This is a genomic window from Roseobacter sp. TSBP12 (assembly GCF_009129705.1).
Taxonomy (GTDB): domain Bacteria; phylum Pseudomonadota; class Alphaproteobacteria; order Rhodobacterales; family Rhodobacteraceae; genus Celeribacter; species Celeribacter baekdonensis_A.
This window is the reverse complement of the sequence record NZ_PYIB01000022.1, coordinates 1-55,418: the sequence shown is the minus strand read 5'-3', so window position 1 is coordinate 55,418 and position 55,418 is coordinate 1. Positions and strand designations below refer to the sequence as shown.

Sequence of the window (55,418 nt, the reverse complement as noted above, 5' to 3'; positions counted from 1 at the left end):
CGATCTCCTCGATGATCGGGGAGGGGCGATTGTCGGAGGAGAGCTGCGGCTTGACCGCCAGACCCGCCGCCCAGGCGAATAGCGCCTGCTTGTCGGCAATGGGCAGCGCCGACATGGCCTGGAAGTCCTCGGGTTTCTCCAGCTTCATCCAGTCCGTGGCGAGGTCCTGCTCCAGCGCCTCAAGCATCTTCTGAGCGACCGTATCCTCATGCAACACCTCGCAGTTCTGCGCCTGGAAGGCCCGGATCGAGATGTCGAGCGCCTCGTTGTTGTAAGACCGCCCCAAAGCCTGCTCGCAGAGCGCGTAGAGCATCGCATCGAACGCCACCTCGAAATCCGCCGCCAGATGCGCCCGAAGGATATGCTGACGCGTCGCGCGCAGATCGTCGGCGAGGCTTGCCGAAATCCCGTCCGCCTTGCGCAACGTCGCGGCCGGGTCGGAGGTCGGTGCCGGCGTCGAAGAGGTCGGCGGCGTCACGTGTGGCCGGGCAGGGGAGGGGGCGCCATCCACATCTGCGGTGGTCTCGTCAGGCTCGGGTGCCGCAGGAATATCCTCGGGCCGCACCAGGCCTTTCTCGACCCGCAGCGCTCCGTCATGGCCGATGGTCAGAACGACACCGGCGATGGCGCGATCTTCGTCTGCGTAAGGTTGCCGTTCGCGCTGCAGAGTCTCGATCTCGCGCAGACGCGGCTCGATGGCGTAATATTCTTCGGTTTCAGCGTCGGTCCAGTCCTCGCCGCCATTCTGCGCCGCCAGTTCTTCCTCGCGCACGATGAGGCGTTCCTCCTCGGCAAACAGGTCCGGATCGGGTTCAATGTCTTGCGGATAAACCCGCCCGAAACTGCGAAACGCGCCGTAGTCCACCGAGAGATGCACCTCGACCCATTTCCACACTGCCTCGAAGGGTTTGGCCGCAGCCTGCAGTTTCTCGATGGCGAGGCGCTCGAGGAGCTCGGGGTTTTCCATATGGGCGCTGGCACGGTCGTCGAAGAGGTCGCGCAGCAGAACACCGCCCGCTGCCTCATAGGCCTCGATGCCGACAAAACGCCCGAGGGCTGAGTTCGCCGAATGCGCGGTCTCGGTGAGCTGGCGTTTGATGCTTTGAGGATGGATGTGATAGCCGCCCTTCACCGCGTTCCAGACTGCCAGTTGGCGATCATGGTCATCCGTCAGCGTGAAGGCCATCACGCATTCGAGGGTCAGATCGCCATCACGAAACTGCTCGATGATTTCGGGTGCGACACGGGCGAGTTTGAGGCGGCGGCGCACGAGGTCGACGGAGACGCCGAATTTCAGCGCAATCTCGTCCTCGCTGCGGCCCTCACCGATCATCTTCTCGAAGGCCTCGAATTGGTCGGCCGGGTGCATCGCAGCACGCTGGAGATTTTCCGTGGCAGAGGTGAGAATGGCGTTGCGCTCATCCTCGATGAGGCAGGGCACGGGAAGATCGGCGGGGATCACACCGTCATCGGCGAGTTGCTTCAGCGCCTTGAGGCGGCGACCGCCGGCATCAACCGCAAAACGTGTCTCAGACAGCGCATGAACCACCAGGTTCTGCTTGATGCCGGTCTCGCGGATGCTGGCGAGGAGTTCTGCGTCATCGATGGCGCTTGCGGCCACCTTGCGGACGTTGAGCGGGCTAGGCTCCAGCTGGTCGAGCGGGATCATCCGGATTTCGGCGGTGCCGTCAGGCGCGGCCGATCCGACGGATTCGGTCTTCTTTGAGGTGGTGGGTTTCGGGCGAGTTGCGGTCTTGGCCATGATCAGAATCCTTGTCACGCCGGACCCGGAAGAGGCTCTCTCTATCCTTTCAAGCCCGGCACCCGGGCTTCCCTTCCTCTGGCTCTTGCTGGAACGAGCACAATGGTCGCTACCGCTCATTCGGCACAGAGTATGTGCCAGACAGGCCCGCAGGCAGACCGCGCTCGGGGGAAGCCCTCGTGCTTCTCGGCTGGGCAGAGCAGGGGACGGCGATAGCCCGTCCTTCGGCCGGACGGCGAAACGACACAGGGGGCCAGAGCGGTGAAATCGGGAAGGAGCCGCGCGCGGGAGGAACCGGATTTATACGCGGAGGCTGACGCGGCACGCGACACCAGAGCCCCTGTTCGGGGCGCCGGCCGGATGGCAGATGGTATTCAGGATTGGAAACCTGCCAGCCGGGTTAGGGCGGAGCGGAGACCCGGCTGACCGCTGCTTCAAGCGATCGCGGTTTCGCCCGCGGTCTCAGCTCTAACATGCACGAAGGATCGTCTCCAGAATGGGCGGAAATGCCTCTTAGCGGTTCCGAGCGCAGCCAAGAGCCTGGTCAGCACAGGGCGCTGACGTACAAACCAGTTCATTTGGCAAGTTCCACGAATCCTCAAAGAAGGCTCCACCGACCAAGCCGGTGGAGCCAAACCACGTTCAATCACTCAAGGTCATTGCCACGAACAATGACCCCATGTTCTGCGTATGCGTCCAAAAGATGCCCAAGATACTCGCTGGTGCTGGTAGTAACATGTCCCAAACCCGGCCAAGCGAACGGAAACGTCATACAGGTTATCTCAAGCTCGAGTTCGATGCCAAGTTTGTCGGCAACCGCAATGGCCGCATCCGGGTCCTTGTCATCAGGCCACAGGTCTTCGTCGAAGGTAATCCAAGCATCGTTATCATCATCGACATTGATCTCAGCCAACAAAGCACCGAGCCGCTCTCCCGGGTTGGTGGCATCTTCAAGAAGCGCGATCCGTAGAAGCAAGGAAATACTCTCCTCATCCAGCCTCAGAGTTGGCCTGGAATCCACCACTTGGATTTTGGGTTCTGGACGCTTCCGATCATTGGTACATTCAACAACTTTGGGTTCCCCATCGCCGCCTTCCAACCACCACGGCGATGTGAAGATATCCAAAGGAGAGGCACCGCAACTCGGACAATGCCAAAGGTTTTCAGCGATCTGGGTGCCCGATATTTTGCCATCGCAGTGAAGACAAAACCATTCCGCTGCCCGGTCACCGTGAAGCGGGTGGACGACTTCGCCTTTGGCGTTTGGCTTGGTCGAACGCCGAGGCCAATCGGACGCAATGGCTGCACGGGTTTTCACAGCTTGGGCTTCCGCAATAGCAAGCGCCTTCTCAACGAAGCCGCTATCATTGGCAGGACTCGTCTCTTTGTGTGTGGTTTCGATCTCGACCCTAGGCTGCGAGAAATCCGCCTCTCCAATGAGGATGCGCCACCCATTGCCTTCCATGCGAATGTCACCGAAGGATTCGAATAGTTGGTAGGCATGCCCGTCAATCGCACCTGCTTTGATTGGTTCGTCGACGGGATGCGACATGCTTTGCTCAATGAATTTTGGCTCGCCTCCGAGTGAAGGGAAGAATTCACGAACAAAGGTCTCGGCCTTGGCAAGCTCCTCCTCGCTCGGCATCCAACCTTGCTTGGCCTTGACCGTGAGCGCCTTCCAATGTGGAAAGCCCAGCTCAGAGGCAACCGCATCGAGCGCTTCATGTTGATTTGCGCGCGTGGCATGTGCGTAGCGCTTTGCCAAGAGTTTCAGGTGATCGATTTTCGTTTTTGTCGTCATTGTTCAGGTCCCAAAATAGGGATCCGACTAGGTGCCCGCTACTAACCAGATCCCGAAATTGGTCTGGGTTGTTCATTTAAGAATGAAGTGCTGCGTAGCTTTGCGTGACGGGCACACTGGCATGCACTAGAGGCCGAGTGAAATGTGCCGGATATCCCTAATATCGTCAAGGCGCCAATCCAATTGGACCGCACAAAAATTGTGACCGATAGGTCATCTATTGATTTCAACCTCGAAGGCTTTGATCGAGTCTAGGATGTCATCAAAACGCGGCCCATCCCCGATGATCATCTCCTGCATCCCGGAATAATCCCGGCGCAGAGCAGCGGTGAGAGCCTCATTGGGCATCAATCTCAGCGTTCCGGGGCGTGCCGCATCGTAGTTTGCCCAGGCGGCTTTAAAGAAGACAGACTTGTGATGAGCCACCTGCTCCAAAAGATCCAAGCGACCGAGTGCGCGGGCCTTGGCCTCATGACCGATGAGCTGGGCCATATCGTAGTAGTGGCGTGACATTCGGTCGGCGAGAGGTTTGGCAGGATCCTGATGGTAGAGCATATGCAGGATCGTGGCCTTTTCCCAGAAGGTCCGCTCGACGCCCAACACGTTCACATCCACCCCGGCTGATCCCAGAAGACCAGGAAAGGCTTGATGAACATATGGCGAAATCTCGCGAACCTCGGCCGGCAAGTGAACCCCACGCGCTCCGAACTCGAAACGCACGATCGGTTTGACATAGCCATCGGAGGTCTCCGTCAAAGACGGATAGGCAAAGAGAAGAGTTTGGGCGTCGTTCGGATCAACGGTCAAAGAGAAGTCTTGATCCAGGCTGGCACCGAAAGCTGCATCAATCGCAGCCAAGAGCGGCCCAGAGACTTCAGCCTCTGCCGTCTCCTGGAGTTCTTGGAGCAAGGACTTTCGCTTTCCTCCGGTCAGATCGGGGTTTTCCGGATCGCGATCCCCTTCGAACCCCAACTGAGCGCGATCAAGGGACAAGTCCACGTCTTCTGAGAAGCGGTGGATCATATTGTAGGCTTTGGAGAGGGATGTCCCTCCCTTGAAAATCATATGCTCGCCAAAGGCGGGCAGAGCGAAAAGATGCTTCAGGGACCAACAAACCCAGAAGTCTTTCTCAACGATCGCCTTGGACATTCCAAGCTGTGCCGCGGCTTCTTGAAAGGCCTCGTCTCGTTGTTCGGGGGTGTCGTTGGCAAACTGATCCATACTCAGGCGTGCGCCACGATTTGCTGCACAACCGGGTGCATCCAGGCAGGCACATGTTTGCTTTGTTTGGAAAGCAGCACCCGATCCTTGTCATTCAGCGCACGGGCCAGCTGCCCGATCACCTGATCATCAATCCGGTCCTTACCAATATAACGCAGCGCCTGAAACACGGCACCGGTCCTTTGGCCCGCGCCAACGAGCGTCTTTGAGGACGCCTTGCGAAACTGGATCACCTGCCGACCAACTGTTTTTGTCCGGGTCGGGCCATCGGTCATATAGATCGGCTTGGACGGCACCTGAGTAGACAGCCCCAACTGATTGGCCGCCATAGCAGGGGAGGGTTGCAGCACCTGGTTGTCCTTGCGCGCCACCGCCTTCGCGATGTCATCCGCAGACGGCGACAGATAGCCGAAGCGCGGGCTTTTCTTGGGATAATCGTAGAGCCCACGGGTCAAGCGCCGGATCATGCCCTGATCGGCAAGGCGCGACAACGCCTGATCCACACTCGCGCGCGTCCCGATATCCAGAAAGTCCGAGGGCGCAAAGATGGCGCCTCGACCCTTTCCGATGATGCGTTGTTTGATCTTCGACATAATCATGGCTCATCTCCTTGTCAGAAAATATGGTATGTTTTCCTGAAAGTCAATGTTGTGAATATCGACCAGTCTCCCAGGCTGAACACAGATAGCGCCATCCTCAAAGAAAATGACTTGGTCTGGGCTAAAAAGCCTTGAAACCTGTTCGAAATAGCGATCAAGAAGCATGCCTTCGATTTTGCTGACGTCGCCGCACCCGGCCAGATCATGCCAAGATCAGAGACCATGGGCACCACGCCCGTGTTTCAGCATGACCCCGCAAATCAGCGTGAACAGCTCCACCGGGGCCCAGACCGTCAGATAGGCCGAGACAACGAGGACGCTGATCCGCTTGCCAAGTGTGGATTCGGGGCGGAACCCGTTCATCGTCGGCACTTCAGCCGCTTTTGCCACCGCCAGCTAGGCCACCACAAGGGCCGTGACCAGACCGCCAACCAGCGTCAGGACATTCTTGTAGCCCGACTCGAAGGCCTTGGCCAAAGCCTCAGAACAGACATCGGCCCCAAGGGGAACAGCTGCGTTCCCCACCGGCACGCTATCTTGATTTCCAGAATCATCAGACCAGCGGCCAAGCGTAGAGGCCCAGCAACACAATGGCCAAGGCCGAGCCGAATATGGCAGAAAACGACATCTTCAAAAGACTATCCGCCAGTAATGCCATCGAAGATGGCACAACCCCGGGTGGCTTCAAGATTGAAATTAAACCAGTTTTCGCATACGATAAGTCCCTGATTTGTGTGGGCTGCTCCCCATCCCTGCGAATGGGGAGCAGGGAGTTGACCGCATGCCCACATGCGCTAGACTGCACGACAGATGACGCCCGGTTCACGGGTACTGAAGAGAGATGAAACGTCAGACGACAAAGACGCATTGTGTCGCGTGACTGGCAACGGCGTGTGCCCCTTCAAATGGACAAAGGCCGAAGATGTATTCTGGGTAAGGATGAAGCTGGAATGAGTGTACACGGAGCTTTTACCTTCGATACCGACAACGTTGACCCGGCGGCCCAGTTCCACATGCCCAGCCTGGTCGAAGAACCCGAACTGCAACGCATCGCCGTCCGGGTTGCGCACAATCACCCCGACGTCGTCACCGTGGCCGATTACCGGCGCTTGCCGTTTGAGAAACTGCGCATGATCCTGTCGAACTTGAAACTACCCCCCAGGAAGGTGCAGCGCTTTACCGCCGCCGTCTCGGTTTACACGGAAGCCGTCGACTAAGGCGTGGCGCCGTGACCTGCCCGTACGGCAAGAAACTCTCAAGACCCGCCAGGCCCAACCGAAACCCTTCATAGTCCCTATCCTGATCATCATGCTTGCCGCCAAACCGTTTCTGGCGCAGCTGGAAACCGCTAGGATGGCAGCCAAACGGACCGCCATTGACCAAGCGGTCGAGGAGTTGAGAGGCAAGGCCCGAGATTTAAAGCACTGCCACCTCTTCCCAGCTTTTTGAGCGGTTACCCCGTCCAAGGGCACTGTGCCTCCGTCAGGGGCCCAAGGTCGGGATCGTGCCGAAGACAGTCTCGCGGCCGCAATAGGGCACACTTTCCTTTTCCACGGCAGCACGCCGTGGCGATTGCTTGTGACAGTAACACCAGCTAACCGGCGGCTCGTCCGGTAGGGTATCTCGCAACCATTTGGTAATATGCCAAGCGGTCAACAGACTGACCAGTTTTCCCTTCTTCAACCCCTCGAACATCTTCGCCACTTGTGCCAGAGGTTGGTTCGTTGTCCGTTTATACGACAACAGAAGCGCAGGATCGTCGGCAATTCGGGTCCACAGCTCGGGCCGGGGCAGCGCGGTTTCGAAAACTGACAGGTGCAGGCTCAGCCCATGGGTCAGGGTCTGGTTGTGCTCGATATCCAGCTCGCGCAACTTTGCCTCGATCTGGTCCATCGACTGCTGATCGAGGCCTTCGACCTCATGTTCAGCGGACAGGGTCAGGCCCGAAACCTTGCCTGCCTTGATGAACACGGCAATCTGCAAACAGGTCAGCAACAGAAAGGCGTTGGAAAACAGTGTGCGTTCGTTGCGCCAGATGCGACGGATCTGCGGCTCGGGCAGCATGGTCCAATCCGCCGGGTTGTTCGGCGCGACCTGGCTCTTGACCTCATCCGGCACCAGACGCGCAGCCAGATCGACCAGCGGCTTGATCATGTCTATGAACAGCGCGCAGTTGATAGCGGTAAAGCACCCGGCAACCTCTTCACGCACCCCGGGCAGATAGCAATGCCGCCAGCGGCCATAGTCGTCCTGCCAATCGGGCGGGATAAAATGCGCGGGGGCCAGGTGCTGGGGATGCAGATAATCGTCAGGGTCATCCGAAAGCCATTTCGGTGACTGTTTCAAAATTTATACCCTCTTATCACCCCAGACACCCTTGTGCGTCCTATGAGGGCAAGTTCTCGCCCAAGTCGAGGTGTTCCGTCAAGAATTAACCTTAGCGCGGGGCGGTTTGGTGCAGTTCGGGACGGTTAGGGAAGAGCCACCGGGTGGCGCCTGTGCGCGACTTTGCCTGCCGGTCTGGCCCCTTATTTGCCGTCGCATACCCCTGTTCGCCGCCATTCATGTGCATGCGGCGGTGTGGGACGTGGTTCACACGCCCGTACAGGCATGGGTGGCGTTTTCTATGAACAGAGGGATCAACGCAAGCAGAAAAGAAGAGGCCCGATGAACAAACCCCTCAATCTTGGCGGAAATGCCACCCTTGCACGCCTGGCCAGGCTGCAGCCCAGCCTGCCCGCCGATGTGCCGTCCCGCTGGCCCGGCTTCCGTTTCCTGCGGATATTTCACCACGCCCCGGTCGTCACCTGCGACGATGCCGCGCGCGCGCGTGGCGTGCTCTTGGGTAACGAGCTGAAGACCATTGTACTCAGCACCCCGGACGGGCTGGTCGGGGTGCATCTGCCCGGCGACCGGCGGTTGCATTCGCGCAACGTCAAGGCCGCCCTGGGCACCCGGCGCCTGCGCTTTGCTGATGCGGATGAGCTGGGCGCAAACGGCTTGGCACCCGGCCTGGTCAACCCGCATAGCGCCGGGTTCGTGCGCCGTCACCTGATCTGCGCCAGCCTGATGGGCAAGGCTTTTGTCACCACCAATGCCGGAGTGTTCACCCACGGCGTGGCCTTCGCTCCCCTCGACCTCACCTCCCTGACCCCCAAATTGATCGGAGACTTCTCCCATGACAACTGACCCCAGCACCTCGCATGTTTGTCTGGTCGCCGACACGGTAACCCAGCACGACGCCAGCTTTGCCAATCGCACGCTTGAATTCACCGAAGCCACGTACCTGAAAGCGGTGGTCGGCGGCCTCACCGACGCAGGCTTTCGCGTCACCCACCTGGACAGCCCAGGGGCGCTGGCCGCTCAGGCACCCGCGCTGTTGCGCGAGGACGCGGTCGTTATCAGCCTGTGGTCAGGCACGCGCACGCGCACGCGGCGCACGCTGGTGCCATCGACCTGCGAGGGGCTGGGGCTGCGCTATGTCGGAGCGGACGCCTACAGCGCGATCGTCTGCCAGGACAAGGACCTGGCAAAAAGCTATGCTTGGCGCCATGGCATTGCCGGGCCGGCGGGGCAGGTTGTCGATCCCGGCAGACCGTTTGAACCCGACCCGCGCCTGACCTCGCCCTTCGTGGTCAAACCCCTGGCCGAGGGCGGTTCGATCGGCATTGACCAACGGGCCTTCTGCCCAGGGTGGGAGGAGGCTGCGCGCCAAGTCGCCACCCTGCAAGAGGCCCTGGCCTGCCCGGTGCTGATCGAAGAATTCTTGGAAGGCGACGAGGTCTCGATCTGCCTGATGGGCGCGGATGGCGACAGCGCGCAGTTGGCCGCCGTGCGGTTGGATGTCGAGGGGTTTGACCTGGCGCGCGGGATCTGGTCGATGGAGGTCAAAAAGACCTTGACCCGCCCGACGGAAAACACCCCGATCACCCATGCCCTTGACCCCGCGCTGCTCCGCGCCTGCCGGCGCTTGTTCGACAGTTTCGAAAAGGTCGACTACATGCGCATCGACGGTCGCATGACGCGCGACGGGTTCCGCTTGATCGAGCTGACCCCGGACGTGCACCTTGGCCCGACGGCCAGTTTCGCCCAATCCATGGCGTCGCTGGGGGTGGAGTATCCCGACATGTGGCGTACCCTGATATCCTTGGCGACTTGACGACCACGCACAGGGGCGACAGGTCACGGGTTCGCGGTAGAGCAAGAAGCCCGGTTCAGGTCCAGTGGGAAATGCCACTTCGACAGGAACGAATAATGAAAAGGCTGCCCAGCCAGAAAGGTGGAATCACCGTCTGGCAAGGTGGTGCCGAACAGCCGTGCCTGCCAAAGGTCCGTGTGGATCATGTCGATCCCGCGCGCCTTTTCCATGCGCGCCTCGGCCGTGGGCGCATCGCCCGCAGCCGAGGCCCACCGGGACCAGTTCCAGTGGAGACTGCGCCACAGCCCCTGGTTCGACAGGGCATGATGAGTCAGCAGACGCTCGGCCGCAGCGAACAGGGCCTCGGTGTCGGGATCACCGGTCAGCGCCCCGACCACCGCTAGGTTCTGCGCCAGCACGATCCGGTCGAACGGATCCTGCGCGCCGTCGCGGGCCAGCAGGAAGAGTATGCGCGTGCCCTCGCCATGCTGGCCCGCCGACAACTGGATCACCCCGCGATTGTTCAGCATCTGCGCATGGCCTGTGGCCTGGCCGGTCATCATCTGTTCGGCCTGGGCCAGTTCGGCAGAGGCCTCGTCCAGCCGCCCCAATCGGCCCAACTGCATGCCCAGGGCATTGCGCGAATGGGCTGCCTCACGCATCTGCCCACGCGCCGCGAACAGCTCGGCGCTCTGGCGTAAGGGCGCCAGGCTGTCGCCATAGGACAGGAAGATATCGGCATTGCGCAGCAGATAGGGGAAATAGGGGCTGCGCGGGGTTTCCGGTCGGGCGACGACCTGGCGATAGAGCGCCAGCGCCGCATCACGTTGGTGAATCGAAGCCAGCGCGGCTAGCCGCACCACCGCGAACCCGGTGTGATCGCGACAGCCCGCCAACTGTTCGGGTGCGGTCAGCGCAAGGGTTTCATCGACCTGATCCAGCCGCCCGGCGACCGCCGTCCGCGCCAGGCGATCCATCTCGCCCGACAGCTCCAACCGATCCAGCAGAAGTGCCACCGAAGCATAGGCTTCCAGTTCAAACAACAGGCCAGCGACCTTGCGCAGGCCCGACAGGCCTAGATCCCGCGCGCCCTCGGCAATCTGCTGGCCGAACAGGGTCGCGGCGGCCTCCAACACCGCCACGATGCGGTCACGGAAATGACTGTTGTCGCCGATCGCCTCAAGCCTCGACAGGGCGCGGTGCAGGGTATGTTCCTCGCAATGTTCGATCGCCAGGCGCAGTTGGAACAGCCACTGATCGTCGGTCTCGGCCTGATCGCCATAAACGTCGATCCAGGTCTTGCGCGCAATCTGGACCATCGCAGGGGGCGCCAGGTCTTCCATAGCGCGGGCCAACCCATCATGGGCAAAGGCCACCTGACCGCCACCCAGGGTGATCATCTCGTTCAACGCCAGCTCCATGCGCGCTACGCGCAACTGGTCGGGGTCCAGCCCCTGACCCGCCAGCCTGTCCATGAAATGGTCCAGGAGAGCCGCCGGTGCCGCCCCGTCATGCAGATGCAGGGTCACAGCCAGAAAGCGTTCATCGCGACTCATCGTCTTGAACAGTTGCGCATAACTGTCGCCGTCCGAAACCTGCGTGGCATTCAGCCCGGCACCGGAGCGCACCACCTTCGCTAGGTTGTGGATCCCGCGCAGATCGCCGCCATCCTGGTGATAGACCTGCGACAGGCGCTGGTCCTTGGTGACGCCCATGTTGCGCGCAACCTCGGCGTAATGAGTATAGGTCAGAGGCAACAACATCCGCGCCTTGCAGGTAAAGCCTGCGCGGTCGAACTCCTCGACCAGTTCACCCAGGCTCCAGGTCACGAAAGGGCTCTGCGCCTCGATCTGGGTGATCTCACACAACACCATGCTGTCCTTGCGCCAGGTCACATCTTCGACCAGAAACCCCAACGTCGCCTCGTCGATCAGATGGATGTTCTCCAGGATCAACCCGACTGGATGGTGTTCCACCACCGCGCGCACATAGCGTTTCAGATAGGTCACCGCGGCCTGTCCGTTCATGTCCAACAGCTCTTCGGGCTTGAACTCACCCAGGCTGAAGCGGCGTTCCAAGAAGCCCTTGATCTGGCGTACCAGAGGCACGTCCAGTTCCTTCAACAGCTCGTTGGCGACCTCAAGCCCCAGGTGTTCGTCGGTCAGATAGGCCTTTAGGTTCTTGTTGAACTCCTCGATGCTGAGGATCTTGGCCCCGGTTTCGGCGGCCTTTTGCAGGGCGGCGGCGATCTGGGTCAGGAACACCCCGTCCTCCAGGCGCGACCCGCGCGAGCGGCGAATGCGCACGCGTACTAGATCGCGGCCCTCGTGTCGCTGGGCGACCTCGTCCATGAAGCGGCTTTTGCCGATGCCCGATGCCGCCTCGAGGAACAAGCAAAAGGGTTTGTCCCAGTGCCCATGCAACAGGCTCAACACATCAGACAGGTCGTCGGTTCGATTGACGAAAGGTAAATCACTCATCGCGAAAACTCTTCAACGCTGCAAATCCGCGCCCAGCATAGGCAAAGCCGCCACCTCAGGGAATACCAGTCTCGAAATGTCATACAAATCGCCACATATAATATACATAATAAACCTTACAGGCCACTAAAATTTAGCTAGGGGCGCGCTACTTTGAACTGCGACTCCTATTATAAATCAATGGGTTATCTAATTAGGAGATTGTGCCATGTCTGGCTCCTACAAGCAATTGAACATCGAAGAACGGCGTAAAATCGAGCGCTGGCTGAGTGCTAAAGTTCCTGTCCGTGAGATGGCGCGTGTGTTGAAGCGCTCGAAAGCGACGCCCTACCGTGAATTAAAGCGGAACTATTTTGTCGACGAGAGCCTGCCGAAATACGCGGGTTACTATGGCGCTGCTGCTCAGTTGAAAGCCGATGACCGACGTTCGCGACAACGCAAGCTGATCAAGCATCCAGATCTCGCCAAATTCTGTCCAAGAGATGGGGAGTAGCTCATTGAAATCAAGCGAGTGGTTTTTCTCTTTGCCATCGTGGATCGTCTCTTTCATCATGCGACCCACCTTAAACGCTGGTCCGAATTCCCGCGACCTCCTCTTCCATAAGGCGCTCATCGATATGTGACGCTTGTAAGTTCTACCCAATTCGGATGACTGCACGGGACAAACGAGGCGTGTTCATCTATTCTGGTTTCGCGACAACACATGACTGAGCGTTAGAAGGGTTGATGCCGGGCGCAATGCCAATACATGACGTGAAATCCTCCAAGCCGTTTCGGACGATTACTCCCAAACAAAGAGGACGGGGGCCCGACATTGCCAGTTTCTCAACTTACTCCCAAACTCGTGATCTTCGACTGTGATGGTGTGCTCGTCGACTCTGAGCCGACCTTCAATCGCGTCCTGCATACTTACTTGCTTTCGACTGGCGCACGCCTGTCACTCGTCGAATGCTGCAATCTGTTCGTCGGTAAGAGCAGACATGATGTCGAACGTTACGTGAGTGACAGGGGATTGCGCCTTCCAGAGAAATGGCCGCAGGATTTCTACAACAGAGTTCTCGACGCTCTTAGGACAGACGTCACGCCGATCCCGGGTGCCCGTGAGGCGGTGGCGTTGATTTCGTCGGCTGGCATACCGCTCTGCGTTGCCTCCAATGGGCTCCTGGCAAAGATGCATGTCACGCTGGAACAGACAGGGCTGCTTTCCTGGTTTGAAGGAAAAATGTATTCAGCTTATGATGTCGGCGCCAGCAAACCCGCGCCTGATGTGTTTTTACATGCGGCCAAAATGAATGGCGTTGCGCCGGAAAACTGCGTGGTAGTCGAGGACAGCGTGAGCGGATTTGAAGCGGCTTTCAATGCTGCTATGACTTGTTTTGCCTATGTCCCAAAGACGGCATTGAAACCAGACGACCTCTTCGGTGCGCGACGGCTAACCGATATGGCTGACCTACCGAAACTGTTGGGGCTTTGAGAGCGATCAATCCAAGGTCAGCAACCAGCTTTGCAGAGACCGAAAAGTCTATGCCGGGCTGCACGATCTTTATCCGAGTAGACAAAGGTGTGACGTGCGAAGGAACAGACCCGTTAAGTATATTACATTTTCGGGTCTGCTTCACCAATTATTGTTATTGATCGACTGGGTGAGCTATAGGCCCAAGCGAGACATCACACGGATGCCAGACCATGAGCTGAAACAACTCAACAATACGCCCGGAAAATACCTTGGTTAGAAAACCCCTTTAGCAGTCTTCCAGAAAAGAATACTGGCCGAGATAGAACTCCCCCTACCTTCGGAGGCAATAGGGGTCGCGCTTCATCTAGCGCTCATAGATTGCGACCGGCACGAAACCGGTCGCATCGCCTGGTGTCAGCCTTTTTTGCGCGCTTCGAGTTTCCAGTCCGACATCGTCGGCTCGATATTGAAGAGCTTCAGAGCGTTACCGCCCAGAATATCCCGCTTGGCCTGTTCCTTCAGGAACGGGAGATCGTAGATCGTGCTCGGAAGATCCATGTCCCAATGCGGATAGTCCGACGAATAGAGCAACTGCGACTCGGCGTTCATCATCTTGAACGTCACTTCCAGCGCCTCCCGGTTGTCGACAAGCTCCATCGGCTGCGACGAATAGAACATCTCGCGCATGTAGTCGCTGGGCTTTTTCTTCAAAAGCGGCGCGTCAGAGGTGCGCATCATGTATTCGTTGTCCAGACGCTGCATCAGGAACGGCACCCAGGCCAACCCGCTTTCGATCCAGAGGGTTTTCAGTTTCGGGAAGCGTTCCGGCATCCCGTTCAGCACCCAGTTCGTCATGTGGATCATGTTGCAGAAGCTGAATCCGAGCGCGTGCACCGAGATGAATTTGTTCAACTGCGCCAGCGACGAATCCGCCCAGTGATAGGCTGCATGGAAGCCGAGAGGTTTGCCGTGCTCTTCCAGCTTAGCAAAGATGCGCATGTTGGCATTGTCATGCACAGGCCGTTTCAGATAGCCGGTAGATAGGAAGCCGACGACGCCCTTGCGTTCAGCGAATTCGTCGATCATCTTCTCGGCTTCATGCGGCTCGTTCATCGGAAGGTAGACCATCGAACAGATGCGTTTGTCCTCTTCCAGAATGCGCTCGCAGAGCCATCTGTTATAGGCGCGGGCCATGTTGACCTCGACCTCCGGCTGCGGATGGGTCGCCAGCAACAGCATCGGCGTCGGGAAAAGGCAAGCCACATCCACCCCCATGGCATCCATCCAGCGACGGGTCAGGGTGATGTCGCGATGCGGACTTTCGGGCACTTTTTCCTTGTTGCGCCCGGCATAGCGCGTCACGCGCCCGGCCATGTCCTGCGATCCGATGGCCTGAGGAATAAGGCTGGCACGCCCGACATTGCCCGCCGACAAACCGAGATGCCGCATGACCGGATCATCCATGTACTGGAGGATTTCGGGCAGGGCCTCGGTTTCGTAATGGTGGCTGTCCACATCACAAATGAAGAAGTCTTTGTAATTGCGCTCTTCCGCCTGTTTGCGAGCATTTTTCAACAGCTTCGTCGTGTTGAATTCCTTGATCGCAGGATCGTTGTCAGAGCTATAGTTCAGTGCGTTAGGTGTCAGTGACATTTGAGGTATCGCTCCCTGTCCTTAATTTTTCAGCGTTTGCCACATGCCCAGTTCGAACGCCGCCATATCGGCCGCTTCGAGCAGGCCGGTGGTGGCAATGGCCACTTCGGTCGCCGAGACATCGCTGTCGTTCGGGAAAGCTGCCAGATCCTTGTCGCTTTCGCGCAGACCGGCATAAACGCGGATCAACCCAGCCAGAAGGGATTGCATTTGTGTAAGGCTGAGCCCATCGCCATCAGGCGCACGCAAAGCACGAAGCACATCATCGACAGAGGCGTCCAGCGTATTGGTTTGCGGGGTCATTTTTTCAAACTTCGACATAGATGTTTTCATCCCGCTCAATCACCTTGTAGCGATTGAGACGAATTTTCGGGTCGCCCAGGGCCTCGCCGGTTTCGATCTTGAATTCCCAACCGTGCCAGGGGCACACGAAATGCATTTCGTCCGTATCGAAGCTTTGCTTGAGCGGGCGACGCTCTTCGTCGAATTCGACACAGACCTTGGGCATCTTGAGCCCTTCGCACACCGGCCCACCCTGGTGAGGGCAGACGTTGCGATAGGCCACGACCGTTCCTTTGTGACGGATCACACCGATCTCCACACCTTCGAGCTCACAGATTTTCGCAGTAGTCTCGCTGATATCCGATGAGGCACACAACAGTTTTTCAGGCATACACTCTCCTCCGTTATAGTAAGCAAATCTTACTGTTAACATAGTAAGATTGTCTTACTATATGGAATGCTTTAGGTTTCGTCAAGAATTTAAGGGCCTAAAATAATGATGAATAACAATGTCATAGGTGAATCCCCCTCGCAAAAACGCGGGCTGGGCGCGTCCCTTCGCCTCGCCAATCATCTCTATGGCAAGCTGTTGCAAAAGCGTTTGATCGATTCTGATCTGAGCATGGCGCAATACATCCATCTCAGGACACTGAAAGAAGAAGGACGCCTCAGCCAATCGGAACTCTCCGCACAGCTCGGCATCGAAAAAGCCTCATCGACGCGTGTCCTTGACGAGCTCGCACAGAGAAACCTCATCCGCCGCGAACGTCATAAACAGGACAGGCGCATGATCATCGTCAGCCTATCGGAAGAGGGGCATAAGAAAATCGACGAGGCCATGTCCTCGGCCAAAGTCGCCGCCAGACTCGCCTCCGAAAATTTCGACGAGGGCGAATTGCTCCAGCTTTTCGCTTCGCTGGACAAAATCATCAAAACTCTCTCGACCGCCACCTGAGCAGCGCTCGGGAAACCGAGATCATGACAGAACCGGAGCGAGGGCCAGCAGGATCACCCCTGTCCCGGCCATCGCAGAGGACAGGTAGAACCTGCGTCCGGGGCGGTTTTCGGTTTTGAAGACATAAGCCGCAAACCAGACGGCAAAGAACATTTCGACAGACGAGATAAGCGCGACCACGGTCACATCGGCCAACATCAAGGCAAAAAACAACGTGATCTGCCCCGTGCTCATCGCCACGGCAGCCAAAAGCTGCCAGCCGCTCGGTTTCTCCAGCAGGGCGCGAAGCTGTGTCTGAGGGCTGTAACGCAAAATCGCAGACGCACCAAACCAGAACAATCCAGTCAATGCGCCAACGAACACTCCGGCGAGCGGATCGGGCAAGTATTGCATGGCCATCTTGCGCGCGACCAGAGAACTGCCGTAGCCCCCAGCCGATCCAAGAGCCAGCAAACGCCCCTTTTGCCGCTCCGCAGCGGGACGCTCTGAAATGACGCCGGGAAGACCCGAACGGCGCGACGGGCTTGTCATCATCACGACCACGCCCGTGGTGACCAGAAGAAAGGCGACCATGATCGCCGGGGTCATCACCTCTCCAAGAAAGAAAAAGGCCAAAACGGCGGCGAAAACCGGAATGAGTCTGCGGATCAGCCCGGTTTCGATCGCTCCCGCTAGTTCCACCGACCGAAAAAGCGTCAGTCGCCCCAAAACATTTCCCAAAAGCCCGGCGAGGACAAAATAGCCCACGCCGAGAAAGACCGCCGACCCATATTCGGGCAGCGGCGGGCCGATCAAAAGCCAGAGCCCCCCGGAGACCGTGGCGGTCGTGACAATGGACAGGAACACATCGTTGCCGCGTCCCCGGGCGGATTGAGCACTCTTGACGATGGCAACAGAACTCAACGCATAACAAAAAGCTCCGAATACGGCCAGAAGCCCCCCGAAAACCGCTATCATGGGAATGCCTCCGACATGCCGCTGTTGATCAGCGGGCCCCTTCACATATTTTTTGCAGGAAACGATCCGAAGCCATCACCTCACGCAGCGGCATTTTCTTTTGCGCTTCATCAAGCTCGGAAGAATAACTCAGCCCCTGCCCGTCCCAGAACCACCAATAGATAATCTCGCCCTGCTTGCCGCGCACAGGCATGCGGAACATCGGGAATTTGCGTTCGCCATAAGGAATCTCGGCCTCTCCGATCTTGCTATGCGGCAGATTGAGCTTTTTCAGCACACCGGCAAGCGGCACCATTGCAATGGACTCTTCCTCTTTGCCGGAAAAAAGGCTAGCGACGTTATCGGGCCGCTTTTGATACGGCCCGTTCAGGAATTTCACGACAGGCGGATAGCTTGGGTGCGCATGGGTGACCTGCACATAGGCCAGCCCATCGTCCGTCTCGATTTCGACGATATCGCCGGGTTTATATTCTTCCATTTCGACTATCCCCTCAAAGGCTGTAGGCTTCCAACGTGGACGGATGGAACAGTTCCTCGATCTTGACGCGACGCGGCGACAGACCCTGGCTGGCATGATAGTCTAGGAAACGGTCGAGTACATGAGCGTTGTCAGCAACCCCATAGCTCCAGGGGTCTTTGCCCATCAGCGCATGCACCCGGTTCAGGTTGTCCTCGACAAAGGGCATGGTGACCTTGGTCGCCGAGGTGTCCGACAGGGCCTCTTCGGCCAATCGTTTCGATTGGGTAAAGGCCTTGAGCAAGGCCGCGGGCAGGAACGGATATTCTTCGGCGAGACTGCGACGCACACCCAACACATGCATGATCGGGAAAATCTTCGTTCGTTTAAAATAATCTTCGGCCGTCGTGATGCTGTCCGCGAACAGCCGCCCGACATGCGGATGACCTTCGGAGAAACAGCGCGGCCAGCGCGGACCGATAAACCCGTCGATCTCGCCCGCTTCCAGCATGCTGTTGAGCGTGGCCCCTTCGGGGGCATCGACCATGGTGATATCGTCGGGCAGTTGCACCTTGATCTTTTCAGGCCGTCCGGGCGTGTCCATGCCGCCGCGCACCCAAGTGATATCGGAGGGTTTGACGCCGTAATCCTCTTCCAGGATGCCACGCACCCAGACGTTGGCTGAGAGCTGATATTCAGCGATCCCGATGCGCTTGCCCTTCAGGTCCTCGGGCTTCTCGATGCCTTTGTCCGTGCGGATATAGACCGAAGTATGCCGGAACGCCCGGCTCAGAAAGACCGGGATCGCCACATAATGCGGGTTCCCCCGCGCGACCGAGATGGAATAGGACGACAGCGAAATTTCACTGATATCGAAGGCCTCGTGCCGGAAGGCGCGAAAGAACATTTCCTCCGGCGACAATAGCATCGGAATGGGATCGACGCCGTCGATCTGCACCCGGCCATCCACGATGGCCCGCGTCCTGTCGTAATTGCCCATGGCCAGAGATAGCTTGAGATTGGTCATTCTGTCGGTTCCTCGTGTTTCGTTCTGCACTGATACTGCAAGTCGACCGGTTGGCCGGCAGCGGCGGATGTCAGGATTGCGTGGCAAACCTCAAGGCTTGCGAGCCCCCATGCGCCGGTTTGATCCGGCGCCGTGCCCTTGCGCACCGCATCGACCACAGCGTCGAGCACGGTTCGGCGGGGGGCGGGCCCAAAGGGGGCTTCGATGAAGTGCCGCTCGGTGTCACCGAAAACTTCGATCCCGTCCGGCGTCAGTTTGAGATCGGCACGGTCACACAAAGCGATGACCGGACCAAAATGTTCGTTATGCGATGCCTCGATCGTCGTCCCGCTGCCGAAGGTCCGTGTAGCTTTGAGCCGGGCTTCGTCATCGGGGTTGAGGTTCATGAGCGCACGGCGGGCTCCGCCATAGGCCCCCGTCTTTTTCGGCTGGCCCAATTCTCCGACATCGTTCATCCAGATGTCGCTATCAAAATGCGCATAGCCGGAATAGGTCAGATTGGCGACACAGCCCGTCTCGAAACTCATAAGGGCGGTAAACGCACCCTCTGTCGGACGTTTTGGATCCCAAGCGCCGGTCATCGCGTAGATGTTTTTGGCCATGCCACCGGCCAGCCGCCGCACCACGTCGATCTGGTGAATGGCCTGGCTGAACAGGACCCCGCCCCCTTCTTCGGTGCGCAACTCTTCGGGGCGACGCGGGCGATAGAGAAAATCGGTATAATTCAGCGCCTGAATCATCCGCAATTGACCGAACTCCCCGCTTTCGATCAGGCGCGCGGCCAGATCCACGGGGGGATCAAAGCTATGGCTCGGACCGACGATCAGATGCACACCGGCCTCGTCGGCGGCGCGCACCATCCGCTCGGCATCCTCCATGGAGATGGCCAGAGGCTTTTCCACCAGAATATGTTTGCCCGCCTGCGCCGCAGCCAGCACATGATCTATATGCATCTGATGCGGTGTGGCGATGTAGATCGCCTCGACCGAAGGGTCGGCACATAATTCATCGACCGTTTCATATGCCGCGCCGCCATAGTCCCGGACGAAAGCCGCACGGCTTTCTTCGCGGGGGGCAGCAGCGGCCACGAGTTTGACACGCGGATCGGCATCGAAGGTCGGCACCATGAGCATGAAAGCACGCCCCAGCCCAGCAACGCCAAGACGGACGGGATCAGAGGTCAAGAACCAGCCTCCCCGACTTGGCGCGCGACACGCAGATCATCACATAATCGTCTTTTTCCTCATCCATCAGAACCATGTCCCGATGATCGGCATCACCACTCAGAAGACGGGTCTTGCAGGTGCCGCAGGTGCCGCTCTCACAGGAGCTGGAGGTTGCAAAGCCGGCATCCCGCAGCGCTTCGAGAATCGAGCGGTCCTCGGGAACCTTCACGACTTCACCGCTTTTCTTCAATTCGACTTCAAAAGGCACATCATCGTCGCGTACGACGTCGACGGGTTTGAAGTCCTCGAAATGGATACGTCCCTCGGGCCAGTGACCCGACACGGCCTTAATCTCTTCCATCAAGGGTTTGGGTCCGCAGCAGAAGACATGCGTGGCCCGGGGCGTCACCAGATCGTCCCAGAAATCATAGACCTGATCGAGATCGCCATTGTCATGGTGAACGATGATCCGGCCTTCGAAAACAGCGTTCAACTCGTCCAGATAGGCGGACTCTTCCGCGCTCCGACTGACATAAATGATCCTGAGCGCCTTGCCCTTTTTATCGAGGTAGCGCGCCATGGCATAGATCGGCGTAATGCCGATACCGCCCGCGATCAGCAGGTATTTCTGCACATCGGTCAGTGGGAAATCGTTCTCCGGCGCTTCGATATTGAGCTCGGTTCCCTCCTGTGCGTCCTCGTGCATGGACGCCGATCCGCCGCGCGACTGCGGCTCACGTTTGACTGCGATCACGTATTCCTTGGGTGTTTCCCCATCGTTTACTAGGGAATACCGGCGCATCGCTCCCGAAGGCGTTTCCAGAGTGATATGGGCCCCCGGTGCAAAATCCGGCAAATCAACGGCCTCGACCGGCACCAGAGTGAATTCAGAGATGCTTGGCGTTAAATCGCGTCGTTTGTCGACGCGCATTTTTATTTGCTCCATAAAATCCTCCCGATCTGTTCGCAGCACCCCATCAACTTAGATAGCTAAGTTGATGAAGTCAACATTCGAACCCCTTGTTCGTCCAGTGTTTTGGCTCAGATAAATCCGTCCCGGCCATTTCATCTGGCCACCAGTAGGCATCACCGCATCTCAGAGCCCACAAGCACCCGGCGATCCAAGTCCTGCGGCCTGCGACAGCCGGTAAAAATCATGGTTCGGCGTATTTCTTCCTCAAGAATCGACAGCGCCCGCGCAACCCCGACATGCCCGCCAGCCGCCAGACCGTAAAGCGGAGCACGTCCCAGAAGAACGCCCTGCGCTCCCAGCGCAAGCGCCTTCACGACATCGCTGCCCCGCCGTATCCCGCCATCGAGCAACACGGTCGCGCTATCGCCCAACCGATCCGCGATCTCTTCGAGAACCGACAGCGTCGCAGGCGCTCCGTCAAGCTGGCGTCCCCCGTGGTTTGAGACCACCACACCGTCCACCCCCTCATCGCGCGCCCGCAAGGCATCGGCGGCACACATCACTCCTTTGATCAGAAGCGGTCCGCTCCACTGTTTTCGGATACGTCGCACATCGTCCCATGAGAAATTCGGATTGCGCTGCGAGCGGGTGAAGTCCGCCAACTCCTTGTCGCTGGCCCCCTCCCCCAGAAACGCCGTCAGGTTTTCGAACCGGGGCCGGTGTTTACCCAGCCATACGGACGTCAGCCATCTCGGGTGCATCAAACCGTCGAGAAGGATCGGAGCACTCATTTTGATTTCATGTGAGAACCCATGTCTCAGGTCACGCTCACGCTTTCCGCCGACCAGCGAATCCACCGTGATCATCAGTGCGGAATATCCGGCGGCGGCGGCACGATCGATCAGTGCTTTTGAAAAATCGGGCTTACCCCATGGGTAAAGCTGAAACCACTGCGGTGCGGAGCCCTGTCTGGCGATCTCTTCCATGGAGGTGTTCGACGCCGTGGACAGCGCGAAACCAATCCCTGCCTCATCCGCCGCACGCGCCAGATGCACATCCCCTTGCGGCCAGTAAAGCCCGTTCAATCCGGTGGGGCCGATCAGTAAGGGGGTGGAATAGCGCTGGCCGAAAATCTTCGTCGTCAGATCAACATCCCCACCCGAAAGAATGCGGGGCTGCAGATGAATGCGCTCGAAAGCCTGCCGGTTGGCCCGAAGCGTGATCTCGTCTTCGGCAGCGCCATCCAGATAATCGAACACGACAGCGGGCAGTCGGGCCTGCGCGCGGCAGCGCAGATCGTCGATATTTATGGCCTTCATGGCCTGGTTTCCGGTGTATCTCATATCTCGGGATTACAACTCCGCCGCCGGGCGTACCGCGCGGTTCGGATATACATAAAAATCCGCCCGACAAGAAAGCCGGGCGAATTGGGGAGAAATATGATCAATGATTACTCGGCGGCCTCTGTGGCTCCGGACGTATCGACGAGTGTGCGCCAGTCGACCTCTTTCGGGTAAACCCCCTCATGAGAGGCGATCTTGGCTTGCGGGACCTCGGAACCAGTGCCGATAGCTTCTCCGCCCTCGGCAACCTTCTTGGCCGCATCCGCCATTAGACGGCGAAACTCGACGATCGCAAGATCCGAGGCGCCCAACACGTCGGTGTGGCGCTGCACGCGGCTGCCCATCGACACCCACATCACAATATCCTCGTTCGGGATACCGTCGACACCCGTGAAGTGACCCTCTTTCATCCGCTCGCGATCCTGCAGGAAGTCGTTCTCGAGCGTCCGAAGCGTCCGCCATTTGTGATCCACATCCACGCCGGGAACGGCATGGGCGAATTTGCGCCATTCCTCGGTCGATGGCACGTTCGGACCCCCGAAAGCGAGGAAGTGGAAGGCCGTTTCATCGTCGTTGATCGGCACGATCACGCTGGCCACCTTGTAGTTGTTGTTCGGCGGGATCAGCGAGTAATAGGGCGCGATGAATTCGGTGATGCGCAGGTAATGATGCGTCGCCGCATTCTTGATCGGCTTGCGGATCGCCGCATAGTGAAACCCGTAGCTGGTGGTTTCGGTCTGCATCCGCGGTGCCTTGTCGGTCGAGGGCCGGTACCAGGATTTGTCATCGGCCGCGGCGCCTTCGACCCGGGCAGGAACCATAGTGGACGAGTGCAGCGAAGACGAATGCGCACTGTCGATCTGACCTTCATGAATCTGTGCCCAGTTGGCCGGAACGCGAATTTTAAGGATTGCGACCGGGGTGTCCTCCGTCGGGGCAAAAGCCGGCGGTTGGAATTCGGGCATCTCATCCTTGTCGCCGAGCCAGGCCCAGACGAAGCCACCCCATTCACGCACCGGATAGGAGCGCTGTTTGACCTTGTCCATGAGCGGGCTGCCCTCGGGCTCGGAGGACATCGCCACTACGTTGCCGTCCACATCCATTTTCCAGCCGTGGTACAGGCACCGCAGACCGCATTCCTCGTTGCGGCCATAGACCAGCGAGGCTTTGCGGTGCGGGCAGAGCTCGTCAAGCATGCCAAGCCGACCATTGGTGTCACGAAAAGCGACATAGCTTTCACCCAGCACCTCGACCCGAAGCGGCTTTCCATCGGGCTCTGCCACCTCTTCGATCAGACAGACAGGTGTCCAGTGCTGACGCATGAGTTGCGCCATCGGTGCATCTCCCGTCACGCGGGTCAGCAGTTCATTCTCTTCGGGTGTTAGCATATGACCTCCTCCATACGACGATGAATCAATTTTCAGAACTCGCATCAATCTTAGTTATCTAAGTTTATTCTGTCAACAACCTGCGCAGTATAAAACATGTGCGCGGCGACAGCATTTTCGACGCCAGCGGTATCAGGTTTACCGCGAAAGCCAACCCCCCAGACGCCGGTTCAGGAACGGCAGGACGTAACCTGTGTTTAGCCCAGTCAACACCAGAGCAACCAGAAACAACGCCCCCGGCACCGGCAGCTGCGCCGTGATCGGTTGCAGCAAATAGAACAAAGCCACCAGCAAGGGATAAACGCCAATCATACTGAGCGCCCAACGCTTCCAGACCGGTGCCGGACGCGGCGGTTTGTCTTTGTCTGCGCTCAGATACGCGATCTCTATATCGAGCGGCGGAGTCTCCGGCATCGACGCCATCCGGCTCCTGATGGCCTGCGCCAGACGTTCAGGCAACTCCGGCATCTCGGCAACAAGACGGCATCCACGGGCACTGATGGAAAAACCATGCCGCTCGGCGCCCCGTTGCTCGGCAAATTGCAGAAAGGACACCAAGGGGTGGCGGGAAACATCCGCAGCGACAACATCACGGCAAATTTGTGCGACAGGAGCCGCGCGATCCGGCGCGACACCGAAAGACAGGGTGAACCCCGAGACACTCCCGGCCTCACGCTTGTTTGCGCTCTTGGTATTTGCGGACATTTTTCCCCCTGCAGACGGCGTATCATGCACGGAAAGTCTCATAATCATTGCATCATACGACTTTTACACAACGTTTCGTCATGGGCATGCGCCATGCCTGCATTCCGAAACGCCTTAAAATGTTGTGGCCACCCTGACAGGGTGGCCACTTTCTTCTGAGAATATGCCGGTCTCAGGTCTCTTCCTTCCCGCCGGCCGCGACCGGAGTGGAAAAGAAGAACTGTCGCCCGAGTACAGCAATGACCAAGGCAATGCTTGCCACAGCCAGAAGCGGGAAAGGGCTCACGGCGCCAACGGCTCCGATCGTCAGCAGCAAACGTTCCAGAGTGCTCAGGTCCGTTTTGACCATCCCCTCCAAAGAACAGGCGATTGCAAGCGTCGCAGAGACCGCACCGACGATGGCAAGCGTGTTGATCAAAGGATCGGACATCAACAGGATCGCCGGGTTCCACACGAAGGCGAACGGCAGAAGGAAACCGATTACAGCCAGCCGAACAGCGGAGAAGGCAATCTTGAACGGGTCTTCATCGGCAATCGCGGAAGCCGCAATCGCAGCCACGGCAATCGGCGGTGTCAGAGCCGACAGGATTGCGTAGTAGAGCAGGAACATCTGGCTGGGAAGCACGGGAAACCCGAGCTTGGCCAGAGCAGGCCCAACGAGAACCGCAGCAAGGATGTAGGCGCTCGGTGTCGGCATACCCAGACCGAGAACGATGGTCACGGCAGCTGCGATCACCAAAGTCAGGATCGGCTGACCGTTGCTGAGTTCCAGGATGACATTGGCGGATTTCATACCGAGCCCGGTCATCGAGAGACCGCCGATCACGAGACCGGCCGCCGCACAGGCCCCTGCCACGGGCAGGATCTGCAGCGTCGTCGTTCCGAGCCCTTCCAGAATTTGCCAGGGCGTCATACGGGTCTCTTTCAGGATCAGCGAGGCCAGAATGGTCGCCACCACACCGACGCCCGCCGTGAACGTCGGGGAATATCCCAACATCAGCGCGACCACGATGCCGATGATCGGCAAAAGGAAAACCCAGCCGGTTCTGAAAGTGTCCGCAACGGACGGGACCTCATCCTCGGAAGGACGCAGATCGAGCCGCACGGCCCGCAGGTGCACCTGAGAGAACACCCCACCATAGTAGATCAAAGCGGGCAACAGGGCCGCGAAAACGATCTCATTGTAGGAAATCCCGGAATACTCGGCCATGATGAAGGCTGCCGAGCCCATGATCGGAGGCATGGCGCTGCCGCCGGTTGACGCAGCAACTTCCACCGCACCGGCAAAACGCGCGCTGTAGCCCAGGCGTTTCATCACCGGGATGGTGATCGAGCCCGTCGCGACGACATCCGAGGTCGGGCTGCCCGACATGGTGCCGTAGAGACCCGAAGAAATGATAGCGATCTTGGCCGGGCCGCCCCGTGCACGCCCGGTGACCAGAGAAGCGAGGTTGAAAAAGAAATCACCCCCACCGGCCTTGGACAGAAAGGTTCCGAACATCACGAACAGGAACACATAGCTGGCCACAACCTGGATCGGCACACCGAACAGACCATCGGTCGTGAACACGAGAACGTCGAGGAGATAGCTGAACTCGCTGACCCGGTGCCCGAAGGGCGGCGGCAGCAGATATCCGAACAGGTTGTAGATCAGGAACAGCAAAACCACGCCGGTCAGACCGAGGCCTGTCGTGCGCCGGGTCGCCTCAAGCGTCAGGAACAACAGGGAAGAGCCAAAGAAGAGCTGATCGGGCGTAAACTGGTCGAGCAGGCTGATACGATCGGCGACGACCCCGGCATTGACGTAAAAATAGATGCCGCAGGCAAGACTCAATGCGGAGAATATCCAATCGTAAATCGGGACGTCATCCGGGGCTCTGGCCGTCGCTCCGATGGCCAGAAAGAGAATTGTGAAGATGCCCGAAATGAACAGGATGCCGAGGATCAGCGGGTCGGAAATAACGAAAAGGTTCGCATAGATAACCCATAGCGCGAAAGCGGCCGCGAGAACGATGACAACCGTTCGCATGGTGGAAGCAAGCTTCCGGCGACGGCCGGTTTCGGTAAGCGAGGGAATGTTCATAGTGCCACCGCCCCGCGTGTCATATGTGTATCGTGCATCTGTCGATCCGCGCCAAAGCCCATCACCGGGCATCGGGCGTCGAGCAGGGGTTGTGCGGCAGTGTTGTGAAAGAATCCGTCCTTTGCCAAGCCTCCCTGCCCCGACACTACGCGCTCGGACATGACCCTCTGGCCCGAGCAGCCAAATATATTCATGTCAGATTTGAAGGCCGTCCTAGATACTTCCATCTTTTCCTCCCTTTTCTTCATGATGATGCCCACAAAGCGGGATATGTGCATCTCCCGCATGGCACTTTTCGCAGCGTGAACACTACAATTATCTTAGATATCTATATTTAATGGCGCAATCATGCGTATTTACGTATAACGCCAAAACCATAACCCGATGGCCGACATGCGTTTCGCGTCGCCCTAGCAAGTCACAGATATCCTCGAACCTCATCGGAAAAGTCGGCGCACATGGCCCCGCGCGCCGACCTGGTTTATACGTTGATCTTATTCGATCAGCCCAAGTTCCTTGTAGGCGCGCTCCGCGCCCGGATGGAACGGAAGTGTCTCTTGCGAAACCAGCAGTTCCGGTGTCAGCATCTGCATCGCGCTGTGCACGGAGCGGATCTGGTCCATGTTATCGACAATGCTATGAGCAATCGCATAGCCCGTCTCTTCCTCCAAAGCGTCAGATGTGACCAGCAGGGCCCCGAGTGCGACGGTCTGTACCTCATCCGCCTGATGCGTATAGCTCCCGGCAGGGATCGTGTAGGGTCCCGTGCCGAATTTTTCATTTGTTTTTTCAATAACATCCTGAGGAACAGTCAACAGAACGACGTCGTTGTTCTTGTCGACACTGAGGAAAGACGAATGGCCAACGAAAATCCCGTTGATCACCATATCCGTGCGACCATCGGCTAGCAGGTCAACCTGTTGCGCGGACCCACCGCGCACGACTGTGCCGCCGTTTTCCTTGATCGTCTCTTCGTCAAAGCCAGCAGCGTCCAGCATGAAAGCGGTCATGTTGGCCGTCACATTGCCCGAGTTGTTCATGGCGACACGAATGCCCACATCGGCTTTCGCAAGATCGTCAAGGCTGTCGATATCGTATTCATCGGCGATGGATTTCTTCAGAAAGAAATGCATCGGCGCCCAGTTATACATGTAACCGATGGCCTGAAGATTGGTGATCGGTTCGCGGAACGGCTCTTCACCGGACAGCGCCAGCTTGATCTCAGCATCGTGCGCAAGACCAAGATCCGTTCTGTCGGCAGCAAGCAGACCGATATTGGCAAAACCGCCGCCGGTCGCCTGATAGGTCACGACACCATCAGGATCGCTAGCTTTGACGGCCCGGTCCACACCGGCCCCAAGCAAGGACCAAAGCCCGGACGGGTTACCCCCCGAAAGCGTCACGTTGACGCTGTCCGCAACCGCAGAGTTCCCGATCGCACAAATGCCGATCGCAGCGAAAAAAGTGGTCAATTTGTGTTTCATTTTTCCTCCCTTTAAATTTTTAGCAGTCGCGATATCCAAGCCTCCTCCATAGTCTTAGATATCTATCTTCTTACTTATAGATACACCCACATGGTCCGTCAATAGTTACACAAGCAAATAGGGAACTAGCTTCAGATCGTCAGAAAAATGCCTTTTTTCGCGCCCGAAAAGCATGAACCTATCATTTGAATCTATGTTAACTTAATGAAGTCAAAATGCTGAAAGATCATAAAGTTCCGGGCACCCAGGCAAACAGAAAGGGAAGCAATCCCAGAAGGTACAGCCCCCCCCCGGTGCATGTATCCCGCCTAAGGTAACAAAAAAAATCGTGATTGCCGCAACACGCACTCGGCCTCGGGCCTTGTCGAAAATATCGCAAGATATCTGCGTCATAAATTCTGGAAAATCGGTAGCTTTCACGCAACACGGCAATGTTGCTTGTTTGAAATCAAACCGTGTCGCAGATTGATCTTTGAAAGTTTGTCAGGTCCTGGTCAGACGCCCATTCCCTTGGTCGGAGGGACCCGAATCCCCCGACGCACAGCGTCTTTCTCATCCTGTTCGAGGTTCCTGATCATTTTCGCGAGACTGCGCTTCAGGTTAATTTGTTCATCCTTGGTCAGCCCTTCTACCGCAACCTCGTTTGCCTCGATTGCAAGCGGTTCAAGCAGCCCCCGCAACTGCCAGCCCCGTTCCGTCAAAAACGCATGCTGTCGACGCCGGTTTCCCTCGATGTTGCGCCGAACGATATACCCCAACTCTTCCATTTTCGTCAGGGCACTATGCGCTGTCGGCTCCGTCAGATGTGCGCGATCGCTCAACTCACGCTGCGACAGACCGTCCTCCTGCCAGAGGATACGAAAGAAAATCCACTGCCCGAATGTTACATTCTGCGTCGCAAGTCGCATTTGCAGAGAACGGTTAAAGCCGCGGGCCGCCAGTCGCACCAATCGGGCGAGACGCTCATCCGCCTCCGGCAGGTCGTTCAGGTCTTCGGTGCATGTGGATTGATCTGTCATACGCTATACAAAGCAAAATTATCAGGCTTTGCCAAGTGTATCAAATGCCACAGCAGATCGGCACAGCTTCAGAACCCGTATCCCTGGGGAAACAGGTACAATCGCTTCTGCGCCATACGGATCAAGGCGTTAATCCGGGACTGATCTCACCCTGATTTTCGCCTCGATATTTCCGATGGTTTATTTGGCGGAGGCTGGCCCGGATACGAACCAGACCTCCCTTGCGACCGTCCGACCGCAAGCCAGTCTTGAGAACCGCTCACTCGCTCCGGGTCAGACCAGCGACCATATTCGGGTTGTAGCCCGGCTGCACATGGGCGTCGATCACGACGCTTTTGCCCGCCTTGACCATCTCGATGCCCTTGCGCACCGCCTCCACAAGCTCGCCCGCGGTCGACACCGGCCCGATCCCCTCACAGCCCTGCGCCCGCGCAACGGCCGCGATGTCGATATCGGGATCGCCGATCCGCTGGCCGATCCATTTGTTCTCGACCGGACGGTTGCGCTCCACGGCGACACGTTCCTGATGCACCTCGTCATTGTAGAACGACTGGTTGTTGGACACCACCGCCAGGAAGGGCGTGCCGTAATGCGCCGCCGTCCAGAAGGCCGAGGCCGCCATCATGAAATCGCCATCGCCCAGCACCGCAACCGGCAGGCGGTCGCTGTCCTTGAGCGCCAGCGCCGCACCGATCAGCATCCCCGGCCCCGAACCGATACCGCCGCCGCCGTCATAGCCCAGAAAATCGAGCGGATGACGGAAATGCCAGCTTTCTCCGGCCCAGCCGAGCGGCAGGCGCACCATGCTGGCACAGATGCCGTCGAGCCCCTGACCGAGCGCGCCCGCCAGCGTCATGATGTCGAGCGGCGTTTCCTCCGCAGGTGCATCGAACGCAGGTTTGACCGGCAGGTCCGTCGGCGCGTCCCCGGCCCCGACACCCAGCGCATCGGCGAGGGCATGGGTGGCAACATCCGGCGTACAGGCGAGATGCAGGTCCAGTGCCGGAAGCGCCTGATGCTCCATGCCCCAGCCATTGTGCAGCTGGTGATCGAGCGATGCCTGAATCACCCTGGCCTCCAGCTTGCCAGCCAGTTTCAGCGTTCCGGCGAGATCGAGCCAATCGAGGCTCAGAATAACATCCGCCTGACGCAGAACCTCGCCCGAAACATCGTCGATGAAAAAGGACGGCTTGCCGCGATGCTGCGGATGATCGGTCGGGAAGGACGCACCGATGCGAATATCGGTCAGAACCTCAGCCCCCAACGCCTCGACCAGTGCCACGCGCCGCGCCCAGTCCGCAGGGTCGCGCGAGACGCGCCCAGCCAGAACAACCGGCCTTTTCGCCTGTTTCAAAAGCGTGGCCGCCTGCGCCACTCCTTCGGCGGAAGGCGCCGCCGGGAGTGGCGGACTAAAGCGGGAAAAATCAGGCAAGGCGGGGGCCTCGGCATGTTTCTTTTCCTGAATTGACACATCGAAACTGACATAGGTCGGTCCGGTCGGCTCCGTCCGTGCGATCACATCGGCGCGCAGCATAGATTCGAGCGCCGCCTCCATCGAGCCGGGCTGATCGTCCCATTTCACATAATTGCGGATCAGCGCGCCCTGATCGCGGCAGGTGTGCAACCAATCGATCCATGGCCGGCGCAGCGCTGCATCCACCGGCCCCGTCGCGCCATAGACCAGCATCGGAACGCGGTCGCACCAGGCGTTGAAAATCGACATGCTCCCGTGCATCAGGCCCACGTTGCTGTGCAGGATCACGGCCAGCGGCTCTCCCGTCACCTTGGCATAGCCATGCGCGATCGCCACCGCATGTTCTTCGTGCAGGCACAACAACATCTGCGGATCGCGATTGCCGAGCTTGTTCACCAGACTGTCGTGCAGCCCGCGAAAGCTCGATCCGGGGTTCAGTGCAACATATTTGACACCAAGTCCGCGCAGCATCTCGGCAAAGATATCACTGCCCCAGACCCCGGTGTCCTCAGAGGTCACAGGCATTTCGACATCTGTCGTGTTCCGGTCTTTCATTGTGCGTTCCGTTTCTTTCATTTCGTTTGCAAAGCTGGCGCGCAGTGCGGTTTTTGCGCCATTGCTCTTTCGATCCATCAGACATGACCCCGCGATGCGGCAGTTTGTCAGGCCCTCTTTCAGGCCTGCGCGGATGGAATGGCCTCAGACCCGGGCCGACAGGCGCGGGTCTTGTCGCATCTCATTTCACTGCCCTGATTCATTGCCCGGACAGGTTGATATGGACGTTCTTTTCATGGGTGAAGGAAATCAACTCCCCGATCCCCTCTTCCCGGCCAATCCCGGATTGCTTGACACCGCCGAAGGGCGCGCCGAGGAAATGGCGACCGACTTCATTGATCCAGACAAATCCCGCCTCGACCTGTGCTGCCGCACGGTGTGCCGTGACGAGATCGCGCGTCCAGATCGCGCAGGTCAGACCCAGTTCGAGCCCGTTGACCTCACGCAGCATCTCGTCCTCATCGCTCCATTTCCGAACCGCCAGAACCGGCCCGAAAATCTCTTCGCGGGCGATACGCATCTCCGGCGTCACATCCGCGAAAATCGTCGGCGCGACGAAACAACCCTTGGCCAGGGCGCCATCGGTGACGGCATATCCGCCTGTGACGGCCCGTGCCCCTTCGCTTTTGGCGCTTTCGATATAGCCCATCACCCGGTCGAACTGATCCCGACTGACGATGGCCCCCATCGTGGTGTCCGGGTCGGTCGGAATCCCCGGCTGATACCGCGCGATTTTCTCGGACAGGAAGGACAGCACCTCGTCGTGAATATCCTCATGCAGGAAGGCCCGGCTGGTCGAGCCGCAGGACTGTCCGCACCAGCCGAAATTCATCCCCGCCACAATCGCATCGGCGATCTTTTCGGGATGGCTGTCGGCATAGGCGATGAGCGCGTTCTTGCCCCCGAGTTCGAGAAGAACCGGTTTGACCGTGGCACTGGCGCTGCGCATCACCGCGCGGCCTGCGGGCACCGATCCGATCAGCGTCACCTTGGCGACATCGGGATGCTCGGCCAGCGCGGCCCCGGCCTCGGTGCCGCCGGGCAGCACGCTGAACACACCTTTCGGCATCAGCCCGTCGACGATCTCGGCCAGGCGCAGCGCCGACAAAGGAGCCTGAACCGGCGGTTTGATGATGACAGCATTGCCCGCCGCCAGCGGGGCCGCCATTTTGCCGCCGCAGAACATGAACGGATGGTTGAAAGCCAGGATGCGGGCCACGACCCCCAGGGGTTGGCGCAGGGTCATGTTCACACGATCCGGCCCCATCGGGATGGTATCGCCCTTCATCTCGGTCACGAGACCGGCAAAGAAGTCCATCTGCGCCGCCGCAATCGCCGCATCGCCACGCATTTCCGTATAGGGATTGCCGCAATTGGCCGCGTCGATCATCGCCAGCTCATCGCCGTGTTTGCGCAGAAGCGCGGCGATTTCCTTGAGAATGCGGCTGCGCTCCAGCGGCAGCACGTCGCGCCATTCGAGAAACCCCTGATGTGCGGCGGCGACAGCCGCATCGACATCGGCCTTGCCCGCCGTGGCCACAGCCCCGAGCGACTGTCCGTTGGCCGGATTCATCGTATCGTCATAAGTGCCGTTGCCAGGCGCGTGCCAGCCTCCGCCGAAATACAGATCGGTATGTTTCGGCAGCGCCTGTGCGATCTCCTGTGCGATCTCTGGGTTCAAACTGTGCGACAAGATTATTCCTCCCGTATTTTTCCGACAATTAGCTTAGATGTCTAATAATTGTCAAGCGACCGAGCCTGTCGAAAACACCCGGCCAAAGCTCTCTTTTGTGCGTTTTGCGAAGACGGCCAACGCTTTATGGCTTCGTCTTCGAAGGCCTGCGCGGGCCTCTCATCGGACCGATGTTATTGCATCACAAAGGGGTTTTTCGTCTCTGCCTCATAGGACAGCCAGACGGATTTGGTTTCGAGATACTGGTCGATGGCCTCGATCCCGTTTTCCCGCCCGAACCCCGACGCCTTCACACCGCCGAACGGCATGAGGAAACTGGCAGCCCGGTAGGTGTTGACCCAGACCGTGCCAGCCCGCAGCCGTTTCGGAGCCACAGTCGCGCGTTTGATACTGGAGGTCCAGACACCGGCCGCGAGCCCGTAGTCCGTGTCATTGGCGATCTCATAGGCCTCTTCGTCGTCCCTGAAGGAGATGAGAGAAACCACCGGCCCGAAGACTTCCTCCTGCGCGATCCGCATATCGTTGCGGACATCCGCAAAGACCGTCGGCTCGACGAACCAGCCGTTTCCGCATTCCGGCTTCTGGGCAAGCGCCCCGCCCAGAACGCAGCGCGCGCCCTCGGATTTCGCGATCTCGATATATGACACGATCCGGTCGAGCTGTGGCTGCGTGGTCACCGGACCGACCTGCGTCGTCATTTCCATGGGATCGCCCATTCGCGCCGTTTTTGCAGAGGCGACGAATTTGTCGAGATAGGCCTCGTAAATGCTCTCATGCACCAGAAGACGCGAACCCGCGATACAGGTCTGTCCCGTCGCGGCGAAAATCCCGGCGATCCCTCCGGAAACAGCAGCATCGAGATCGGCATCGGGGAACACGATCTGCGCGGATTTCCCCCCGAGTTCCAGCGTCAGCCGCTTGAAGGTGGCGGCGGCATTTTCCATGATCTTCTGCCCGGCGGTCTCCCCGCCGGTGAAAGCAACCTTGGCCACTTTCGGATGGGTCGTCAGCCGGTCGCCTACATCCTGACCGAATCCCGTCACCACATTGACCACGCCTTCGGGGAAGCCCGCCTCACGCACCAGAGCCGCGAATTCGAGGGCCGAGGCCGAGGTGTGTTCCGACGGTTTGATCACCAGAGTGCATCCGGCGGCCAGCGCCGGTGCCAGTTTCCAGACCATCAACATGAGCGGGGAATTCCACGGCACAATTGCCGCGACGACCCCCACGGGCTCGCGCAGGGTGTAGGTAAAGGTGTTCGGCTTGTTGATCGGAATGACAGCGCCGTTGATCTTGTCCGCAAGGCCGCCATAGAAATAGAGCCATTGCGAGATTCCCCGCACTTGCCCCTCAATCTCGGCCCGCAGCTTTCCGTTGTCGCGCACCTCGACAGCCGTGAGACTGTCGGCGTCCCGTGCCACGAGATCGCCGAGTTTGCGCAACAAGGCGCCCCGTTCCGTGGCCGAAAGTTTTCCCCATGCACCGTGATAGAGCACGTCATGTGCCGCCTCCACAGCCTCATCGACATCGCGCGCATCGCATTTCGGAATCTCGGCCCAGGGGTCTCCGGTAAAGGGATTATAGCTCTGAAAGCTCTCGCCCGAGGCGCTGTCCTTCCATGCGTTTCCGATGAACACCTGATATTTCTTCATGCTATTTTCCATTGTCATACTCCATCCCGTTTGTCTTTTCTGGCCCGTTTCACTTTGTCGGCCCGGTTGTGGTGGTTGGATGTCCGCCCCTCAAATTAGGGAGGGAACAAAGGTCGTCAGGCCCGGCATCAACGCGAGTAGGACCATGCCCAAGACGAACAGCGCAACAAACGGCCAGGCAGCGCGAAAGACTGTCGAGAGAGAGCCCTCTCCCCACGCGCTTTTCAGGGCGAACAGCGTATATCCGAAGGGCGGGGTCATACCGCCGACCGTGATGTTCACTAGGAACAGAAGCCAAAACCAGATCGGGTCGTAGTGGAAGGTCTCGATGATAGGCAGGTAGATCGGGATGACGATGAGCATCAGCGCGATCTGGTCGACGAACATACACAGAACAAAGGGCAGCACCATCAGCAGGATCAGCATGGTCCAGGACGACACTTCCAGAGCGACGATCCATTCCGTCAAAGCCGTCGCCCCGCCCGAGAAGGCCAGAAGCTGACTGAACAGCTTGGAACTTGCCATGACGATGAGGATCATCGCGGACACTTGCGCAGAGGCCCCCAGGGATTCCGCCACCATCCTTACACTCAGGTTCCGGTAAATCGCAGCCGTGATCAAAGCCCCCAGAACCCCCATGGCCCCCGCTTCGGTGGGCGTGGCAACACCCATAAGGATAAGCCCCATCACCAAAAGGATGATGATGCTGAACGGCAGCAGTTTGAGCAGCGCCAGCACAACCTCTCTGGCACTCGCCCGACGGGTCGCATCTTCCGTCATCGGCGCCAGTTCTGGATTGCGCCATATCCGAAAGAACACATAGGCGGCAAACAGCGAGGCAAACATCAGACCCGGAACGATCCCCGCAATCAGAAGACCCGCGATGGAGACCCCGGACAGGGTGCCGATGATGATCACAAGAACACTGGGCGGGATCAGCGGCGCAAGGCTGGCCCCGGCAAGGATGGTCCCGATCGACAGGCGCGCGTCGTAGCCCCGTGAAATCATGCCGGGCAACAGCGAACGTCCGAGCATCGCAGCAACCCCCATGGCCGCGCCTGACAGCGTGCTAAACACGGTGGCGAGCACAATCGACAGGATATATTGCCTCCCCCGAACACGCCCGACCAGCGTGTCGATGGACTGGAACAGAACCTCGACCGCTCGGCTGCGAAAGAGCAGTTCGCCCATCAGAATAAAGAGCGGAATGGTCACCAGAGAGGAGCTTGTTGCGGTTTCAAAGAAACTGCCCGAGAACATCCCGAACCCTGCGGGGCCCAGCAAAAGAACCGTCGCCCCGAGATTGACCACAAGAAAGGCCACGAACACCGGCATGCCACTGAACATGGCAAGCAACAACAGGCCGACGCCGGCGAGAACAGCAGGAATTCCCTCGATCATTTGCCCGCCCCTTTCACGCCATGAAAGCTGTCACCCAGCGCCTGTCGCAAAAAATACACCCCGGAATTGAGCATCCCGAACAGGATGAAGGCATAGAGCGTCCATTTCGGCACCGGAACCGTCGTCAGCGTGACCGTACCGCGCAGGAACAGGCGATGTGTTTCCTGCCAAAAGATATATCCGACCCAGAGGCAGACAGCCGCCCCGACCGCAAATCCCAGACGCCGCAGAACCTCGGAGCTGCGCTCCCCCAGAAGATCGAGCAGGATCGAAACCGAGACATTGCCTTCGAGGCGTGTCACATGCGGGATAATGAGGAAAACGGAAATTAGAAGCAGGAAAGACACGAAATCGCTCGCCCATTTCGTCGGAGCGTCGAAAAAATATCGCATCACAACCTCATAGGCGAAAATCACCACGATGGACATGAGCGCCAGAGAGCCCAGCCAGAACCCGGCACTGACCAGGGCATCGTGACCGGACAGAAGCGCCCTGAAAACGCGTCGTAAAAAATTCTTCATAGTGAGCTCCGAAACCACCCCTTGTTTCTGGTTTTGGATCGTCCCCGCAGGGGAACGATCCTTTCGTTTGTGCATTCAGCCACCGATATTCGCCTGCGCCGCCATGTCCCGAATTTCGGCGATGTCCTCTGGGTTGATGGTCGCCGACAAATCCAGAACGCCCTCGAACCAGGCGCTTTTGAGATTGGCGGCGATGTCCTCCTGAAAATACGTGGCCTCCATACCTTCGGCCACAAGCGTGGCCTCTTCCTTGGCTGCGAGATCGTCGAAAATCCCGGAGCTGACCGTTTCGTAATGCCGCGCGGCCGTCTCGATTTCGGATTGCGTTGTTTCATCGAGCCCGTTCCAGGTTTCGAGATTCATCAACAGCATATGGCTCACCTGCCCGAAGGTCGGGCGCACGAAATACCCGGCCACTTCGAACCAGCGGTAGTTCACGGCGCCGACGGCGGGCCACCCTGCACCGTCCACCACACCGCGTTCCAGCGCAGGGTAGATTTCCTGTGCAGGCAACACCGCCGGAGATCCGCCGAGTTCCTCGATCACCGGATGATAAAGCGGAGTGCCGCGAATGCGGCGTCCGGCCAGAGCGTCATCGCCGAGCGGTTCCTTGAGAACCATGTGAAACCCGTTTCTGTCATAGAAGACAGCGATCAGTTTCAGGCCCATTTCCTGATATTGACGATCCGCGAGATCCCAGATGCCGGAGGCGTGAAGCTCCTCTGCGGACCCGCTGAGCGCATCCAGCGACATGCCGACCGCGATATCGTTATAGTGATAGCCGCCATTGGTATACAGCAGGTCGAACAAACCTTGCGACACAGGGTTGAATTGTTCGAACGGCGGGATGGTTTCCGGCCCGAAGCGGCTAAGCTTCAAGTCAGCCGTGGTTTCCTCCTCAAGATATTCCATAAACGGCATCAGCACCTCACCGACAGCGGCATAGCTCTGATCCCAGCTCGACAGGACTTTCAAATCTTGCGCCATGGCCCCCATCGTCACCGGCATCAACGCAGCCGACATGCAAAGGCCTTTCAGAATGGTTTTCATGTTTTTCCTCCCTGTTTTAATGATGGACGACGCCGTATCCGGTCGTTTCGGACCTGGATAAGTGGCGTTACGCCCTTCTCGAAATTCAACGCCCATTGCGTTTGCGCGATCCCCCGTCAAAAGACGATCACACCTTTTCCCGAGGCCTGCCTGTCCAGCAGCTCATAGGCTTTTCCAGCCTGATCGAGTGTCCAACGATCCGAAAAGATTGCGTCCACCTCGACACCACGATCAACCGAGAATATCGCACATTCCTCCATGATATTCGTCGAAAAGGTGAACGACCCCTGCAAGGAAATCTGCCGAAAGATGACATCCGAAGCGAAATCGACCACGGGCGGCTTGCCAAGACCGACGAAAACCGCCGTGCCCCAAAGACGCAGACACTTGGTCGCCCCTTCGATGGCCTGCGGCGCGCCCGAGGTTTCAAGCGAGAAATGCGCACCCCGTCCATGGGTCAGTCCCCTGATCGCCTCGACCGCATCCACCTCCGCCGGGTTGATCGTCTCAGCGGCACCGAACTGTCGAGCCATTTCCAGACGCTCCTTGTTGACATCCAGCGCAATGACCCGCGCGCCCAGGGCGGCGGCGAATTGCGTGCCCGACAAGCCGACCGGTCCTTGACCGAAGATCGCAACCGTATGACTGGCATTGGGCTGAATTTTTCGCAGCGCCGCATAGGATGTGCCCGAACCGCAGGCAATCGCCGCCCCCGCCTCGAAGGACAGTTCGTCAGGCAGGGTGACCAGCGTATGTGCCGCACATTTCATGTATTGCGCATGCGCCCCATGAGCGGTCCAGCCGTAGATATCGGGCACCATGCCCTCGCACATCTGCGGCCATCCTGTCCGGCATTGATCGCAGACATGACAGCCGGAATAATGGTGGATCATGACCCTCTGGCCGATGCGGGCGACACGATCGCTGACACCTGGACCGATTGCGACGACGACGCCACAGGGTTCGTGCCCGGCGATTTTCGGCCCGGTGTCGCGCATGGTCTCATAGGGCTTTCCCTTCGCCAGCTCCCGAAAGGCCCGGTCGTCCGAAGGGGCCCGGTAGCCATGCAGATCGCTTCCGCACAGCCCCGATGCCTTGACTTCGATGACCACTTCTCCCGGCCCCGGCGTCGGATCGTCGAATTCCATGATCGCCACTTTGCGATCCCCCGGAAAGGTCACTCCACGCATAACATTCTCCCATATGCTCTATCCTGAACTCTCGGTTTCAGGACATGTTTTCCATCAAGCGGCGCGCCACTCCGAAATTTCAGATCACACGTTTCAACGCACATTCAGCCGCTCCACAGGACCGGCCTCGCGCAACCAGTCGAGGAGCGCGCGCAATTGCCGGTCCCGCTCTTCTGTGACTTGGTCCACATCGTCTTCGAACCTGTACCAGCCCTGCCCCGTCGCGGCACCCAGATGGCCCTGATCCACAAGATCGCGGAGCACCTTGCGTCCCGCGTAGTTTTCGTCTCCCGTCTGGTGAAACAGCGACTCCGTCACGGCCAGCGCGGTCTTTTTCGAGACGATCAGATCCTCGGTCAGAAGCGGCCCCCAAAGGGCGAGGCGCGGCCCCAGGCTCAAGCGCACCGCCGCGTCGATATCGTCTCGGCTGGCCAGGCCTTCGTCCATCAGGCGGTAAATTTCCGTCAGCATGGCAAACTGGATCTTGTTGATGAGAAAACCGGGCCGCTCCGGGCAGGCCACGCCGACATGGTCGATGCTCTGGACGAAAGCACGGCCCCATGCGACCAGTTCCGGCGGCGTGAACGCGCTGTGGATGATCTCGATCACCGGAATGATATGCGCTGGCGTGATGTAATGAATTCCCACCATCCGCTCCCGCCGCGACATCCCAGCCGCGATATCCGAGATCAGGAACGACGAGGTGTTTGTCGCCAAAACCACATCCGGCGGACACAGGCGATCCAGCTCTTCGAACACCGCCTGCTTGGTCTCCAACACCTCCTGAACGACCTCATGCACCATGAAGACACCGGCCACCGCCGTCTTGAGAGACGCCTCGGTGCTCACACGGCCCAGAATGGCCTCGACCGTCAAAGTGTCGTCGGCCAGTGTCGCGGCAATGGGCCGCGCGCGCTCGGCATAGCTGTCGAGCATGGCGGTTTGGCTGTCGCAGAGCACGACCTCATAGCCGTGTCGCGCATAAAGCGTCGCGATCACGCAGCCCATGAACCCGGCCCCGACAACACAGATGCGCCCGCCTGCGGGGGGATGTGTCCCGAACCCGAACGCCATCAGTGCACCGCCGCATACATGATGCGTTCCTCTGTGGCTTCTTCCGGGGTGAACTCCTCGACGATGCGCCCGCCCCGCGACACCAGAATACGGTCCGACAGGTTCAGGATTTCAGGCAGGTAAGACGAGATCACCACAATCGCGATGCCCTGTTCGGCCAGATCGTTGATCAGCTGGTGAATCTCCGAAATCGCCCCGACATCGACGCCCCGCGTCGGCTCATCGAAAAACACGACTTTCGGCTTTTGGACAAGCGCCCGTGCGATCACCACTTTCTGCTGATTGCCGCCGGACAGTTCGATGACGCTCGCATCGGAATCGATGGCCCTGATGTTGAGCTTGTCGCTCCAGTCCGCCGCCATAGCCTTCATCTCGGCATAGCTCACGAAGAGGCCCGGGCTTACATTGGCCGCCTGGGCCGCCCGATGGATATTCTCTGCTATCGACATGCTTTCATAAAATCCTTCTATCTTGCGGTCCTCGGTGACATAAACGATCCCGTCCATCACCGCGGGCCGGGGCGTGCGGTAGCGAACCGGCTTGTTCTCAAGCCTCACCTCGCCGCCGTGAAAGAAATCGCGTTTATAGATGCCGCAGACGACCTTTGCGGTTTCGCTGCGCCCCGATCCGATCAGGCCGAAGATGCCGGTGACCTGCCCGCCATAGACCGAGAACGAATTGTTCTTGACGATCTTCGACATCGACAGGTTCTGAACGGACAGAACCTTGTGGCCGGGGGGACGGATCTTGTCCTCGCCATGGCTGTGGTAAAGCTCGTCGGACAGGCTGCGCCCCACCATCGCCTGAACGATCATATCGCGGTCGAACCGGTCCGCATCGTCGCTGATCACCAGCTCACCATCACGCAAGACCGAGATCCGGTCGGCAATGCTCAGCGCCTCTTCGAGCGCATGGGTGATGAAGATCACCGCCACCCCGCGCGCCTTGAGATCGCGGACCAGCGCAAAGAAATGCCGTTTTTCCTCGGGCGTCAGCGTCGCGGTGGGTTCGTCGAAAATGATGACGCGGGCCTTTTGCCGGACGGCGCGGGCAATCTCCACCATCTGTTTCTTGGCTGCGCCCAGGGTCGCCACATCGGCCCAGGGATCGACCTGAAAGTTCAGCGACTGCATGAATTGCTGCGCCGCGATGTAAATCCCGCGCAGCCGGTTGAAGAGCTTTTCCTCCCCGAGAAAAAGATTTTGCGCAACCGTCATGCTGGGGACGAGGCTGGTTTCCTGAAACACCATCGCCACGCCTTCGGCCAGCGCCTCTCCGGGTGTCGCAAAGGACACCGCCTTGTCGTCGAGCCGCATTTCGCCCGCCGTCGCCTGGGTGACGCCCGCCATGATCTTGGTCAGCGTCGATTTACCGGCGCCATTCTCGCCCAGCAGCGCATGCACTTCTCCGGGAAGAAGCTTGAAATCCACGTTCCGGATCGCGGGAATACCTCGATATTCCTTGGTCACGGATCGCATTTCGATAAGTGGTGATATCTGCATGGTGGTCACCTATAGTTTCGCACGGACGACAACATCGCCGCCCTTGGACGTCATGAGCAGGCCGTCACGGGACGGCAGACAACTGGTCACGCCGTGGCGCACCCCGTTTGCGCGGGAATGCAGGCTCTCTTTTGCATGGCCCGCCGGGTCCAGACGCAGCACGATGCCGAGCGAGCGTGACGGCGCCCATGGTTTGAGTTCTCCGAGTTGCTTGAGACTGCCGCCTTGCAACGGTTCCAGATAAGAGGTCGGAGCATGCAGTGACGGCGCGATCCAGTATTCCGGCTCGATGGTCGCGATCATGCGCTGTCGGTATTCGTCCTCGCGCAGAACGAATTCGATCAACTGCGTCCGCGGTGCAAAGAGAGTGAGCCACAGGCCCTCTCCCTCCGCGTCCCGCACCAGACGCCCCGGATACCCGGGAAGCTCCGCGAGCATGACCTTGGTCCGCCCGTCCGCGCCGATCCGCAACACTTGATGGCGCCAGCTTTCCGACACGATGACACTGTTCTCCTCGGCCGCCACGATCCCGTAGGGGAACGCCAGATCCCGGCACAGGCAGGTTGCTGCGCCAGCCGCGAGATCGAGTTTCCAGACAGAGCCGCTAGCCCGTTTCGTCATCAGGTCGAGCTTCCAGTCGCCCATCCGGTTGTCCTGACTTGCCAGGCACAAAAGGAGTGTGTCCGGGTCGGTGAAAACGGCGGCGGACGGGGCGACGATCGGCATGCCGTTCAATTGCGTCCCCTCCCAGCCGTCATGACGACCACCGCGAATGAGCACCCGACCCTCGTCGAGCCCCACCGCCAAAGCTCCGCTGTCGTCGCTTGCAAGGCATGTGATGTCGCTGGACGCGCTCCAGATCACATCGGTTCCGCCCTCCGGCGTCAGACGCAGCAACCGCTCACGACTCGACAGCAAGATGCCATCAGGGGTGGACAGGATGTTGTCTGGGGCTTCCAGAGAAGCAAGCGCCTCTGCCTCGTCGATCCGCGTGTTCGGTCGCAGCGCCCCGTCCATCGGGGGCAATGTGGTGGCCGCGCTGCCGCTGCCCCGAAATCGGTCCAGTGTCCGGGAGAAAATGTTACTCATCGGTTTTGTCTCCCTTGTCTTGCTTGTCTCCCCAGTAATGTTTGATGCCCGTCCACTCGGGGTCCGCACCCGGAAGGTCGTAAACCCCGATCCGGTCGTTGAAGAGCCCCCCGAGATAGAGCCTGCCCTTGTGTTCGCGCATTGAGGTGATCGAGGGGTGCTTGACCCCGTCGCGATCCCACAGCACATCAAGGATTTCGCCCTCCAGGCTGAACTTGAACAGACAGCCCGCATTCATGTTTGGATACATCCATTCGTCCGCCGCCACGCGGTAGACCATGCGCCGCCGGAACTGTGGCATCCGCTGAGCGAGATCGAATGTCGGCGACCGCATGCCGATGACGGCACACCAGAAGGACCCGTCCGAGGCACGGTTGATATTGTCCGGGTAGCCCGGCAGATCCGGGATCACGACTTCGGTCTGCCCCTTGCGCGGGCCCGCGTACCAATAGCGACTGATCCGACAGCCCCAGGTTTCGGCAAAGAGGAAGGATTCATCGTCGCCAACCATCGTGATGCCATTCGGGAACTGAAGGTTCGACAGAACGGTCCGGGACGAGCCGTCGTGCGGGTCGTAGCAGATGATCCGACCATTGCCGCGCGATTCCAGCGCATCGAGAATCCAGTCGTGAATCTCGTAGCGGATGGTGGCTTCGGAAAAGAAAATCCGACCGTCCGGCGCGATGTCGAGATCGTCGGCGAGCCGCATACGGGAATCGTCGATCACCGAGAACAGCGAGCGGTTGGTTTCGTCCGAAAGTTTGACCGGCTTGCGGTCCTTGGTGACTTTGTAAAGCCCCATTCCCCCGACACAGACCACAAGCTCCTGATCCCGATTGAACGCCATGCCAAGCGGCTGCCCCCCGATATGGACATAGACCTCGTGCCGTTTGTAATCCGGGGCAAAGAACCGGATCACATCGCCATGACGGCTGCCGCAATAGAGGTTGTCGTCTTCATCGAGAATAATGTCTTCCGGCCCGTCGAGCTCGCCCAGACCGATTGCCTCCGCCGACGACAACCTGTCGTTGACCTCGTAAACCGACGACGAGCCTTCCACCGTTTCGGGACAGGGCGGAAGCGCGAAATAGGTCGGGGACACATAGGCCCGGTTCAGGATCTTGAGCCGGTTCTTGACCCATTTGACGTCGATCGCCACGGCGGCCAGAAGAATCAGCCCCAAAACGAGTTCGCTTGTCCCGGTGCGCAGCCCGAGCCGCACCAGCGCATTGGTCACCAGCACGACGATCACCGTGCCGATAATGGCCTTGGCCACAGACCCACGGCCACCGCCAAGGCTGTTGCCGCCGAGCACCGCCGCCGTCAGGATCACAATTTCGAGTCCGACACCGACAGAGCCGCCTATGCTGCCGAGGCGCGAGGCATAGAACAGCGCCCCCGCCGCCGTCAGAACGCCGGACATCACATAGGTCTGCGCCACGATCCGCTTGACCGGCAGACCCACATTATAGGCCGAGCGGCGCGAGCCACCGACCGCACTCAAATGCCAGCCGAAGCGCATGCGCGTCATCAGGATATGGATCATCACCGCGACAATGGTGGCAAATACAAGCGAGACCGGCACCCCCATGACACTGGCCAGCCCCAGATAATCCCATGCCGGCACCGCCGTGTCGGAATAGGAAGCCTGGACCCCGTAGTTCAGCGACAAAAGTTCCACGATGGCGCGCAGCAGGATGAGCGTCACCAATGTGGTCAAAAACGCGCGCAGACGCATGTAGCCGATAAGCAGCCCGTTCAACATCCCGACGAGCCCGCCGAGCAGCAGGACCGCAGGGATGACGACAATCAGCGGCATGCCGAGCGCATTCACCAGATAGAGCCCGGCGAAATTGCACAGGGCGAAATTAGACCCGACACTCAGGTCGATTCCCCCGGCCTTGAGCACCAGCGTCATGCCGATGCAGATGAACATGTATTCCCCCAGAACACGGGCAATCGTCGACAGGCTCCCGATGGTGAAGAACCCCGGTATGATCGTGGAAAACACGGCGATGGCGAGGACCAGGAAAAGCACCGGGATCGCGTTGTCGACCCAGTTCTTGGCCAGAATTTCGCCAAGCAGATGATCCGGGACATAGCGATACCGCCAGCGCTGATACGTTTCGTTTACGCTCATTCAACTTACTCCGAAGATATGCGCGGCCGCAGCACACAGGCATACGACCGCGTCCGGGGGCTCAGTCGCCCGCCTTGATCCCGTCCAGCGTCCAGCAGGATGCGGGGCCCACCGTGTCCGGTGTCAGGATCTTGTTTTCCGTATAAAGACCGAAGGGCTGCGATCCCGGTTCGGGCCGGGTCTGCAACAGGATCTGGATGGTTTCAGCCAGTTGATTCGCCTGATCGCGGGTGTCCACCTTGACATAGGACGCAAACGCGCCGCTCTCGAGGTTCGTACAGCCGAATTGCTGATTGCCGCCGCCTGTTGAAATCAGTTTGACCTGCTCCGTCAGCCCGGCTTCGCGAATGGCCGCCGCGATGCCGACATCCATATTGTCCCACAAGCCGATGAAGGCGCAGAGATCGCCATGTTGTTTGAGAATGGTCGAGGCGATCGAGCGCGCCTTGGACGCGTCCCAGTCGGCGGCCTGATTGGAAACGATCTCGATATCCGGGTACTCCGACAGGGCATCCTCGACGCCTGCAACGCCCAACTGGTTCGGCGGCGCCGTGACCGGCCCCTGCACCACGGCGACCTTGCCCGAGGTTCCCTTGCCGCACATCCGGGCGGCCTCCTGCGCCGTTTTCACCCCGACATCGTACCAGTCCCCGCCGACGAAGGCGTCGGAGTTGACCGGGGTCTTCAGGTTCATCTGGATCACATTGATGCCCGCATCCATCGCCCGGCGAATGAGCTTGGCATAGGCCTGCATATCGTTGTTGTGGACGATCAACACATCGGGCTTTTCGTTGATGAGCTGTTCGATGGCCTGGGCCCCGGCATCGACATTCCAGTTGGGATCGCGGATCGTCAGCTCATACCCGAGCCGCTCTGCATCCCGTTCAACGGCCGCCATCCAGCCCTGTGTCAGGTCGAACCCCATCGTGATCGGAACGAAAGCGACCTTTTTGCCTTCCAATGCCTTGTGATAGTCAAAGATCAGGCCGTCGTTCGGGCGCTCCGCCATCGCTGGCATGGAAACCCCTAGGGTCGCGCACAGAACGGCTGTGACACCGAGCGCCTTTGTCAATCTGGACAGTTTCATGTTTCTCCTCCCATGAGACTTGTTGTGCTTTTTTTCGATTATTGTTGGGTGTTGTTTTGGCCTGTAAGCGCCTCAGATATCCCCCTGTTGAGAGGTCTGTTCATCTCTGGGGTTGAGCACCGAGTCGACAATGATCGCCAACAACAGAATGAGGCTCTTGATGATGTTCTGCGCGGAATAGCTGATGTTCATGATCGTCATGCCGTTCAGCAGCAATCCGATCAAAAGCGTGCCTGAAAGAACATTGCGTACGCTGCCCTTGCCCCCGGCCAAACCGATCCCCCCGATCACGACCACCAGAATGATGTCGTAGATCATCGTCGAACTGGCCAGTTTGGTGTTCACGGAGGACACCGTCATCGCCATGATCAGACCAGCACAGAAGGCGATGAACGCCGAACTGCTGTACATCAGGACCTTGATGGGGCGGATCGGGATACCGCTGTTGCGCGACGCCATCGGGTTGTCGCCGATCGCATAGACGAACGCCCCGTAGCGCGTCAGGCGCAGCCCGACGAAAGCGGCACAGGCGACGACCAGGAACAGCACGACGGGCATCGGCAACGCCGCGACGCTCCCCGTCCCAAGCGAGGCCAGCCAGCCAACATCGCCGCTGATGAAAATATTGTCGCTCGGCACCAGCGCGAAACGCCCGAGCCCGGTAATGACGGTGGCCATGGCGAGCGTGGCGAAGATATCCGGGATTTCGACATAGGCCACGAGGATGCCGGTGACCGTCCCAATGGCCAGCGCCAGCAACAGCCCCAACAGCAACGCCAGTTCGATCTGCATCCCGCCGGTAAAAAGGACAAAGGACCATCCGGTGGAAAACACCATGACCGCAACCATCGTCAGGTCTATGCCCCGTCCGATGACGACCCCGGCCATGCCAATGGCCAGAATACCCAGCATCGAAACATTCTGTAAAAGCGACACGAGATTCGACACCTGAAAGAAGCTGTCGAGTGTCAGCGAGAAAATCACGAAAAGCGCCCCGGAAATGGCAAGCACCATTTGTTCCTGGTTCAACGAGAGCCTCGTTTTTTGATGTGCAGTCATGGCGGCTTCCTCCCCAAGCCATGCCCCTGCCCTCGTCGCATCTTCATGTGCGATCGTTTCAGAGCGGGACCCAAAATAATGTCATGCCTGACAATCCCGGGCGAATGTCTGCATTCATCCCGACAGGCGTCATGTGTCGTCCGTATCACCTGACAGAGGCGATGCCCTCCTTGCCATCCTCCCTGTCGCAAGCCTTTGGCAAGATCGTTGTGCGGCGCCAACCGGACGCGTCATTTTGTCGTCTTGTTTGTTTTGCTGCCCGTATCTTTGGGATCGGGCGATATTTTGTCTAATATCAACTTCACAAAAATACATATGAGATAGATTATGAATTAGAGTTCTCATAGTACGACATCCATGACACCCCCACCCATACGGGAGAACGGATATTCCCTTGGAAACATCGACCGCCCGCCAAGCCATCACCGACACCGCCCGCGAACACGCGCCCGACGCGTGTTCGCGAATAACCTTCGCAAAATCGTTCCCCTGCCGGGACATCTCGGCCTGCCAATACCGACTGAAACCTGAAACCGGACCGAAGCCATGACACAACAGCCGAAACATGTCCCTCTGCCACAGGAGTTTCTGCATTCCAGAAACCTGACGTTGCATAAACTCAATGTATTTTGCATCGTTGCCAAATATTCCAGCGTGACAAGGACCGCCGAACATCTAAACATTGCCCAGCCGGCTGTTACGGCGCACCTGCGCAGCCTCGAAGAAAGTCTCGGAACGCAACTTGTGCGCAAGGCCGGGCGCAATATCGAACTGACCCAAGCCGGCGAACGGGTCTATTCCTGGGCAACCGAGGTCATGCAACGCAGCACGGAGATGTTTCTTGATCTGGAGGATATCCGTCAGGGTATCCTTGGAGAAACCAAGATCGCAGCCACAATGGTCGTCGGAACATATAAACTTCCAGATATCATTATCCGGTTTCACAAGGAGTATCCGACCAGCAAGGTCTGCATGTCGATGTCCAGCCCCCGCCTCGCCACCGAGGCCGTTCTCTCCGGCGACTGCGATTTTGGCGTCGCCCTGATTGACCCTAACCAGGACACATCGCGGCTTGAAATCGAATTGCTCTGGAAAGAACCCCTCTTCCTTGTTGCGGCCCTGAACAGCAGCTTCGCCGGAAATGTCGCAAGCCTGTCGGACCTCGCCTCCCTGCCGTTCGTCACCCCCCGCAAGGGACAGATCGCCCGCGAACTCATTGACGAGGCCCTGCGCACCGCGGGCGTTGTCCGCACAAACAGCGTCCTGGAATTCGGGCATCCTGAACCGATCCTGAGCGCCATTCGCGCAGATATCGGTGTCGGCTTTGTGTTTCAGAGCGCCGTGCCCGCCAACCCGGAAAAAGACGGGCTTCGCATCGTGCAGACACCGGAAATCGACATCGCCATCCCTCTGTTCCTGATCCATGACAAGAAAATGGTCTTCTCCGCGCCGCAAACCGAACTGATCTCGGAAATCCGCAATACGTTTGCGAATTTCGGACGGGAAACCACAAAATCATAGACCTCTAAGATTATGTCGTCTAAGGTTTCGGAAATCATTTTCGGACTGTGAGGACATCGTGACCATTAAAAACATCCTTCTCGCCCACACTGGAAGCGCGGGATTTCCCCATAGCCTTCGTCACGCCGTGAAAGTTGCAAAACGCCATGAAGCATGGCTGACCGGCATTTATGGCGGACCGTCGTCCTATTTCGATCAGGTGCTGGGTCTGACCGAAGACCTCCACGACAAGCTCAAGACGGTGAGAGCCGCAAAAATCGAGGGCTCGCGGGAGTTGTTTCAGCAGGAAGTGGAAGCCGCCGGGATCGAAAATCGCGCCCGTTTTCTCATGCCCGAGGTCATCGGCAAACTTTCTCTGGCAGAGATCGCCCGGAATTTCGACTTCATCGTAACCGGCTATCCTCCGAAACTTCCCACGGATGAATACCGGGCCGTCAGCCCGGATGTGATGGCGCTGCAAAGCGGTCGCCCCGTACTTGTGGTGCCCGATGACTATATCTCAGAAGGGCTGGCCAATCATGTGCTGGTCGCATGGGACGGCAAACGGGCCTCCGCGCGTGCGCTGAGCGACGCCATGACCGTGCTCGAAGATGCACCGAAGAAGGTCTCGATCCTGACCGTCGGCGATGTGCTTCACGAGATGCCCACAGGCACCGATATCGTGACCCACCTCGAACGCCACGGCATACAGGCGGAACACATCCTGCGTCCCCGATCGGGACGAAAAATCGCGGAGATCATCGAAACTACGGCTTCTGAAATCGGCGCACAGCTGATCGTGATGGGCGCATACGAGCACAGCAAGTTTTCGCAGGATCTGTTCGGCGGTGTCACCCACCATGTAATCCGCACCGCCAAAGTGCCAGTGTTCATGTCGCACTAAAAGAATGCCCCCTACATGCATGTTTTATGCCAACAACAGGACAGTTAGACAAAGCGGAACGAGACGACATTTCGTTCATATTAACCACTAAGAAGTGGCTCTATGGATGCCCGCCAGCGCGGGTCTACCCCGTCTTGATAAGACGCGCGATGCTCGTGAATCACATCCGGACTCGTGCGCCTTAGCCGCGCGGACAGCACAGAGAATAATCTGCAATTGTAACATATATTTAGCGTGACTGCATGTCGCGCATAATGTCCATTCCACAGTCGTCAAATTGAGCAACTGTGTTTGTATTGAACATGCAGGAGCTGAGACGCGCGTTTTCTTAGTCATGACGAACTTACTAATCTGTCCAACATGAGTCGAATTCATATGGCAAGGAGGAGAACGCAAAGTTCGCTTCATCCATTAATTTATTGGAACGTATCACAAAATTCTTGGAGGGTGACCCGACCCTCTTGTTCACAGAGCGCTATATAGGCCTTTTATCATACCCCTGCGCGCTCATGCGCACATTTTATTTGTAAGCAGTATTTTTATGGGTAAAAAGAAGATCGGAAGGCCCTTTCAGGAAGGCTATTTCCTCTCAAAGCAAGTCGAAACCCACGTCTTCACGGACTACCGTTGGAACGATGGCACCACCAGCCGTCTCTGGCATTTTGACCCTGACCAATATGACCCGTCGGCCATTTACATCCGCCCTTTTTCCCTCAGCGATCCTGATGAGAGCGATCAATAAGCAAACCACTCCGAGTGGCCCATGTTGCCCTCATAGTCGCCGTATTCGACCATGATGCTGCGAAGAGAGAATTCACCTGAGCGTCGCCTCGTGGGCAACTCGATCACTTGGCCACTTTGAGAGACGAAACTGTCAGGCCATGACCGGCTTTCTCGTCGCGCGCGCTGGAGATAGGTGCAGGTTCGGTTCTCCCGATCGCACGATTTCACGGACCAGTTCCACACACGCCCATCCTCATTGGTGTCATATGAGCTTCCAGTGAACCAGATCACATGGGTCCGGTTCAGCCATTCGTATTCCGGCAGGTTGGTGTCGAGCTCACCCTCCCCGCCGGGCCCGCCCAGCTCGACCGGCACATGGGCAAAGGTGCAGACCCCGAAGGGCGGCAGGCTCGGCCAGGGCGTGATGCGGCGGATCATGGTGCGATAGGCCCGTGCGCAGACCGCGCTTGGCGGGAAACCACCCGCCATGCAAAGCATGATGGCGCAGTCGATATCATAGGCCCGCGCCTTCTCAGGGGTGCCGAACGCCGCCATCACACCCATCACCGCAGCCATCGCCTGTCGCTTCATGTCGCTCACCAGCCTTGTTTCGCGCGAAAGTTGCGCGAACTATCGCGCAATTTGTATTTATCTGCAATATGTCGTATTGACTCCATATGACTTTATGGCCTTAGTGTCGTGAAGTAGAAGGGCTCTCATGGGGAGAGTCCGAACATGCCGATAGCGCGCAACCAAATTTTGATCACCATCGATGGTGTAAAAGACCTTTTTGAGAAGGGCGTTGCATTCCGCTGCCGGTATGAACTCGTGGGGTTCACGGACGATGGCAAGCCGCGCTACCAGTGCATCTACCTGCGGATCGGCGAGCCGGAAGCCATTCTCGTCTCCACGAGAATTACCCCGCACGGGCCCGAGCCGCGGTATTTCAACATCTGGCCGGGGCTCTTTAAACATCATCTCGAGTTCGGTGACGGGCGCAATCTGTGCTTTGGCCCTGACTACAGCATCACCCTCGAGGAGTGCGGCTGACGTCATCGCTTTTGCGCGCGATGGCACTGTTCGGACGTCAGGTTGGACCTTCCACGGCGAAAAACCCGCCTGGGCAGGGCTGAACGACGGCGCTGAACCCGTGGTTTCATTTCCACCTCAGGAGGCTACACCGACTTCGGGGCGCACAGAGATCCTCAATTTGATCCTGGCCACCGCAGATCGCCACGAGGGCAATCGCGCCCTGCGGCAGGTTGGTCTGGGCCCGGATGATTGGCAGGTCCTGTTCCGCGCACTGGTCGAAGCTGAAAGCAGCTACAACCCGACCGCCGTAAGCCCCAAGGGCGCCTATGGTCTCGGCCAACTGATGCCGGATACCGCCCGTGCTCTCAGCGTCGATCCGCGCGATCCCTCCCAGAACCTCGACGGCGCGGCGCGCTATCTCCTCGCTCAACTCGCCACGTTCAAGGACATCGACCTTGCGCTCGCGGCCTACAATGCCGGTCCTCACCGCGTGATCCAATACGCGGGCGTCCCACCCTTCTCCGAGACGCGTGCCTACATTGCGCGCATTCACCGGATACAGTCTCGGCTGGCGGGGACGCCTACGAACAAGCCAAGCTTCCGCCTCGCGACCAGCCTGCCAGAGCGCGCACCGGTCCTCATTGATTTTCAGTAATTAAAGGAACTTCGCATGCTTCGACATCGCCTCAGCCGCCTTTTGCCCACCGCTACAACCTTGACGATTCTCTCGGCACCCGCTTTCGCGCAAGACTTGTCGCCGATCCAGACCATGCTGGAAACCGTCGAGGCCGCTCTCACCGGTCCGATCGGGATCGCGGTCGCGACGCTCGCGGTCATTGGCACCGGCTTCATGTGTATGATGGGAAGGCTCAACTGGGGCTGGTTCGCCTCGGTCATCATCGGGATCGTGCTGATCTTCTCGGCCGGCACCATTGTCGACGGCTTCTCCTGAGGTTGGAGAATAGAGTTGGCAGAACGATCCCCCCTATTTCTGGGCCTCGCCCGACCGCCCAAGTATCTGGGCCTCCCTGTCGGATACCTCGTGGTGCTGGCGACCGGGGTCGTTCTGCCGTTCATCTGGACCAAGTCCATGGCCTTCTTCCTGATCGGCCTCGTCGCCTATCCGATCCTCTGGTTCGTCGCCGACCGCGAGCCGCATTTCTTCGAGGTGCTGCGCGTCTCCTATGGATCGGTGCGCCCGACGAAGAACCGGGCCCTGCATGGAGGCGACAGCTTTGGCGCTTGATGCAGGCACACTTTCCACTCACGGAACGGCACTCCTTCAGGCTGGCGGCGGGGAGTTCGCGCGGGAGAGCTATCTCGCCGAACACCTGCCGTATTTTGCTCTCGCCGATGACGATGTCATGGTCCTGCGCGAGGGCGATCTGATGGCGACCCTGCGCCTCGACGGGCTTAACCCGATGACCACTGAGGACGCCCGGCTCGATGCGCTCAAACGCGCGGTCGCAGCCATCGTCGCCCAGACCGGTAATGCCTTTGGTTTCTACATCCACCGGATCTCAGTCCCGCAGGATCTCGGGATGCGCCCTATCGAGGGAGACAGCTTCGCCGCCGCGATCGACACGCGCTGGCAGGCCCATGTCAAAGACCTGCGCCCCGCCAAACGCCAACTTTATCTCAGCGTGATTCGGCGGCCTGACATCTCGGCCCGTATTCCGCTCCTGCGCGCGCTGGCCCGCAGGGCCTGGGTCAAGGACCGCGCGACACGCCTGCAGGAGCTGAACGAGGTCATGGGCTTTTTCGAGGTGGCGCTTGCGTCGGCCAACCCAGTCAGACTCACGAAGTCCGGTGGTGAATGGCTGGGCTATCTCAATACCCTGAACGCGGGCAGCTTCTCCCCCATCGCCTTCGGGCATAGCGCCCTGCCCCTCTCGCATACCTTGAGCAATTGCCGCGCGACCTTTGATGGCGAAGTTGTCACCCTGACCGATGCCGTGACCGGTCGGGTCAAATACGGCGCTCTCTTTTCGATGAAGTCCTACCCCGCACTCACCGACGTCACACTCCTCGACGCGCTCGACCTGCCGCTGGATATCGTGCTGACGAACTCCTTCAGTCCGATCCCGAACAACATCATGGCCGAACGCATCCAGCGCATCATCCGTCAGATGCATGCCTCCGACGATGCCGCCGTCTCTCTGCGCGAACAACTGGGCCAGGCCGCCGATGACCAGGAAGCGGGCCGCATCGCCTTTGGCGATCATCACCTCTCCATCGCCGTCTACGCCCCGGACCGCGACACGCTCGAACGCGCCGCCGCCCAGATCAAACGCGTTGGCCAAGAGATCATGTCGGTGATCGTGCGCGAGAACATGGCGCTTAAAGCCACCTACTTCGCACAATCTCCCGGCAACTTCGGCTACCGCGCCCGCAAGACGCCGATTTCCTCGATCAACTTCGCGGATTTCGCGGCACTTCACGGCAGCGTCGAAGGGCGCGGGCCGGATCAGTCGCCTTGGGGTCAGACCATTTCGGCCCTGCCCACGGTCGGCACCTCGGGCTATCGGTTCAATTTCCACGAGGCGGGCGGCCCCGGCAAGGAACCAACGGTCGGCCATACGCTTGTGCTCGGTCGCACCGGCACGGGCAAGACGCTGACCACCGCTTTCCTCGCAGCCCAAGCGCAGCGGGTCGGCGCGCGGCTCTTTTTCTTCGACAAGGATCGCGGCCTCGAAATGGCGGTTCGCGCCTTGGGCGGGCGCTACAACGAGATCCGCGCGGGCGTACCGACAGGGCTGAATCCGCTCGCCACCGAGACAGACGAGCGCGGCCGTGCCTGGCTTTCGGACTGGCTGGCGACACTCCTCACGCGCAATGGCACACTCACCGGCGAGCAATCCCGCCATATCCAGAGTGCGGTCGGCCAGAACGCCGATGCGGGCGCGGCGCTGCAGCGCTTTGTCAGTTTCGAGACGCTGTTTCAGTCGCTCGATGATGATGGCGAGCTGCAGTCCCGCGTCGCCGAATGGGCGCCGGGTGGACGTTACGGATGGGTTTTCGACGAGTCCGAGCGCGGCGCGGGCCTCAAGCTCACAGGCGACATCGTCGGGTTTGACATGACCGAGATCCTCGACATGACCACCGAGCGGATGGCGGTGCTCTCCTACATTTTCCGCCAGATCGAACGCGTGGTCGAAGACCGCCGCCCCACCATCATCGTGCTCGACGAGGCCTGGAAGCTCTTGGACGATCCCTACTTCGGGGCGCGGCTGGAAAACTGGCTGGTGACGCTGCGCAAGATGAACTGCGTCGTGATCATGATGACGCAATATCCGAGCCAGCTGCGGAACAGCCGCGTCGGCAAGACCATCGTCGAAACAGTCCCGACCCAGATCCTCTTCCCGAACGATCGCGCCACCGTCTCCGATTACGATTTTCTCCGCGTGAACGCCAAGGAGGCTGCCCTTCTCGTGCAGCCGACCATCGGCCAGCGCATCGCGCTTATCCGCTCGGCGGGCGACAGTGTCTTCGTCGATGCCGACCTCTCTGCACTTGGCGACCTCCTTCCCATCCTTGGCGGCGGTGCCACCGGCGAAGCCGCGTGCCCGCCGATTGGCGCGCCAATCCCGATTTTTGGAGACATGTGATATGAGTTCGAAACCTCTCCTCGCGCTTTGCGCCGCCGCGAGCCTGCTGTCGGCTTGCGAGACATACACCGAGAAAACCTCGCCCTGCTTCGGACGCAATGGTGAGCCGCAAGTAACGCGATCCGCGTTTTCGGTCTCGACCATGGGCGCACCGGCTCACGCAACGGCCAAGCCGGACTGCACCTTCGAGTCCCTGCCCCGTCCGGAATGAGCCGCGTCGCGATCATATCCGCCGGGCTCAGCCTTGGCCTCAGCGCCCTGCCCGCGCATGCCCAGAGCGTACCGACGCAGGATAATTCCGCGATCGGGCGCGCCATTGCACGGGTGACAGCTCTCGCCGAAGATCTGGGCGTCCAGCAGGACAAGGACCACACCGAGTCCACGCTGGCCGATGTGCAGGCCGACCAGCTGCGCGTCCTCGAGAAGATGACCGCAGCCATCACCGGGCCCGGCTTCGATATCCGCGCGCTCGATGGCAACGCGGATTTCGGAGTGGCAGCGGTCTATCCCAATACCGATCCCAGCCCGATGAACAGCCGCTTTTTCGGCGAAGGCCGCGAGACGGTCGAGATGATGATCGTCGAGGTCGCGGGTGAGTTCGCTGGCACACCCGGTGTGGCCCGCGCGGGTCTTTCTGCCACCCAGTGGCGCTGCCTCTTCCAGGCCCTGATCAAGCAGGAGAGCCGCTTCAACGTCTCTGCCGAAAGCCCGGTCGGCGCCTATGGCTTGACCCAGCTCATGCCCGGCACCGCCTCCGATCTTGGAGTCGACCGCTATGACGTAAAAGACAACCTCCGCGGCGGCGCGCGCTATATCACGACCCAACTCAATCGCTTCGGCAACATCCCCCATGCGCTCGCGGCCTATAACGCGGGGCCGGGCCGGGTCATCGAATACGGCGGGGTGCCACCCTTTGCCGAGACCCAAGGCTACGTGCGCAACATCTCGAAATTCTACAACGAATACCTCGCCGTGGTTGGTGGCGCCGACGCGCTCGGCACGCTCTCGCCCTCGGACTTTGCGCTCGCCGAATATGCCAGCATCTCCGAGGCGGGCGTCTATTACGCCGCCGACAGCTCGGCCACCACCGAACAGGTGATCAACCGCTTGCGTGCCATCATCCTGCAGATCGACGCGCAACCCAATGCCAAAGCGGCCTGGGAGCTCAACACCTATGCCAAAGCCGAGATCGGTCGCATCCTCAACCTTCGCGTCCGGCTGATGGCGGCAAACCAGCAGCGCGAGGCGGCTTACGCGCAGCACCTCGTCGCCGAC

General features: G+C 59.0%; 49 protein-coding genes and 2 pseudogenes. 15 read left to right on the top strand and 36 right to left on the bottom strand.

Annotated features, from left to right (window positions below):
* The 6 genes from C8029_RS05810 to C8029_RS22680 all read right to left on the bottom strand — a co-directional run.
* Positions 1–1,762, bottom strand: a 1,762-nt coding sequence (locus C8029_RS05810) for a ParB/RepB/Spo0J family partition protein (protein ID WP_152002461.1), incomplete at its 3' end; no start/stop codon positions are given.
* Positions 1,763–2,408: 646 nt separating this feature from the next.
* Positions 2,409–3,563, bottom strand: a complete 1,155-nt coding sequence (locus C8029_RS05805; RefSeq protein ID WP_074646833.1) for a P-loop NTPase family protein — start codon at positions 3,561–3,563, stop codon at positions 2,409–2,411.
* A 213-nt stretch (positions 3,564–3,776) separates the two neighbouring features.
* The gene (locus C8029_RS05800; protein WP_074646837.1) at positions 3,777–4,784 is read right to left on the bottom strand and encodes a nucleotidyl transferase AbiEii/AbiGii toxin family protein; all 1,008 of its coding nucleotides are present in this window, start codon (positions 4,782–4,784) and stop codon (positions 3,777–3,779) included.
* Positions 4,785–4,786: 2 nt separating this feature from the next.
* Positions 4,787–5,383 (bottom strand): DUF6088 family protein, encoded by a 597-nt coding sequence (locus C8029_RS05795; protein WP_176832920.1) that lies wholly within the window; start codon positions 5,381–5,383, stop codon positions 4,787–4,789.
* A 213-nt stretch (positions 5,384–5,596) separates the two neighbouring features.
* Complete coding sequence (locus C8029_RS21970) at positions 5,597–5,755, bottom strand: hypothetical protein (RefSeq protein ID WP_193217598.1); 159 nt, start codon at positions 5,753–5,755, stop codon at positions 5,597–5,599.
* A gap of 24 nt (positions 5,756–5,779) precedes the next feature.
* Positions 5,780–5,908, bottom strand: a complete 129-nt coding sequence (locus C8029_RS22680; protein WP_281241912.1) for a hypothetical protein — start codon at positions 5,906–5,908, stop codon at positions 5,780–5,782.
* Positions 5,909–6,333: 425 nt separating this feature from the next.
* Here C8029_RS22680 and C8029_RS05790 point away from each other — a divergent pair, with 425 nt between their 5' ends.
* Entirely contained in the window at positions 6,334–6,600 is a 267-nt protein-coding gene (locus C8029_RS05790) for a hypothetical protein (protein ID WP_074646841.1), read from the top strand.
* 265 nt (positions 6,601–6,865) lie between these two features.
* Here C8029_RS05790 and C8029_RS05785 read toward each other — a convergent pair whose 3' ends face one another.
* The gene (locus tag C8029_RS05785; RefSeq protein WP_074646843.1) at positions 6,866–7,729 is read right to left on the bottom strand and encodes a hypothetical protein; all 864 of its coding nucleotides are present in this window, start codon (positions 7,727–7,729) and stop codon (positions 6,866–6,868) included.
* Positions 7,730–8,050: 321 nt separating this feature from the next.
* On the opposite strand from C8029_RS05785, the gene C8029_RS05780 reads away from it, so the two are divergent.
* Complete coding sequence (locus C8029_RS05780; protein ID WP_074646845.1) at positions 8,051–8,572, top strand: aminoacyl-tRNA deacylase; 522 nt, start codon at positions 8,051–8,053, stop codon at positions 8,570–8,572.
* The gene (locus tag C8029_RS05775; protein ID WP_074646847.1) at positions 8,562–9,542 is read left to right on the top strand and encodes a D-alanine--D-alanine ligase family protein; all 981 of its coding nucleotides are present in this window, start codon (positions 8,562–8,564) and stop codon (positions 9,540–9,542) included. Before C8029_RS05780 ends, C8029_RS05775 begins: the two co-directional genes overlap by 11 nt.
* 23 nt (positions 9,543–9,565) lie before the next feature.
* Here the strand turns inward: C8029_RS05775 and C8029_RS05770 are convergent, their stop codons facing one another.
* Positions 9,566–12,001 carry a tetratricopeptide repeat protein gene (locus C8029_RS05770; protein ID WP_074646849.1) on the bottom strand — a complete coding sequence of 812 codons (2,436 nt, stop codon included), beginning with the start codon at positions 11,999–12,001 and terminating at the stop codon, positions 9,566–9,568.
* A 208-nt stretch (positions 12,002–12,209) separates the two neighbouring features.
* Here C8029_RS05770 and C8029_RS05765 point away from each other — a divergent pair.
* A pseudogene (locus C8029_RS05765) lies at positions 12,210–12,470 on the top strand (helix-turn-helix domain-containing protein); the annotation flags it as partial.
* Between the two features lie 345 nt (positions 12,471–12,815).
* A complete protein-coding gene (locus tag C8029_RS05760; protein WP_074646853.1) occupies positions 12,816–13,475 on the top strand; it encodes an HAD family hydrolase in 660 nt (219 codons plus the stop codon).
* A gap of 396 nt (positions 13,476–13,871) precedes the next feature.
* Here C8029_RS05760 and C8029_RS05755 read toward each other — a convergent pair whose 3' ends face one another.
* The 3 genes from C8029_RS05755 to C8029_RS05745 are packed head-to-tail and all read right to left on the bottom strand — an operon-like array spanning position 13,872 to position 15,783.
* On the bottom strand, positions 13,872–15,110 hold the full coding sequence (locus C8029_RS05755; RefSeq protein ID WP_074646855.1) for an amidohydrolase family protein: 1,239 nt from the start codon (positions 15,108–15,110) through the stop codon (positions 13,872–13,874).
* A 21-nt stretch (positions 15,111–15,131) separates the two neighbouring features.
* Positions 15,132–15,431 carry a hypothetical protein gene (locus C8029_RS05750; protein ID WP_074646857.1) on the bottom strand — a complete coding sequence of 100 codons (300 nt, stop codon included), beginning with the start codon at positions 15,429–15,431 and terminating at the stop codon, positions 15,132–15,134.
* A complete protein-coding gene (locus tag C8029_RS05745; protein ID WP_074646859.1) occupies positions 15,418–15,783 on the bottom strand; it encodes a Rieske (2Fe-2S) protein in 366 nt (121 codons plus the stop codon). The genes C8029_RS05750 and C8029_RS05745 overlap by 14 nt, the downstream gene beginning before the upstream one ends.
* A gap of 105 nt (positions 15,784–15,888) precedes the next feature.
* Between C8029_RS05745 and C8029_RS05740 the strand changes: the two genes are divergently transcribed.
* Positions 15,889–16,347, top strand: a complete 459-nt coding sequence (locus C8029_RS05740; protein WP_226946246.1) for a MarR family winged helix-turn-helix transcriptional regulator — start codon at positions 15,889–15,891, stop codon at positions 16,345–16,347.
* Between the two features lie 21 nt (positions 16,348–16,368).
* On the opposite strand, the gene C8029_RS05735 is transcribed toward C8029_RS05740, so the two are convergent.
* The 24 genes from C8029_RS05735 to C8029_RS05620 all read right to left on the bottom strand — a co-directional run bounded on the left by C8029_RS05735 (position 16,369) and on the right by C8029_RS05620 (position 46,376).
* Positions 16,369–17,304 carry an EamA family transporter gene (locus C8029_RS05735; RefSeq protein WP_074646861.1) on the bottom strand — a complete coding sequence of 312 codons (936 nt, stop codon included), beginning with the start codon at positions 17,302–17,304 and terminating at the stop codon, positions 16,369–16,371.
* A gap of 28 nt (positions 17,305–17,332) precedes the next feature.
* Positions 17,333–17,782: a hypothetical protein gene (locus C8029_RS05730; protein ID WP_074646863.1), complete on the bottom strand. Its 450-nt coding sequence runs from the start codon at positions 17,780–17,782 to the stop codon at positions 17,333–17,335.
* Between the two features lie 13 nt (positions 17,783–17,795).
* Positions 17,796–18,788: an ABC transporter substrate-binding protein gene (locus tag C8029_RS05725; protein ID WP_176832922.1), complete on the bottom strand. Its 993-nt coding sequence runs from the start codon at positions 18,786–18,788 to the stop codon at positions 17,796–17,798.
* Positions 18,785–19,972, bottom strand: a complete 1,188-nt coding sequence (locus tag C8029_RS05720) for a Gfo/Idh/MocA family protein (RefSeq protein ID WP_074646865.1) — start codon at positions 19,970–19,972, stop codon at positions 18,785–18,787. Before C8029_RS05720 ends, C8029_RS05725 begins: the two co-directional genes overlap by 4 nt.
* On the bottom strand, positions 19,962–20,885 hold the full coding sequence (locus tag C8029_RS05715) for a PDR/VanB family oxidoreductase (protein WP_226946245.1): 924 nt from the start codon (positions 20,883–20,885) through the stop codon (positions 19,962–19,964). The genes C8029_RS05720 and C8029_RS05715 overlap by 11 nt, the downstream gene beginning before the upstream one ends.
* Positions 20,886–21,040: 155 nt before the next feature.
* Positions 21,041–22,186 carry an alpha-hydroxy acid oxidase gene (locus C8029_RS05710; RefSeq protein WP_074646869.1) on the bottom strand — a complete coding sequence of 382 codons (1,146 nt, stop codon included), beginning with the start codon at positions 22,184–22,186 and terminating at the stop codon, positions 21,041–21,043.
* Positions 22,187–22,317: 131 nt separating this feature from the next.
* Positions 22,318–23,598 (bottom strand): Rieske 2Fe-2S domain-containing protein, encoded by a 1,281-nt coding sequence (locus tag C8029_RS05705; protein WP_074646870.1) that lies wholly within the window; start codon positions 23,596–23,598, stop codon positions 22,318–22,320.
* A 138-nt stretch (positions 23,599–23,736) separates the two neighbouring features.
* Positions 23,737–24,303, bottom strand: coding sequence for a putative antibiotic biosynthesis monooxygenase (locus C8029_RS05700; RefSeq protein ID WP_074646871.1), 567 nt, complete (start codon positions 24,301–24,303; stop codon positions 23,737–23,739).
* A gap of 172 nt (positions 24,304–24,475) precedes the next feature.
* A complete protein-coding gene (locus tag C8029_RS05695; RefSeq protein WP_226946244.1) occupies positions 24,476–26,386 on the bottom strand; it encodes a TRAP transporter permease in 1,911 nt (636 codons plus the stop codon).
* 494 nt (positions 26,387–26,880) lie between these two features.
* On the bottom strand, positions 26,881–27,870 hold the full coding sequence (locus C8029_RS05690; RefSeq protein ID WP_074646874.1) for a TAXI family TRAP transporter solute-binding subunit: 990 nt from the start codon (positions 27,868–27,870) through the stop codon (positions 26,881–26,883).
* A gap of 494 nt (positions 27,871–28,364) precedes the next feature.
* Entirely contained in the window at positions 28,365–28,889 is a 525-nt protein-coding gene (locus C8029_RS05685) for a MarR family winged helix-turn-helix transcriptional regulator (RefSeq protein WP_074646876.1), read from the bottom strand.
* Positions 28,890–29,148: 259 nt separating this feature from the next.
* Entirely contained in the window at positions 29,149–30,918 is a 1,770-nt protein-coding gene (locus C8029_RS05680) for a thiamine pyrophosphate-binding protein (RefSeq protein WP_083351906.1), read from the bottom strand.
* A 199-nt stretch (positions 30,919–31,117) separates the two neighbouring features.
* Positions 31,118–32,611, bottom strand: coding sequence for an aldehyde dehydrogenase family protein (locus C8029_RS05675; protein ID WP_226946243.1), 1,494 nt, complete (start codon positions 32,609–32,611; stop codon positions 31,118–31,120).
* 173 nt (positions 32,612–32,784) lie between these two features.
* Entirely contained in the window at positions 32,785–34,263 is a 1,479-nt protein-coding gene (locus tag C8029_RS05670; protein WP_074646879.1) for an aldehyde dehydrogenase, read from the bottom strand.
* A gap of 90 nt (positions 34,264–34,353) precedes the next feature.
* On the bottom strand, positions 34,354–35,664 hold the full coding sequence (locus C8029_RS05665; RefSeq protein ID WP_074646881.1) for a TRAP transporter large permease: 1,311 nt from the start codon (positions 35,662–35,664) through the stop codon (positions 34,354–34,356).
* Positions 35,661–36,185 carry a TRAP transporter small permease gene (locus C8029_RS05660; RefSeq protein ID WP_074646882.1) on the bottom strand — a complete coding sequence of 175 codons (525 nt, stop codon included), beginning with the start codon at positions 36,183–36,185 and terminating at the stop codon, positions 35,661–35,663. Before C8029_RS05660 ends, C8029_RS05665 begins: the two co-directional genes overlap by 4 nt.
* Positions 36,186–36,260: 75 nt before the next feature.
* Positions 36,261–37,235, bottom strand: a complete 975-nt coding sequence (gene dctP / locus C8029_RS05655) for a TRAP transporter substrate-binding protein DctP (protein ID WP_159075139.1) — start codon at positions 37,233–37,235, stop codon at positions 36,261–36,263.
* 116 nt (positions 37,236–37,351) lie between these two features.
* On the bottom strand, positions 37,352–38,425 hold the full coding sequence (locus tag C8029_RS05650; protein ID WP_074646884.1) for a zinc-dependent alcohol dehydrogenase family protein: 1,074 nt from the start codon (positions 38,423–38,425) through the stop codon (positions 37,352–37,354).
* Between the two features lie 93 nt (positions 38,426–38,518).
* Positions 38,519–39,499, bottom strand: a complete 981-nt coding sequence (locus C8029_RS05645) for a 3-hydroxyacyl-CoA dehydrogenase family protein (protein WP_074646886.1) — start codon at positions 39,497–39,499, stop codon at positions 38,519–38,521.
* Positions 39,499–40,977 carry a sugar ABC transporter ATP-binding protein gene (locus C8029_RS05640; protein WP_226946247.1) on the bottom strand — a complete coding sequence of 493 codons (1,479 nt, stop codon included), beginning with the start codon at positions 40,975–40,977 and terminating at the stop codon, positions 39,499–39,501. The genes C8029_RS05645 and C8029_RS05640 overlap by 1 nt, the downstream gene beginning before the upstream one ends.
* A gap of 33 nt (positions 40,978–41,010) precedes the next feature.
* Positions 41,011–42,090, bottom strand: a complete 1,080-nt coding sequence (locus C8029_RS05635; protein WP_074646890.1) for an SMP-30/gluconolactonase/LRE family protein — start codon at positions 42,088–42,090, stop codon at positions 41,011–41,013.
* Entirely contained in the window at positions 42,083–44,230 is a 2,148-nt protein-coding gene (locus C8029_RS05630; protein WP_074646892.1) for an ABC transporter permease, read from the bottom strand. Before C8029_RS05630 ends, C8029_RS05635 begins: the two co-directional genes overlap by 8 nt.
* A 61-nt stretch (positions 44,231–44,291) precedes the next feature.
* The gene (locus C8029_RS05625) at positions 44,292–45,317 is read right to left on the bottom strand and encodes a sugar ABC transporter substrate-binding protein (protein WP_074646895.1); all 1,026 of its coding nucleotides are present in this window, start codon (positions 45,315–45,317) and stop codon (positions 44,292–44,294) included.
* Between the two features lie 72 nt (positions 45,318–45,389).
* Positions 45,390–46,376 carry an ABC transporter permease gene (locus C8029_RS05620; protein ID WP_074646897.1) on the bottom strand — a complete coding sequence of 329 codons (987 nt, stop codon included), beginning with the start codon at positions 46,374–46,376 and terminating at the stop codon, positions 45,390–45,392.
* A 546-nt stretch (positions 46,377–46,922) separates the two neighbouring features.
* On the opposite strand from C8029_RS05620, the gene C8029_RS05615 reads away from it, so the two are divergent.
* From C8029_RS05615 to C8029_RS05605, 3 genes are all read left to right on the top strand, one after another.
* Positions 46,923–47,897 (top strand): LysR family transcriptional regulator, encoded by a 975-nt coding sequence (locus C8029_RS05615; protein ID WP_074646903.1) that lies wholly within the window; start codon positions 46,923–46,925, stop codon positions 47,895–47,897.
* A 58-nt stretch (positions 47,898–47,955) separates the two neighbouring features.
* Positions 47,956–48,780, top strand: a complete 825-nt coding sequence (locus C8029_RS22280; RefSeq protein ID WP_226946242.1) for a universal stress protein — start codon at positions 47,956–47,958, stop codon at positions 48,778–48,780.
* A gap of 541 nt (positions 48,781–49,321) precedes the next feature.
* Entirely contained in the window at positions 49,322–49,522 is a 201-nt protein-coding gene (locus C8029_RS05605; protein WP_074646905.1) for a hypothetical protein, read from the top strand.
* Here C8029_RS05605 and C8029_RS05600 read toward each other — a convergent pair.
* Positions 49,516–50,094 (bottom strand): hypothetical protein, encoded by a 579-nt coding sequence (locus C8029_RS05600; RefSeq protein ID WP_074646908.1) that lies wholly within the window; start codon positions 50,092–50,094, stop codon positions 49,516–49,518. The genes C8029_RS05605 and C8029_RS05600 overlap by 7 nt on opposite strands.
* Positions 50,095–50,238: 144 nt before the next feature.
* Here C8029_RS05600 and C8029_RS05595 point away from each other — a divergent pair, with 144 nt between their 5' ends.
* The 6 genes and pseudogenes from C8029_RS05595 to C8029_RS05565 all read left to right on the top strand — a co-directional run.
* On the top strand, positions 50,239–50,553 hold the full coding sequence (locus C8029_RS05595; RefSeq protein ID WP_074646910.1) for a hypothetical protein: 315 nt from the start codon (positions 50,239–50,241) through the stop codon (positions 50,551–50,553).
* Positions 50,554–50,653: 100 nt separating this feature from the next.
* Positions 50,654–51,190: a lytic transglycosylase domain-containing protein gene (locus C8029_RS05590; RefSeq protein WP_074646912.1), complete on the top strand. Its 537-nt coding sequence runs from the start codon at positions 50,654–50,656 to the stop codon at positions 51,188–51,190.
* A gap of 15 nt (positions 51,191–51,205) precedes the next feature.
* Complete coding sequence (locus tag C8029_RS05585; RefSeq protein WP_074646914.1) at positions 51,206–51,487, top strand: TrbC/VirB2 family protein; 282 nt, start codon at positions 51,206–51,208, stop codon at positions 51,485–51,487.
* 15 nt (positions 51,488–51,502) lie between these two features.
* Positions 51,503–51,781: a VirB3 family type IV secretion system protein gene (locus tag C8029_RS05580; protein ID WP_074646916.1), complete on the top strand. Its 279-nt coding sequence runs from the start codon at positions 51,503–51,505 to the stop codon at positions 51,779–51,781.
* A pseudogene (locus tag C8029_RS05575) lies at positions 51,756–54,148 on the top strand (VirB4 family type IV secretion/conjugal transfer ATPase). Before C8029_RS05580 ends, C8029_RS05575 begins: the two are co-directional and overlap by 26 nt.
* 202 nt (positions 54,149–54,350) lie before the next feature.
* Positions 54,351–55,418 (top strand): lytic transglycosylase domain-containing protein (locus C8029_RS05565; RefSeq protein ID WP_152002460.1); only part of this gene is annotated, 1,068 nt, incomplete at its 3' end.

Bases quoted from the DNA above. Each gene is read 5' to 3' on its own strand.
- C8029_RS05615 (WP_074646903.1), top strand. From the start codon at position 46,923: ATGACACAACAGCCGAAACATGTCCCTCTGCCACAGGAGTTTCTGCAT.
- C8029_RS05740 (WP_226946246.1), top strand. From the start codon at position 15,889: ATGATGAATAACAATGTCATAGGTGAATCCCCCTCGCAAAAACGCGGG.
- C8029_RS05630 (WP_074646892.1), bottom strand. From the start codon at position 44,230: ATGAGCGTAAACGAAACGTATCAGCGCTGGCGGTATCGCTATGTCCCG.
- C8029_RS05775 (WP_074646847.1), top strand. From the start codon at position 8,562: ATGACAACTGACCCCAGCACCTCGCATGTTTGTCTGGTCGCCGACACG.
- C8029_RS05730 (WP_074646863.1), bottom strand. From the start codon at position 17,782: ATGGAAGAATATAAACCCGGCGATATCGTCGAAATCGAGACGGACGAT.
- C8029_RS05770 (WP_074646849.1), bottom strand. From the start codon at position 12,001: ATGAGTGATTTACCTTTCGTCAATCGAACCGACGACCTGTCTGATGTG.
- C8029_RS05805 (WP_074646833.1), bottom strand. From the start codon at position 3,563: ATGACGACAAAAACGAAAATCGATCACCTGAAACTCTTGGCAAAGCGC.
- C8029_RS05620 (WP_074646897.1), bottom strand. From the start codon at position 46,376: ATGACTGCACATCAAAAAACGAGGCTCTCGTTGAACCAGGAACAAATG.
- dctP (WP_159075139.1), bottom strand. From the start codon at position 37,235: ATGAAAACCATTCTGAAAGGCCTTTGCATGTCGGCTGCGTTGATGCCG.
- C8029_RS05780 (WP_074646845.1), top strand. From the start codon at position 8,051: ATGAACAAACCCCTCAATCTTGGCGGAAATGCCACCCTTGCACGCCTG.
- C8029_RS05735 (WP_074646861.1), bottom strand. From the start codon at position 17,304: ATGATAGCGGTTTTCGGGGGGCTTCTGGCCGTATTCGGAGCTTTTTGT.
- C8029_RS05695 (WP_226946244.1), bottom strand. From the start codon at position 26,386: ATGAACATTCCCTCGCTTACCGAAACCGGCCGTCGCCGGAAGCTTGCT.
- C8029_RS05790 (WP_074646841.1), top strand. From the start codon at position 6,334: ATGAGTGTACACGGAGCTTTTACCTTCGATACCGACAACGTTGACCCG.
- C8029_RS05700 (WP_074646871.1), bottom strand. From the start codon at position 24,303: ATGTCCGCAAATACCAAGAGCGCAAACAAGCGTGAGGCCGGGAGTGTC.
- C8029_RS05800 (WP_074646837.1), bottom strand. From the start codon at position 4,784: ATGGATCAGTTTGCCAACGACACCCCCGAACAACGAGACGAGGCCTTT.
- C8029_RS05635 (WP_074646890.1), bottom strand. From the start codon at position 42,090: ATGAGTAACATTTTCTCCCGGACACTGGACCGATTTCGGGGCAGCGGC.
- C8029_RS05645 (WP_074646886.1), bottom strand. From the start codon at position 39,499: ATGGCGTTCGGGTTCGGGACACATCCCCCCGCAGGCGGGCGCATCTGT.
- C8029_RS05710 (WP_074646869.1), bottom strand. From the start codon at position 22,186: ATGAAGGCCATAAATATCGACGATCTGCGCTGCCGCGCGCAGGCCCGA.
- C8029_RS05755 (WP_074646855.1), bottom strand. From the start codon at position 15,110: ATGTCACTGACACCTAACGCACTGAACTATAGCTCTGACAACGATCCT.
- C8029_RS05665 (WP_074646881.1), bottom strand. From the start codon at position 35,664: ATGATCGAGGGAATTCCTGCTGTTCTCGCCGGCGTCGGCCTGTTGTTG.
- C8029_RS05715 (WP_226946245.1), bottom strand. From the start codon at position 20,885: ATGCGCGTCGACAAACGACGCGATTTAACGCCAAGCATCTCTGAATTC.
- C8029_RS05795 (WP_176832920.1), bottom strand. From the start codon at position 5,383: ATGATTATGTCGAAGATCAAACAACGCATCATCGGAAAGGGTCGAGGC.
- C8029_RS05725 (WP_176832922.1), bottom strand. From the start codon at position 18,788: ATGACCAATCTCAAGCTATCTCTGGCCATGGGCAATTACGACAGGACG.
- C8029_RS05670 (WP_074646879.1), bottom strand. From the start codon at position 34,263: ATGAAGAAATATCAGGTGTTCATCGGAAACGCATGGAAGGACAGCGCC.
- C8029_RS05660 (WP_074646882.1), bottom strand. From the start codon at position 36,185: ATGAAGAATTTTTTACGACGCGTTTTCAGGGCGCTTCTGTCCGGTCAC.
- C8029_RS05705 (WP_074646870.1), bottom strand. From the start codon at position 23,598: ATGCTAACACCCGAAGAGAATGAACTGCTGACCCGCGTGACGGGAGAT.
- C8029_RS05685 (WP_074646876.1), bottom strand. From the start codon at position 28,889: ATGACAGATCAATCCACATGCACCGAAGACCTGAACGACCTGCCGGAG.
- C8029_RS05640 (WP_226946247.1), bottom strand. From the start codon at position 40,977: ATGCGATCCGTGACCAAGGAATATCGAGGTATTCCCGCGATCCGGAAC.
- C8029_RS05625 (WP_074646895.1), bottom strand. From the start codon at position 45,317: ATGAAACTGTCCAGATTGACAAAGGCGCTCGGTGTCACAGCCGTTCTG.
- C8029_RS05690 (WP_074646874.1), bottom strand. From the start codon at position 27,870: ATGAAACACAAATTGACCACTTTTTTCGCTGCGATCGGCATTTGTGCG.
- C8029_RS05745 (WP_074646859.1), bottom strand. From the start codon at position 15,783: ATGCCTGAAAAACTGTTGTGTGCCTCATCGGATATCAGCGAGACTACT.
- C8029_RS05600 (WP_074646908.1), bottom strand. From the start codon at position 50,094: ATGAAGCGACAGGCGATGGCTGCGGTGATGGGTGTGATGGCGGCGTTC.
- C8029_RS05605 (WP_074646905.1), top strand. From the start codon at position 49,322: ATGGGTAAAAAGAAGATCGGAAGGCCCTTTCAGGAAGGCTATTTCCTC.
- C8029_RS05595 (WP_074646910.1), top strand. From the start codon at position 50,239: ATGCCGATAGCGCGCAACCAAATTTTGATCACCATCGATGGTGTAAAA.
- C8029_RS05585 (WP_074646914.1), top strand. From the start codon at position 51,206: ATGCTTCGACATCGCCTCAGCCGCCTTTTGCCCACCGCTACAACCTTG.
- C8029_RS05750 (WP_074646857.1), bottom strand. From the start codon at position 15,431: ATGTCGAAGTTTGAAAAAATGACCCCGCAAACCAATACGCTGGACGCC.
- C8029_RS05650 (WP_074646884.1), bottom strand. From the start codon at position 38,425: ATGCGTGGAGTGACCTTTCCGGGGGATCGCAAAGTGGCGATCATGGAA.
- C8029_RS05680 (WP_083351906.1), bottom strand. From the start codon at position 30,918: ATGAAAGACCGGAACACGACAGATGTCGAAATGCCTGTGACCTCTGAG.